At 68.2% G+C, this 55,649-nt stretch carries 54 protein-coding genes (1 of these 54 cut by a window edge); 29 read left to right on the forward strand and 25 right to left on the reverse strand.

Annotated elements, in window-relative coordinates; translation table 11 throughout:
- Positions 1–50: 50 nt before the first annotated feature.
- Genes HWX55_RS14780 through HWX55_RS14810 form a run of 7 tightly spaced genes read right to left on the reverse strand, consistent with a single transcriptional unit; the run spans position 51 to position 6,878 of the window.
- Positions 51–1,097 (reverse strand): ABC transporter substrate-binding protein, encoded by a 1,047-nt coding sequence (locus HWX55_RS14780; protein ID WP_175976231.1) that lies wholly within the window; start codon positions 1,095–1,097, stop codon positions 51–53.
- Complete coding sequence (locus HWX55_RS14785) at positions 1,094–2,245, reverse strand: FAD-dependent oxidoreductase (protein ID WP_175976232.1); 1,152 nt, start codon at positions 2,243–2,245, stop codon at positions 1,094–1,096. Before HWX55_RS14785 ends, HWX55_RS14780 begins: the two co-directional genes overlap by 4 nt.
- The gene (locus HWX55_RS14790; RefSeq protein WP_175976233.1) at positions 2,238–3,680 is read right to left on the reverse strand and encodes an NAD(P)/FAD-dependent oxidoreductase; all 1,443 of its coding nucleotides are present in this window, start codon (positions 3,678–3,680) and stop codon (positions 2,238–2,240) included. Before HWX55_RS14790 ends, HWX55_RS14785 begins: the two co-directional genes overlap by 8 nt.
- Positions 3,677–4,024 carry a (2Fe-2S)-binding protein gene (locus tag HWX55_RS14795; RefSeq protein ID WP_175976234.1) on the reverse strand — a complete coding sequence of 116 codons (348 nt, stop codon included), beginning with the start codon at positions 4,022–4,024 and terminating at the stop codon, positions 3,677–3,679. Before HWX55_RS14795 ends, HWX55_RS14790 begins: the two co-directional genes overlap by 4 nt.
- Positions 4,024–4,818 carry an ABC transporter permease gene (locus HWX55_RS14800; protein ID WP_006479666.1) on the reverse strand — a complete coding sequence of 265 codons (795 nt, stop codon included), beginning with the start codon at positions 4,816–4,818 and terminating at the stop codon, positions 4,024–4,026. The genes HWX55_RS14795 and HWX55_RS14800 overlap by 1 nt, the downstream gene beginning before the upstream one ends.
- Complete coding sequence (locus HWX55_RS14805; protein WP_175976235.1) at positions 4,815–5,795, reverse strand: ABC transporter permease; 981 nt, start codon at positions 5,793–5,795, stop codon at positions 4,815–4,817. Before HWX55_RS14805 ends, HWX55_RS14800 begins: the two co-directional genes overlap by 4 nt.
- A complete protein-coding gene (locus HWX55_RS14810; protein WP_175976236.1) occupies positions 5,796–6,878 on the reverse strand; it encodes an ABC transporter ATP-binding protein in 1,083 nt (360 codons plus the stop codon).
- 294 nt (positions 6,879–7,172) lie between these two features.
- Between HWX55_RS14810 and HWX55_RS14815 the strand changes: the two genes are divergently transcribed.
- From HWX55_RS14815 to HWX55_RS14830, 4 genes are all read left to right on the forward strand, one after another.
- Complete coding sequence (locus HWX55_RS14815) at positions 7,173–8,069, forward strand: IclR family transcriptional regulator (RefSeq protein WP_175976237.1); 897 nt, start codon at positions 7,173–7,175, stop codon at positions 8,067–8,069.
- A gap of 279 nt (positions 8,070–8,348) precedes the next feature.
- Positions 8,349–9,095 carry an SDR family oxidoreductase gene (locus tag HWX55_RS14820; RefSeq protein ID WP_175976238.1) on the forward strand — a complete coding sequence of 249 codons (747 nt, stop codon included), beginning with the start codon at positions 8,349–8,351 and terminating at the stop codon, positions 9,093–9,095.
- A gap of 152 nt (positions 9,096–9,247) precedes the next feature.
- On the forward strand, positions 9,248–10,102 hold the full coding sequence (locus HWX55_RS14825) for a DJ-1/PfpI family protein (RefSeq protein WP_175976239.1): 855 nt from the start codon (positions 9,248–9,250) through the stop codon (positions 10,100–10,102).
- Between the two features lie 67 nt (positions 10,103–10,169).
- Positions 10,170–10,643 (forward strand): DUF4440 domain-containing protein, encoded by a 474-nt coding sequence (locus HWX55_RS14830; RefSeq protein WP_175976240.1) that lies wholly within the window; start codon positions 10,170–10,172, stop codon positions 10,641–10,643.
- A 113-nt stretch (positions 10,644–10,756) separates the two neighbouring features.
- Here HWX55_RS14830 and HWX55_RS14835 read toward each other — a convergent pair whose 3' ends face one another.
- A complete protein-coding gene (locus HWX55_RS14835) occupies positions 10,757–11,644 on the reverse strand; it encodes a helix-turn-helix domain-containing protein (protein ID WP_244140575.1) in 888 nt (295 codons plus the stop codon).
- Here HWX55_RS14835 and HWX55_RS36105 point away from each other — a divergent pair.
- On the forward strand, positions 11,588–11,725 hold the full coding sequence (locus HWX55_RS36105; protein WP_235356241.1) for a hypothetical protein: 138 nt from the start codon (positions 11,588–11,590) through the stop codon (positions 11,723–11,725). The genes HWX55_RS14835 and HWX55_RS36105 overlap by 57 nt on opposite strands.
- Positions 11,726–11,865: 140 nt before the next feature.
- On the opposite strand, the gene HWX55_RS14840 is transcribed toward HWX55_RS36105, so the two are convergent.
- Positions 11,866–12,387, reverse strand: coding sequence for a GNAT family N-acetyltransferase (locus tag HWX55_RS14840; protein ID WP_175976242.1), 522 nt, complete (start codon positions 12,385–12,387; stop codon positions 11,866–11,868).
- 358 nt (positions 12,388–12,745) lie between these two features.
- Between HWX55_RS14840 and HWX55_RS14845 the strand changes: the two genes are divergently transcribed.
- Positions 12,746–13,129: a hypothetical protein gene (locus HWX55_RS14845; RefSeq protein ID WP_050014449.1), complete on the forward strand. Its 384-nt coding sequence runs from the start codon at positions 12,746–12,748 to the stop codon at positions 13,127–13,129.
- Positions 13,130–13,295: 166 nt separating this feature from the next.
- Here the strand turns inward: HWX55_RS14845 and HWX55_RS14850 are convergent, their stop codons facing one another.
- Complete coding sequence (locus HWX55_RS14850) at positions 13,296–14,153, reverse strand: helix-turn-helix transcriptional regulator (protein WP_175976243.1); 858 nt, start codon at positions 14,151–14,153, stop codon at positions 13,296–13,298.
- Between the two features lie 95 nt (positions 14,154–14,248).
- On the opposite strand from HWX55_RS14850, the gene HWX55_RS14855 reads away from it, so the two are divergent.
- Positions 14,249–15,142, forward strand: coding sequence for an SDR family oxidoreductase (locus tag HWX55_RS14855; RefSeq protein ID WP_175976244.1), 894 nt, complete (start codon positions 14,249–14,251; stop codon positions 15,140–15,142).
- Between the two features lie 81 nt (positions 15,143–15,223).
- Here the strand turns inward: HWX55_RS14855 and HWX55_RS14860 are convergent, their stop codons facing one another.
- The 3 genes from HWX55_RS14860 to HWX55_RS14870 form a co-directional block, all read right to left on the reverse strand.
- Positions 15,224–16,603 carry an FAD-containing oxidoreductase gene (locus HWX55_RS14860; RefSeq protein WP_175976245.1) on the reverse strand — a complete coding sequence of 460 codons (1,380 nt, stop codon included), beginning with the start codon at positions 16,601–16,603 and terminating at the stop codon, positions 15,224–15,226.
- Positions 16,604–16,789: 186 nt separating this feature from the next.
- The gene (locus tag HWX55_RS14865) at positions 16,790–17,368 is read right to left on the reverse strand and encodes a hypothetical protein (protein ID WP_175976246.1); all 579 of its coding nucleotides are present in this window, start codon (positions 17,366–17,368) and stop codon (positions 16,790–16,792) included.
- A 46-nt stretch (positions 17,369–17,414) separates the two neighbouring features.
- Positions 17,415–17,573, reverse strand: a complete 159-nt coding sequence (locus HWX55_RS14870) for a hypothetical protein (protein ID WP_244140576.1) — start codon at positions 17,571–17,573, stop codon at positions 17,415–17,417.
- A 150-nt stretch (positions 17,574–17,723) separates the two neighbouring features.
- Here HWX55_RS14870 and HWX55_RS14875 point away from each other — a divergent pair, with 150 nt between their 5' ends.
- The 5 genes from HWX55_RS14875 to HWX55_RS14895 all read left to right on the forward strand — a co-directional run bounded on the left by HWX55_RS14875 (position 17,724) and on the right by HWX55_RS14895 (position 23,668).
- Entirely contained in the window at positions 17,724–18,362 is a 639-nt protein-coding gene (locus HWX55_RS14875) for a LysE family translocator (RefSeq protein ID WP_027805824.1), read from the forward strand.
- 425 nt (positions 18,363–18,787) lie between these two features.
- On the forward strand, positions 18,788–19,588 hold the full coding sequence (locus HWX55_RS14880) for a DUF3348 domain-containing protein (protein WP_175976247.1): 801 nt from the start codon (positions 18,788–18,790) through the stop codon (positions 19,586–19,588).
- A gap of 10 nt (positions 19,589–19,598) precedes the next feature.
- Complete coding sequence (locus tag HWX55_RS14885; RefSeq protein WP_175976248.1) at positions 19,599–22,406, forward strand: DUF802 domain-containing protein; 2,808 nt, start codon at positions 19,599–19,601, stop codon at positions 22,404–22,406.
- Between the two features lie 3 nt (positions 22,407–22,409).
- A complete protein-coding gene (locus HWX55_RS14890) occupies positions 22,410–23,054 on the forward strand; it encodes an OmpA family protein (RefSeq protein ID WP_050014458.1) in 645 nt (214 codons plus the stop codon).
- Positions 23,051–23,668 carry a DUF2894 domain-containing protein gene (locus HWX55_RS14895; protein WP_175976249.1) on the forward strand — a complete coding sequence of 206 codons (618 nt, stop codon included), beginning with the start codon at positions 23,051–23,053 and terminating at the stop codon, positions 23,666–23,668. Before HWX55_RS14890 ends, HWX55_RS14895 begins: the two co-directional genes overlap by 4 nt.
- 33 nt (positions 23,669–23,701) lie before the next feature.
- Here the strand turns inward: HWX55_RS14895 and HWX55_RS14900 are convergent, their stop codons facing one another.
- The 4 genes from HWX55_RS14900 to HWX55_RS14915 form a co-directional block, all read right to left on the reverse strand.
- Positions 23,702–24,274, reverse strand: a complete 573-nt coding sequence (locus HWX55_RS14900; RefSeq protein WP_175976250.1) for an NADPH-dependent FMN reductase — start codon at positions 24,272–24,274, stop codon at positions 23,702–23,704.
- Between the two features lie 52 nt (positions 24,275–24,326).
- A complete protein-coding gene (locus HWX55_RS14905; RefSeq protein WP_175976251.1) occupies positions 24,327–25,031 on the reverse strand; it encodes a histone acetyltransferase in 705 nt (234 codons plus the stop codon).
- Between the two features lie 572 nt (positions 25,032–25,603).
- Positions 25,604–26,887 carry an isoprenylcysteine carboxylmethyltransferase family protein gene (locus HWX55_RS14910; protein ID WP_175976252.1) on the reverse strand — a complete coding sequence of 428 codons (1,284 nt, stop codon included), beginning with the start codon at positions 26,885–26,887 and terminating at the stop codon, positions 25,604–25,606.
- A gap of 127 nt (positions 26,888–27,014) precedes the next feature.
- The gene (locus HWX55_RS14915) at positions 27,015–29,081 is read right to left on the reverse strand and encodes a collagen-like triple helix repeat-containing protein (protein WP_175976253.1); all 2,067 of its coding nucleotides are present in this window, start codon (positions 29,079–29,081) and stop codon (positions 27,015–27,017) included.
- Between the two features lie 361 nt (positions 29,082–29,442).
- On the opposite strand from HWX55_RS14915, the gene HWX55_RS14920 reads away from it, so the two are divergent.
- On the forward strand, positions 29,443–29,841 hold the full coding sequence (locus HWX55_RS14920) for a carboxymuconolactone decarboxylase family protein (RefSeq protein ID WP_175976254.1): 399 nt from the start codon (positions 29,443–29,445) through the stop codon (positions 29,839–29,841).
- A gap of 57 nt (positions 29,842–29,898) precedes the next feature.
- Here the strand turns inward: HWX55_RS14920 and HWX55_RS14925 are convergent, their stop codons facing one another.
- The 3 genes from HWX55_RS14925 to HWX55_RS14935 are packed head-to-tail and all read right to left on the reverse strand — an operon-like array spanning position 29,899 to position 33,372.
- On the reverse strand, positions 29,899–30,882 hold the full coding sequence (locus HWX55_RS14925; RefSeq protein ID WP_175976255.1) for an alpha/beta fold hydrolase: 984 nt from the start codon (positions 30,880–30,882) through the stop codon (positions 29,899–29,901).
- Positions 30,883–30,889: 7 nt separating this feature from the next.
- Positions 30,890–32,473, reverse strand: coding sequence for an NAD(P)/FAD-dependent oxidoreductase (locus HWX55_RS14930; RefSeq protein ID WP_175976256.1), 1,584 nt, complete (start codon positions 32,471–32,473; stop codon positions 30,890–30,892).
- Positions 32,470–33,372 (reverse strand): SDR family NAD(P)-dependent oxidoreductase, encoded by a 903-nt coding sequence (locus tag HWX55_RS14935; protein WP_175976257.1) that lies wholly within the window; start codon positions 33,370–33,372, stop codon positions 32,470–32,472. Before HWX55_RS14935 ends, HWX55_RS14930 begins: the two co-directional genes overlap by 4 nt.
- Positions 33,373–33,460: 88 nt before the next feature.
- Between HWX55_RS14935 and HWX55_RS14940 the strand changes: the two genes are divergently transcribed.
- A complete protein-coding gene (locus HWX55_RS14940; RefSeq protein ID WP_175976258.1) occupies positions 33,461–34,117 on the forward strand; it encodes a TetR/AcrR family transcriptional regulator in 657 nt (218 codons plus the stop codon).
- A 94-nt stretch (positions 34,118–34,211) separates the two neighbouring features.
- The gene (locus tag HWX55_RS14945) at positions 34,212–34,352 is read left to right on the forward strand and encodes a hypothetical protein (protein WP_175976259.1); all 141 of its coding nucleotides are present in this window, start codon (positions 34,212–34,214) and stop codon (positions 34,350–34,352) included.
- 36 nt (positions 34,353–34,388) lie between these two features.
- Here HWX55_RS14945 and HWX55_RS14950 read toward each other — a convergent pair whose 3' ends face one another.
- Positions 34,389–35,330, reverse strand: coding sequence for a LysR family transcriptional regulator (locus HWX55_RS14950; RefSeq protein WP_175976260.1), 942 nt, complete (start codon positions 35,328–35,330; stop codon positions 34,389–34,391).
- Positions 35,331–35,456: 126 nt separating this feature from the next.
- Between HWX55_RS14950 and HWX55_RS14955 the strand changes: the two genes are divergently transcribed.
- The 6 genes from HWX55_RS14955 to HWX55_RS14980 all read left to right on the forward strand — a co-directional run bounded on the left by HWX55_RS14955 (position 35,457) and on the right by HWX55_RS14980 (position 43,287).
- On the forward strand, positions 35,457–36,101 hold the full coding sequence (locus tag HWX55_RS14955; protein ID WP_175976261.1) for a glutathione S-transferase: 645 nt from the start codon (positions 35,457–35,459) through the stop codon (positions 36,099–36,101).
- A 35-nt stretch (positions 36,102–36,136) separates the two neighbouring features.
- Positions 36,137–38,200, forward strand: coding sequence for a pyridoxamine 5'-phosphate oxidase family protein (locus tag HWX55_RS14960; protein ID WP_175976262.1), 2,064 nt, complete (start codon positions 36,137–36,139; stop codon positions 38,198–38,200).
- A gap of 120 nt (positions 38,201–38,320) precedes the next feature.
- Complete coding sequence (locus HWX55_RS14965; protein ID WP_050014477.1) at positions 38,321–38,524, forward strand: DUF2970 domain-containing protein; 204 nt, start codon at positions 38,321–38,323, stop codon at positions 38,522–38,524.
- Between the two features lie 616 nt (positions 38,525–39,140).
- A complete protein-coding gene (locus HWX55_RS14970; protein ID WP_175976263.1) occupies positions 39,141–41,372 on the forward strand; it encodes a TonB-dependent siderophore receptor in 2,232 nt (743 codons plus the stop codon).
- 59 nt (positions 41,373–41,431) lie between these two features.
- A complete protein-coding gene (gene pnuC / locus HWX55_RS14975) occupies positions 41,432–42,064 on the forward strand; it encodes a nicotinamide riboside transporter PnuC (protein ID WP_175976264.1) in 633 nt (210 codons plus the stop codon).
- Between the two features lie 32 nt (positions 42,065–42,096).
- The gene (locus HWX55_RS14980) at positions 42,097–43,287 is read left to right on the forward strand and encodes a phosphotransferase (protein WP_175976265.1); all 1,191 of its coding nucleotides are present in this window, start codon (positions 42,097–42,099) and stop codon (positions 43,285–43,287) included.
- Between the two features lie 168 nt (positions 43,288–43,455).
- Here the strand turns inward: HWX55_RS14980 and HWX55_RS14985 are convergent, their stop codons facing one another.
- Positions 43,456–43,905: an OmpA family protein gene (locus tag HWX55_RS14985; protein WP_175976266.1), complete on the reverse strand. Its 450-nt coding sequence runs from the start codon at positions 43,903–43,905 to the stop codon at positions 43,456–43,458.
- Between the two features lie 15 nt (positions 43,906–43,920).
- Positions 43,921–44,637: a M35 family metallo-endopeptidase gene (locus tag HWX55_RS14990; RefSeq protein ID WP_175976267.1), complete on the reverse strand. Its 717-nt coding sequence runs from the start codon at positions 44,635–44,637 to the stop codon at positions 43,921–43,923.
- A 303-nt stretch (positions 44,638–44,940) separates the two neighbouring features.
- Between HWX55_RS14990 and HWX55_RS14995 the strand changes: the two genes are divergently transcribed.
- The 5 genes from HWX55_RS14995 to HWX55_RS15015 all read left to right on the forward strand — a co-directional run bounded on the left by HWX55_RS14995 (position 44,941) and on the right by HWX55_RS15015 (position 53,159).
- Positions 44,941–46,242, forward strand: coding sequence for a TolC family protein (locus HWX55_RS14995; RefSeq protein ID WP_175976268.1), 1,302 nt, complete (start codon positions 44,941–44,943; stop codon positions 46,240–46,242).
- A 26-nt stretch (positions 46,243–46,268) separates the two neighbouring features.
- Positions 46,269–47,738 (forward strand): efflux RND transporter periplasmic adaptor subunit, encoded by a 1,470-nt coding sequence (locus tag HWX55_RS15000; protein WP_175976269.1) that lies wholly within the window; start codon positions 46,269–46,271, stop codon positions 47,736–47,738.
- A 104-nt stretch (positions 47,739–47,842) separates the two neighbouring features.
- Positions 47,843–51,055, forward strand: coding sequence for a CusA/CzcA family heavy metal efflux RND transporter (locus tag HWX55_RS15005; RefSeq protein ID WP_175976270.1), 3,213 nt, complete (start codon positions 47,843–47,845; stop codon positions 51,053–51,055).
- Positions 51,055–51,738 (forward strand): heavy metal response regulator transcription factor IrlR, encoded by a 684-nt coding sequence (gene irlR / locus HWX55_RS15010; RefSeq protein WP_175976271.1) that lies wholly within the window; start codon positions 51,055–51,057, stop codon positions 51,736–51,738. Before HWX55_RS15005 ends, irlR begins: the two co-directional genes overlap by 1 nt.
- Positions 51,735–53,159, forward strand: coding sequence for a heavy metal sensor histidine kinase (locus tag HWX55_RS15015; protein WP_175976272.1), 1,425 nt, complete (start codon positions 51,735–51,737; stop codon positions 53,157–53,159). The genes irlR and HWX55_RS15015 overlap by 4 nt, the downstream gene beginning before the upstream one ends.
- A gap of 77 nt (positions 53,160–53,236) precedes the next feature.
- Here HWX55_RS15015 and HWX55_RS15020 read toward each other — a convergent pair whose 3' ends face one another.
- Positions 53,237–53,524 (reverse strand): DUF4148 domain-containing protein, encoded by a 288-nt coding sequence (locus HWX55_RS15020; protein WP_050014492.1) that lies wholly within the window; start codon positions 53,522–53,524, stop codon positions 53,237–53,239.
- A gap of 92 nt (positions 53,525–53,616) precedes the next feature.
- Here HWX55_RS15020 and HWX55_RS15025 point away from each other — a divergent pair, with 92 nt between their 5' ends.
- The 3 genes from HWX55_RS15025 to HWX55_RS15035 all read left to right on the forward strand — a co-directional run bounded on the left by HWX55_RS15025 (position 53,617) and on the right by HWX55_RS15035 (position 55,300).
- Positions 53,617–54,060 (forward strand): hypothetical protein, encoded by a 444-nt coding sequence (locus HWX55_RS15025; RefSeq protein ID WP_244140577.1) that lies wholly within the window; start codon positions 53,617–53,619, stop codon positions 54,058–54,060.
- 398 nt (positions 54,061–54,458) lie between these two features.
- Positions 54,459–54,734 carry a DUF4148 domain-containing protein gene (locus HWX55_RS15030; RefSeq protein ID WP_175976273.1) on the forward strand — a complete coding sequence of 92 codons (276 nt, stop codon included), beginning with the start codon at positions 54,459–54,461 and terminating at the stop codon, positions 54,732–54,734.
- A gap of 62 nt (positions 54,735–54,796) precedes the next feature.
- Entirely contained in the window at positions 54,797–55,300 is a 504-nt protein-coding gene (locus tag HWX55_RS15035) for a hypothetical protein (RefSeq protein ID WP_175976274.1), read from the forward strand.
- 22 nt (positions 55,301–55,322) lie between these two features.
- Here the strand turns inward: HWX55_RS15035 and HWX55_RS15040 are convergent, their stop codons facing one another.
- On the reverse strand, positions 55,323–55,649 hold the final stretch of the coding sequence (locus HWX55_RS15040) for a hypothetical protein (RefSeq protein ID WP_175976275.1). The gene runs 399 nt beyond the window's last position; 327 of the gene's 726 nt are visible here — the last part of the coding sequence; its start codon lies beyond the right edge, outside the window — the gene reads right to left on this strand; its stop codon occupies positions 55,323–55,325.

Below are 55,649 nucleotides of genomic sequence, written 5' to 3' on the forward strand. Positions count from 1 at the left end.
GCAAATGATGGTCGTGGTGCGCGCGGCTCCGTGCCGGCGCGCGCTTCCCCTTACCGCTCGATCTGCCGGTTCCACCGCGTATCCCACTGCGCACGGCGCGCATTGATCGCCGTCCAGTCGACCACCGTCACCTTGCGCACCAGGTCGTCGACGTTGCCGAGGCTCTGCTGCATCGGGGCCGGCATCTTCGCGAGACGGTTGGTCGGAATCTGCTTGCCGGCCTCGGCCGCCTTCGTCTGCGCGGGTGCGGACAGCAGGAACTGCGCGAGCTTCTGCGCGAGTTGCGGGTCGGGATTGTTCGCGACCACGCACAGGTCGACGAGCAGCAGCACCGGGCCTTCCTTAGGGTTCGCGTACGCGACCGGGATGCCCTTGTCCTGCAGGTCGCCGACGGCGGTCGGCGTCAGCGGAAACAGGCCGGCCTCGCCGGTCTGCACCATCTCGGAGATCTTGGCCGAGTTCGGGATGTACTCGACGACGTTCGGCCCGACCGTGCTCGCCCACTTGCCGAAGCCGGGCTCGACGTTCTGTTCGTTGCCGCCGAGTAGCCGGTTGATCGCGAGGAAGCCGTGCAGCCCGAACGTGCTGCTCGACGCCGACTGGAACACGACCTTGCCCTTGTATTTCGGATCGGCGAAATCCATCCACGACGTCGGCGGCGCCCAGCCTTTCTCGGCGAACAGCTTCTTGTTGTATGCGATGCCGGTCATCCCGAGCTGCACACCCGCGCCGACGTCGTCCTTCATCCGCGCGAACGGGTACAGCTCCTTCAGCACCGGCGAATCGTCGAGCTTCTGACACACGCCGAGGCTCACCGCGCGCGCCATCACGCCGTCGTCGAGGAACGCGACGTGGATCTGCGGCTTGTTGCGGTTCGCGAGCAGCTTCGCGAGCACGTCCGACGACGTGCCGGGCACGATCACCACCTTCACGTTGTTCGCCTTCTCGAAGTCGGGCAGCACCTGGCTCGTATAGGCCTTCTCCATCGGCCCACCGTTCATGCCGACGTAGATCGTCTTCGTTTGCGCGAACGCGGGCGCGCCGGCGCCTGCGATGCAGAGGGCGGCGGCCGCCGCGATCGTTCCGAGCAGTTTCATCTTTGGATTTCCTCTTGACGGAAAGTGGCGGTCGGCACGGCTTGCGGGAAGAAGCGGCCGATCGAGAATGCATCGAGTGGCGTGGCGGTTTCGCCGGTCGTGACGAGATCGGCGAGCACGTCGCCGACGCCCGGTGCGAGCAGGAAGCCGCCGCCGGAAAAGCCGAACGCATGCAGCAGGTTCGGCGTGGTACGGCTCGCGCCGATGATCGGGTTGTGGTCGGGCGTACAGCCTTCGACGCCGCTCCACGTGCGGATCAGCAGCGCGTCGCGCAATGCGGGCAGCAATGCGCAGGCGTCGCGCATCACCGCGCGCGTCGTGTCGACCGACGGCTGGCCGAACTCGCCGTCGCCGCAGCCGCGGCCGCCGCCGATCACGCAGTTGCCGCGCGCGACCTGGCGCGCGTACACGCCGCCGCCATACACGCCGAGGTTGTGCGCGATGAACGGCGGTAGCGGCTCGGTCACCCACATGTTCGGATAAATCGGCTCCATCGGGACAGCTTCGCCGAAGCGTTCGGCGATCGTGTTCGCCCATGCGCCGGCCGAATTGATCAGCCACGTCGCGGTGTGCGCGCGGCCGCCCGCCTGCAAGTGAAAACGCGTGCCATCGTGATGAACCGCGTTGACAGGCGTGTGCTCGAACACGTCCGCGCCCGCCGCGCGGGCCGCGCGCGCGAACGCGGGCGACACGACGCGCGGGTTCGCATGGCCGTCGGTCTCGCACAGCGAGCCGCCGAGCGCCGCGCGGCCGAGCCACGGGTAGCGGCGGCGGAACGCGTCGCCGCGCATCACGCGCAGCGGCAAGCCGTGGTCGCCGGCGAGCACGGCGTACGCGTCGAGCGCATCGAGATCGGCGTCGCTGCGCGCGAGTCGCAAGTGGCCGGACACGACGAATTCGCCGTCGATGCCGATCAGCTCGGGCAGGCGATCCCAGATACGCCGCGCCCGCAGCGCGAGCGGCAATTGCTCGACCGGCCGGCCCTGGCAGCGCACGCCGCCGTAGTTCACGCCGCTCGCCTGCGCGCCGCAGTCGCGCCGTTCGAACAGCCCGACGCGCAGTCCGCGCCGCGTCAGCGCAAGCGCGGCCGACGCGCCGACGAGGCCGCCGCCGACGATCGCGACGTCGTAACGCTGGGTGTCACTCATCGCGCGCCTCGTCGGGAATCGCCGCGACGTCGTCGCCCGCGAGCGCCGCCGAGATCGGGAACGGCTTCACGGGTGGTTGCGCACGCAACCGCCCGACGTCGGCGAGCGGCCGGCCGGTTTCGGCGGCCAGCACGAGCGCGGCCGCGTCGCCGCACATGCGGCCCTGGCAGCGGCCCATGCCGACGCGGGTCAGCGCCTTCAGCCGGTTCAATTCGGTCGCCGCGCCTTCGCGCACGCAGCGGCGCAGCGTGCCCGCATCGATCTCCTCGCAGCGGCACACGATCGTGTCGTCGGGGCAGCGGGCAGCCTGTTCGGCCGGCGGCGCGAACGCCGCCTCGAGGCCCGCGCGGAATGCGCCGATGCGGGCGAGCGTGCGCTCGAGCGCCGCCGCGTCGGGTTGGCTGGACGGCGAGCGCGAGGCGATACCGGCATCGTCGAGCAGCGCGAGCGCCGCACGCCGGCCCGACGCTTCGGCCGCGTCGGCGCCCGCGATGCCCGCGCCGTCGCCGGCGACGTAGAAGCCGCGTACCGACGTGCGCCCGGCCGCGTCGCGTTCGGGCAGCCACGCGCGATTGAGCGGGTCGAAGTCGAACCGGCAGCCGGCGAGATCGGCAAGCTGCGTTTCCGAGCGCAGGCCGAAGCCGAGGCCGAGCGCATCGCAGTCGAGCACGCGCGGTGGCGTGGGCTGCGCGTCGTCGCCGGCGGCGCGCCATGCGAGCCCCGTCACGTGCGGGTCGCCGAGCACGCGTTCGAGCGTGACGCCCGTTTCGATCGCGACGCCATGCGCGCGCAGCCAGCCGTTGTAATAGAGCCCTTTCGCGAAGATCGACGGCATGCGCAGCAGCGCGGGCGCGGCAGCGGCCTGGCGGCGCAGCGGGCTCGTGTCGAGCACGGCCGCGACGCGTGCGCCGGCCTTCGCATACTGGTAAGCGACAAGGTAAAGCAGCGGCCCGGTGCCCGCGAACACGATGCGTCGGCCGATCGCGCAGCCCTGCGCCTTCAGCGCGACCTGCGCGCCGCCGAGCGTATAGACGCCCGCGAGCGTCCAGCCCGGCACGGGCAGCATGCGGTCGGTGGCGCCGCTCGCGACGATCAGGTGCGAGTACGGTACCGTCACTTCGCGGCCGTCCTGCAGCGTGTCGACGCGGCCCGCGCCGCACGACCACGCCAGCGTGTTCGGCCGGTAGTCGACGTGCGGCAGCAGCGCGGCCATCGTCCGGTGCACCGCGTCGGCCTTCGCGGCCTCGAAGCCGTACAGCATGCGTTTGCCGCGCACGAACGCGGCTTCGGCCGGCGGTTGACGATAGATTTGTCCGCCCCAGCGCGCGTTCTCGTCGATCACGACCGGGCGCAGCCCGGCGTCGACCAGCGCCTCGGCCGCGCGCACGCCGGCCGGCCCCGCGCCGACGATCACCGGTTGCAGTGCGGCGCTCACGATGCGTCTCCGGTCGCGGCCGGCCGGGCGGTCGTGAGAATCCGCATGCCTTCGGCGATCGGCGTCGAGCATGCGCGCATGCGTGCGCCGGCTTCGGTGCGCACCCAGCAGTCCTGGCAGGCGCCGATCAGACAGAACCCGGCGCGCGGCTGATCGCTGAATTCGCTGACGCGCACGCGACGCTGCGCGACGAGGATCGCGGTGAGCACGGTGTCGCCGGCAAGCGCGTGCGCGGGGCGGCCGTCGAGCGTGAACGCGACGGCGGCGCGCTCGCGTTCGGCGACGCGCACGAACTGCGCGTCGTCGTCCGCGACGTCGGTGGAACGGGAAACGGGAGTCGTCATCAATGTTGGCCGATCAGGATGCGGTTCAGGCCGTACACGCGATCGAGCAGCAGCATCGCGCCGGCGGTGATGAAGATGACGAGCGCCGACACCGACGCCATCATCGGATCGATCGATTCGGTCGCATACATGTACATGCGCACGGGCAGCGTGACCGTTTGCGGCGACGTGACGAAGATCGACATCGTCAGCTCGTCGAAGCTGTTGATGAACGCGAGCAGCCAGCCGCCGGTGATGCCCGGCACGATCATCGGCAGCGTGATGCGGCGGAAGGTCGTCCACGGGTCCGCGCCGAGCGAGCACGCGGCCTGCTCGATGCTGCGGTCGAGGCCCGCGACGGACGCAAGCACGAGCCGCATCACGAACGGCGTGATGACGATCATGTGCGCGAGCACGAGCCACGCGAACGAGCCGGTCGCGCCGATCAGCGCGAAGAAGCGCAGCAGCGCGATGCCAAGCACGAGGCCGGGAATCACGAGCGGCGACAGCAGCAGCCCGTTCAGGAACGCGCGGCCGGGAAACGTCGCGCGGCCGATCGCGAGGCCGGCCGGCAACGCGATCGCGAGCGACAGCGTCGCCGATGCGAACGCGAGCTTCACGCTGTTGACGAATGCGGTGACGAAGTCCGGATAGTCGAGGATCGCGCGGAACCAGCGCAGCGATACGCCATGGGTCGGCAGCGTCAGCGTTTCGTCGGGCGTGAATGCGACCAGCACGACGATCGCGAGCGGCGCGAGCACGAACAGGATCACGAGCGTGTGGAACGCGAGGGCGAAGGGGCCGTTCTTTCTCATCGGGAAGCGCCTCCGAGGCTGCGCGCGTAGCGGCGTTCGAGCACGCGGTAGTAGGTGAGCATCACGACGAGGTTCGCGGCGAGCAGCAGCACCGCGATCGTCGCACCGAGCGGCCAGTTCAGCGAGCCGAGGAATTCGTCGTAGACGGCCGTGGCCGCGACCTTCAGCCGGCGTCCGCCGAGCAGGCCCGGAATCGCGAACGCGCTCGCCGACAGCCCGAACACCATCAGGCTGCCCGACAGCACGCCCGGCATCAGTTGCGGCACGACGATGCGGCGCAGCGTCGTGAACGGCGACGCGCCGAGCGACAGCGCCGCGTGTTCCGTCTGCGGATCGAGCCGCTGCAGCGCGGTCCACACCGGAATCACCATGAACGGCAGCATCACGTGCACCAGCGCGATCACGATCGCGAACGTCGTGTATTCGAGCTTGTACGGCCCGAGGCCGACGAGCGCGAGCGTCTGGTTCACGAGGCCGCTCGTGTTCAGCAGCATGCTCCAGCCGAACGCGCGCACGACCACCGACACGAGGAGCGGCGCGAGGATCGCGAGCAGGAACAGCGAACGCCACGGGTCGCGCATTTTCGACAGCACGTACGCCTCCGGCGTGCCGATCGCGACGCAGATCGCGGTCGTCAGCGCCGCGATGCCGAACGTGCGCGCGAAGATCGTGTGGAAGTACGACGAACCGAGCACTTCCGCGTAGTTGCCGAACTGGAACGCGGCGATCGGGCCGGTGGCCGGGTCGAAGCGGTAGAACGTCAGCACGAACGTCATCGCGAGCGGCACGAGCACGAGCGCGGCGAACAGCGCGAACGCGGGCGCGCACATCAGCCACAGCGGCGCGTGGGCGCGCCAACGCGCGCGCGTCGCGTTGCCGCCGACGGCGCGCGGCGACATTGCATCGACGGCGGCCGTGGCGGCCGCGAGCCCGGCCGGTGCGCCGTCGGTCGAGAGCGGGCGGGAAGGCTGGCCCATTCAGGCCTCCCGGCGCATCACGCGCACGGCATCGCTGTGCCAGTCGATGCCGACCGGCGCGCCTTCCGCGAGCGGCTCCGCGCCTTCGTTCTGGCAGCACACGAGCACTTCGCCGAGCGCGCTGTCGACGCGGTACAGCCACTGGCTGCCGAGGAAGAATCGGCTCGTGACGGTCGCGGCGAAGCGGCCGGCGTCGGGCGCACACAGTCGCAGCTTCTCGGGGCGGATGCAGACCGACACCGCATCGCCGACGCGCACGTCGCGTTCGCGCGGCGGCAGGTGCGCGGTGCGGCCGGTTTCGGCGAGATCGTGCCCGAGGTCGATGCGGATCGCGTCGCCGTCGTGCGCGACGATCGTGCCGGGCAGCAGGTTCGCCTTGCCGATGAACTGCGACACGAAATGATTCTCCGGGCGTTCGTACGCGCGGTACGGCGTATCGGTCTGCGTGATGCGGCCGGCTTCCATCACGACCACGCGGTCGCTGATCGACAGCGCTTCCGACTGATCGTGCGTGACCATGATCGTCGTCGTGCCGATCTTGCGCTGGATCGCGCGCAGCTCGAACTGCATCTCCTCGCGCAGTTTCGCGTCGAGGTTCGACATCGGCTCGTCGAGCAGCAGCACCGGCGGCTCGATCACGACCGCACGCGCGATCGCCACGCGCTGCCGCTGGCCGCCCGACAGCTCGCGCGGAAAGCGGTGCGCGAGTGCATCGAGCCGCACGAGCGCCAGCGCCGCGCGGATGCGCTCCGCGCGCTCGGCCTTGTCGACGCCGCGCATGTCGAGGCCGAAGCCGACGTTCTCCGCGACGCTCATGTGCGGAAACAGCGCATAGCTCTGGAACACGATGCCGAGCCCACGGCGGTTCGGCTTCAGGTGCGTGATGTCCTGCCCGTCGAGCGCGATGCGGCCGCGCGTGACGTCGACGAAGCCGGCGATCATCTGCAGCGTGGTGGTCTTGCCGCAGCCGGACGGCCCGAGCAGCGACACGAATTCGCCTTGTTCGACCGACAGGTTGACGTCCGCGACGGCGGTGAGCTCGCCGAAGGTTTTCGTCAGATCCGTAAGCGTGAGAAACGACATGGGGAGCTCCGGGTTCGCGCACCGCATGGCCGGTGCGCCGATGACGCGGACTCTAGCCAGCCATATTTCGGCGCGTCAATTTGGAATTCTGCTGAACGGGATGAATTTCGGAAAAATTCCATTCAATGGAACGACCGGGAAAATCGCCGGCGAATCGTTCCGGTGGATGAAGGGCGGGCGACCCGCGAAACGCGCGCGTCAATCCCGTGCACACCCGGATGCCCGTGGATTTTCGACCGGACGACAATGGCGGTTACCGTATTCCGTTCAATGAAATCGTCGAGGAGCGCCGGCATGCAGGAACCCCATTCGACCGGAACGTCGCCGGCTGCGCGTACGCCGGGCCCGGACGAGGACGCCGTCGACCCGGCCGATGCGGCCGGCGCGCCGGGCACCGGCATGCTGCAGCGCGCGTTCGCGATCCTGCGCGCGCTGGCCGGCATGCAGCAGGACGGCGTGCGCGTCACGCATCTCGCGAAGGCCGTCGGCCTCACGCAGGGCACCGCGCACCGGATCCTGCAATCGCTGATCGCCGAAGGGATGGTCGAGCAGGACGAGCAGTCGAAGCTGTACCGGCTGAGCGTCGACTTCTTCGCGCTCGCCGCGCTGGCCGGCAACCCGAGCAGCATGCGCACGCTGTGCCGGCCCGCGCTGCTGCGGCTGTGCGCGAGCCTCGGCGAAACCATCTTCCTGCTCGTGAAGAGCGGCTTCGACGCCGTGTGTCTCGACCTGTGCGAAGGGCCGTTTCCGATCCGCTCGTTTACCGGCGACATCGGCGGGCGCATCGCGCTCGGCGTCGGGCAGGGCAGCCTCGCGATCCTTGCGTTCCTGCCGGAGGCCGAACGCGAGGAGGTGATCCGCTTCAACGTGCCGCGCATCCGCGGCTACGGCGTGCTCGACGAGGTGTATCTGCGCACCGAGATCGAACGCGTGCGGCAACTCGGCTACGCGGGCCGCAACAGCGGCGTGCTCGACGGAATGGCCGGCGTCGCGGTGCCGATCCTCGATCGCACCGGCTATCCGGTCGGCGCGCTGAGCGTCGGCACGCTCGCGTCGCGGCTCGGCGACGACCGGATGCCGATGGTCGTCGAACTGCTGCGGCGGCAGGCCGACGCGATCGGCCCGCGCACGAATCCGTTCGACGCCGCGTTGCGGCGGCCGATGCACGGGTTATCGGGGAAAACCATCTAGCGCGCGTCGCGCGTCACGCGTTGCCGTTTCATCGGCTTGCTTGAGCAAACCGTTCACGTCCGGTCGACGCGCGCAGGGTCCAGCGGACCTGCGCGCTTTTGTTTTTTTAGCGGCGTCGCGGCGCACCCTGAATGACGTTTTTCGAGGGTTATACGACCTTTGAGCCATCTATCTCCCGCTCCATACTTCACGTGAACGATCGAGCCGGAACAAGCACGCAACCCCCACCGCGTGTCGCGTATCCGGCCTGGTCACTCACCACATGAAAAGGAACGGAAGATGCGACTCAGGAACAAATCGGCGCTGATCACGGGCGGCACCAGTGGCATCGGTCTTGCCACCGCGAAGCGGTTCATTGCAGAAGGCGCGCGCGTCGCGGTGACAGGGCGCGACGAGGCCGTATTCGAGCGTGTGAAGGCGGAGCTCGGCGAGCATGCACTCGTGCTCAAGGGCGACGTACGGTCGCTCGACGACATGCGCGCGATTGCCGCCGAGGTCGACGAGACGTTCGGCGGCCTGGACGTCGTGTTCGCCAACGCGGGCTGGGCTTTCCCGTCCGCCGTCAACGACATCGACGACACGCTCTACAACGACATCATGGACGTCAACGTCAAGGGCGTGGTGTTCACGCTTCAAGCGGCGCTTCCGTACTTGCGCGAGGGTTCGTCGGTGATCCTCAATACCTCGTTCGTCGATCAGACCGGCAAGCACGGCATCTCGTTGACCGCGGCGGCGAAGGCGGCCGTGCGATCGCTGGCCCGCAGCTGGTCGTACGAATTTCTCGACCGAAAAATCCGTTTCAACGCAATCGCGCCCGGCCCGATCGATACGCCGCTGCTCTCCAGGTGGGGCAAGCCCGACGCATGGGTGCGCGAGCGCAAGGCCGAATTCGCGGAAGCGAATCCGGCGGGCCGCATGGGCACGGCCGACGATATCGCGTACGCGGCGCTTTATCTCGCCAGCGACGAATCGTCGTACGTCGTCGGCACCGAGCTGGTCGTCGATGGCGGTGCGTCGCAGCTTTGAGCCGGCGCTTCACGATTCCCGAGCCCGGTACGTCATCCCGGCTTATCCCCATCCCGATTTCACGTCCGCCACGCCGTTCGCGGTGGCGCTTATTCGATCCGGCCCGGCGGGCTTGCGCTCGCTGATGGGCCGAAGTGCAAGGAGCAATCATCTTGACCGACAGTAGCGATAACCATGTGTCCGACGGACAACTCACGCGCGCAGGCCGTTCGCGCCGCGATGTCCTGAAGTTCGGCAGCGCCGCCACGCTCGGCGCCGTGCTGGGCGGCGGCGCGTTGCTCGGGCACGCGACGCCTGCGCCGGCGCAAACGAGCCGCGCAGGGCTACTCGCGCCGAACGCGCCGCTCGACATCCTGATCGTCAATTACGACGGCGGCACGCTGCTCGACTTCGCGGGCCCCAGCGAGATTTTCCACCGGCTGCCGAATACGAACGTTCGCTACGCGAGCCTCGATGGCGGCAACGTGACGCTCGAATTCGGCGTCGTGTACGGCAAGACCGAACGGCTGGCCGATATCGACAAGACCGACGTGATCCTCGTGCCGGGCGGCTCCGATTTGTCGGCGCCGATGCGGCCGGCGTATCAGGCGCAGATCCGGCGTCTCGCGGAAAGCGCGAAACACGTGACGTCGGTGTGCAACGGCTCGCTCGTGCTCGCCGCGACGGGCGTGCTCAACGGCAAGCGCAGCGCGTGCCATTGGGCGTTCGTCAACAAGCTGGCCGAATACGGCGCGATTCCCGTTCCCGATCGCTTCGTCGAGGACGACAATGGCCGCTTCATGAGCGGCGGCGGCGTGACGGCGGGCATCGACTTCGCGCTGCGCGTGGCGTCGAAGCTGCGCGGCCGGCAGGCGGCCGAGTACACGCAGCTCGTCGTCGAATACGATCCCGACCCGCCGTTCCACGCCGGTCATCCGAGAGATGCACGACCCGAACTCGTCGCGTTGGTCGACAAGAAGCTGCCCGGCGCATCAAAGGGACTCGCACGCGTTCCCGGCGTCCGCTGACACGCTTGCCGGCGACGCGTGCAGCGTCGCCGCCTCTTCAATTCAAACCCGATTCGGAAATCATTCGATGCGACAGATTCATCTTTGTACGGCCGCGCTTGCAGCGTGCGTGTCCTTTTTTGCATTCACGGCGCCGGCTGTCGCCGGTGGTGCGCAACGCCTGCCCGAAGCGGCCGTCAAGGCCGAAAACGCGCGATGGGCGGATGCCTTTGCGCGCGGCGACTACGACGCGATCGGCCGCCTCTATACCGACGACGGCACGCTCTTGCCGCCGGGGGGCGACAAAGTCACCGGGCACCGCGCGATCACCGACTACTTCATCAACGGATATGCGGGATCGAAGCCCGGCACCGTATCGTTCAGCAACTATGAGTTCTACGGTAACGACCGGGTCGTGACGGAGGTATCGGATGCGGAGGTTCGCGATCACGACGGAAAGCTCAAGGTCCGCGCGAAGCAGACGCTCATCTTCCTGAAGCAGGGCGGCACGTGGAAGCTGCATCGCGACATGTGGAACGCTTATCCGCCCGTCAAGGATTGACGACGGTTATCGACGTCCGGAGAAACGGCGCGTTGCGTACTCACGCGACTCACACGCCAATCATCCGTTGGCGAGACGTCGACCCCGCGGCGCGCTGATCGGCAGGCGATCGATCAGCGCGTTGCGTTCGACCTGCTCTCGCGTCGAACCGCTTGCGGCGGGTGTCCGAGCAGCTTGATGAAGGCTCGGCGCATCCGCTCCGGATCGGTGAAGCCGACCGCCAGCGCAATCTGCTCGATCGGTTCGCTGCCGCCCTGCAGGCGCAGCCTCGCGGCTTCGACGCGCAAGCGCTCGACCGCCCTCGCCGGCGTTTCACCGGTTTCCCGGCGAAAGGCGCGCCCGAACTGCCGCACACTCAAGCTCGCCGCGTCGGCGAGTCGCTCGACCGGCAACGTCTCGGCCAGATGTTCGCGCGCGAAATTCAGCGCGATGCGGATGCGATCCGATTCCGGCTCCATCTGCGACATCGCGGAGAACTGCGACTGCCCACCGGGCCGACGATACGGTACAACCAGCAGCCGCGAGACCTCGCGCGCGATCTCCGTGCTCATGTCGCGTTCGATCATGCCGAGCGCGAGATCGATGCCGGATGCGATGCCCGCCGACGTCCAGACGCGGCCGTCCACGACATAGATACTGTCGCCGTCGACCCGCGTGCGAGGGAAGCGCGACTGCAATTGCGCGGCGTAGCGCCAGTGCGTCGCCGCTTTCAAGCCGTCGAGCGAGCCGGTTTCCGCAAGCAGAAATGCGCCGGTACACACGCTGGCGACGCGCGACGCCTTGGCGGCCAGTTTGCTGGCCGCGGCGATATTGTCCGATGTCTGCATCGGCGCGATATCGCCGCCGACGAACACGACGGTGTCGAACGCACGCCTTCCGACCGGCTTCGTGTCGATCGAAAGGCCGGTATTGCCGGGAATCGGGCCGCCGGACGGCGAGATGACGTGAAGATCGTAGGGCGTGTGGCCGGCGGCCGTGGCGACTTGATTGAAGGCCGACAATGGGCCGCCAAGATCGAGCGCATCATAGCCGCGGCAAACGAAGAATCCAATTCGATGCATGACGAAGCAATTGATCGATAACCCCGGAATGGCGGATTTTACCGGGGGCCCCTCGAATTGTGTCGTTTGACGCGAAACGAGGGAAAAAGGTCGTTTACGCCGTCATCGATCAACTGTATTGGCTTGCGTCGCATCGATGCGATGCCGACAGAAAGCGACGCTCAGCGACGGTAGATGAACTCCAGATCGGTCGATTCGCCGACCTTGAAATCGTATGTACCGACACGCTTGAAGCCTGCCTTCTCGTAGAACGCGATGGCTTTCGCGTTGCCCGACCACACGCCCAGCCATACCGGGCCGGGACGCGTCGCGGCGAGATACGCGAGCGCGGCGTCGAACAACGCGCGTCCGGTGCCGGTGCCCTGCGTGCCGCGGCGCAGGTAGATCTGATGGATCTCGCCCGAACCGTCCGCCACTTCCGGATGCGGCAGCTTGCACGGCCCCGCATGCGCATACCCGACCAGCGTGCCGTCGTCGCCTTCCGCGACCCACGTGCGGCACTGCGGGTCGCCGAGCTGCGCGGTGATCGCGGCCACCGAGTAGGTACGGGCTTCGTACTCGGCCAGATCGTCCGGCGGGTAGTCGATGCCGAATCCGTCCTGCAGAAAGGTTTCGCGAAACGTATCGCGCTTCAATTCGGCAAGCGGGACGGCATCGGCCGGGGTCGCAACGCGGATCAACATTGAGCTTCTCTCGGTTCGGTGTCGGGCCGTCAGTTTATCGCGGGCGATGTCGAGCAGACGCGTCGTCACGTGCTAACCGGCGGCCTTGCAGTCGGACGCACGACGATCTCGTTCATGGGGACATTCGCAGGTTGCGCGATCGCTTCCGGTTCGAGCGCGATGCTGCGCATGGTCGCGCAGCCGGCTTTACGATTCGGCGGGAAAGCGCCAATTTTGCAGCGCAGCGAAACGCGGCGACGCTTACCCTGCCGCGCACGCGTAACCAACCGAAACCGCCGATGCGGCAATCATGCGGATGCCGATGGTTGACCGCCGTTGGACATGCTAGGATTTCCGTCAAACAACTCCGGAGACTGCGATGCCGTTCATCTGCGAAAACGTCGAATGTCGTGCCGTGCTGGCTCGCGGGCAGGTCAGGCACCATCAGGAGGGGGCGGGCTGGTGCTTCTACTGCCCGGACTGCAACACCCGAAACGAGTTGATGAATGTCGGCACGGTCAGCGGCCCTGTCGAGCTGGTTCAGCCGGAGCGGGCCAGCCCACCGCACAGGGTCGTCGCGACGGCCCGACCGCTGGATGACGGCCGATACGCGGCGCAGTTGAGCGTCCAGCGGGCGCTCGCCGTGAAAGGCACCTACGCGGCCGAAGAGCACTGGGATCAGCTCGGCGTATTCGGCGACGCGCAGGAAGCCGTCGCGCATGCGAAGTCTTTCGCGACGGATTTGCTGCAGCGCGTGGCATAGTCGGCAGTTTCCGTGAACGAACAAGGGGCGTCGCGCATTCGTGCGCGACGCCCCTTTGCGTTTTCCGCGCGCGTTCGTCAGTGGTCGATATCGAACGAGAAGGATGGCTTCCCGATCCGCCGAGACTTGCCGCTCTGAATCCGGCGTGCGAGAAAGCCGCGTAAGGTCATGCAGCCGGCGCCTGCACCGCGCGTGCCTGTTCGCGGGCCGCGACGAGTTCCCGGATCCGCGCACGGTCGGCCGGCGTGACCGGCGTGAAGATCACGAGGCTCAGGTCCGGGCTGCCGGTGACCGAGAACGCCGAGTATTCAAGCGCGATCCGGCCGGCTTGCGGATGGCGAATCTCCTTCGTGCCTTCGTCGTGCGTACGGATATCGTGGTCGCGCCACATCGCGTCGAATTCGGCGCTCGTCGCGCGCATCTCGTCGACGAACGCCTGCACGCTCTGCGTCGCGCCGCTGCGCGCGACGTCCGCACGAAACGCGCCGACCGCGAACCGCGCGACGCGCTCCCAGTTCGGTTGCGCGTAACGCACGCCCGCGTCGACGAAGATCAGCCGCAGGATGTTGCGCGCGGCCGGCGGCAGCGTCGCATAGTCGGTGAGCGTCGCGGCCGCCGCGTCGTTCCACGCGGCGACGTCCCACGTCGCCGTGCGGATGATCGCGGGGCTCGCGTCGAGCGAATCGAGCACGTGCTGCAGGCGCGGCGTCACGCTGGCCGGCGCGTGATAGCGCACTTCGGGCGGATGGCCGACGCCGAGCAGGAACAGGTGCTCGCGTTCGGCGTCGTTGAGCATCAGCGCGCGGGCGAGCCGGTCGAGCACGTCGGCCGACGGTGCGCCGCCGCGGCCCTGTTCGAGCCACGTGTACCACGCGGCGCTCACGTGCGCGCGCTGCGCGACTTCCTCGCGCCGCAGGCCCGGCGTGCGGCGGCGCGTGGCCGGCAGCCCGAGCGCGGCCGGGTCGAGTTTCGCGCGGCGGTCCCGCAGGTACGCGCCGAGCAGGTTGTCGGGGGCGTCAGCCATATCCTGTTAGTTCGTTTACCAGTAAACCGTCACGGCTTCACCGCGAGCGGCCATCGACCGATAGTAAGCCTCCATTTCATCCGGAGGTGCTGAACATGCGTGTCTTTGTTACGGGAGCGTCGGGATTCGTCGGCTCGGCCGTCGTCGCCGAACTCGTGGCCGCCGGGCACTCGGTGCTCGGGCTCGCGCGGTCCGATGCGGCCGCGGCAGCGGTTGCCGCAGCCGGCGCGGACGTCCATCGCGGGTCGCTGGAAGATCTCGACAGCCTGACGCGCGGCGCCGAAGCCGTCGACGCGGTGATCCACACGGGATTCAATCACGATTTCTCGCGCTTCGCGCAGAACTGCGAACTCGACCGCCGCGCGATCGAGACGATCGGCGCGGTGCTCGCCGGCTCGGCGCGGCCGCTGGTCGTCACGTCGGGCCTCGCGCTCGTCGCGCCCGGTCGCGCGGCGACCGAGGACGATCCGCACGTGCCGGTGTCGGCCCACTATCCGCGCGCGTCCGAAGCGACCGCGGTCGCGCTCGAAGCGCGCGGCGTGCATGCGTCGGTCGTGCGCTTGCCGCCGTCCGTGCACGGCGATGGCGACCACGGCTTCGTGCCGCGCCTGATTGCGTTCGCGAGGGAGAAGGGCGCATCGGCGTTCGTCGGCGACGGCGCGAACCGCTGGCCGGCCGTGCACCGGCTCGACGCGGCGCGCGTGTACCGGCTCGCGATCGAACGCGGCACGGCCGGCGCGCGCTATCACGCGGTCGACGATACGGGCGTGCCGTTCCGCGAGATCGCCGACGTGATCGGCCGGCGGCTGAACGTGCCGGTCGTCGCGAAGTCGGTGGCGGAAGCCGGCGAGCACTTCGGCTGGTTCGCGATGTTTGCGGGGATGGATGCGCCCGCAACCAGCGAGCGCACGCGAGCATCGCTCGACTGGGCGCCGACGCAGCCGCGGCTGCTGGCCGATATCGACCGGCCGCGGTATTTCGAAAGCTGACGGACGGCGCGCGGCGCGCAGCATGCGCGGCTCGGGCCGCGACGAACCCCATTCACGTCGCGGCCGCCCGCCTGCCGTGCGTCACTCGACCGGATGCAGGTCCTGCAGCAGCGTCGGCAGCAGCTCCGACACGGTCGGATGGATATGCATCGCGCGGCTGATCGTCGTGTACGGCGCGCCGGCGGCCATCACGTCGAGGATTCCGTGCACGACCTCGTCGCCGGTCACGCCCAGGATCGACGCGCCGAGAATCGCGTGGTTGTCCGCGTCGACGATTACCTTCATGAAGCCCTGGCTCTCGCCTTTCTCGACCGCCCGGCCGACGCGCGTCATCGGGCGCGTGCCGACCAGCAGCCGGCGGCCCGTCTGCTTCGCTTCCGCGAGCGTCATGCCGACGCGGCCGAGCGGCGGATCGATGTACATCGCATAGGCCATGATGCGGTCGGACACCTTGCGCGGATCGTCGTCGAGCAGGTTCGCCGCGACGATCTCGTAGTCGTTGTACGCGGTGTGCGTGAACGCGCCGCGCCCGTTGCAGTCGCCGAGCGCCCAGATGCCGGGCACGTTCGTGCGCAACTGCTCGTCGACGGTGATGTAGCCGCGCGCGTCGGTGTCGATGCCCGCGCGGTCGAGCCCCAGATCGTCGGTGTTCGGCACGCGCCCGACCGCGAGCAGCAGGTGCGAGCCCGCGACCTCGCGGCCGCCGCCCGCGCAGTCGAGGCCGACGACGATGCCGTCGCCGTCGCGGCGCGCGCTCAGGCAGTTCGCGTCGAGCTGCACGTCGATCCCTTCCTTTTCGAGGATCTCGCGCACGGCCTGCGACACGTCTTCGTCCTCGCGGCGAATCAGGCGCGAACCCTTCTCGACGATCGTGACCTTCGAGCCGAAGCGGCGGTACATCTGGCCGAATTCGAGCCCGACGTAGCTGCCGCCGACGATCACGAGATGGTCGGGCAGGAAGTCGACGTCCATCATCGTCGAGTTGGTCAGGTACGGCACCGAGTCGAGGCCCGGCATCGCGGGCACCTGCGCGCGTCCGCCGACGTTGATGAAGATCCGTTCGGCTTCGAGCACGTCATCGCCCACGCGCACCGCGTTCGCGCGTTCGAAGCGGGCATGACCCTGAAAGACGGTCGTGTGGTCGAGGCCGCGCACCCATTGCTCGACGCCGTGGTTCGAGCGGCCGGAGATCTGGTCCTTGCGCGCCTTCACAGCTTTCATGTCGACGGTGACGGGGCCGCCGACCGACACGCCGTATTCGCTGGCGCGCCGTGCGAGCTGCGCGGCGTACGCGCTCGCGATCAGCGTCTTGGTCGGGATGCAGCCGGTGTTCACGCAGGTGCCGCCGAAGCGGCCGCGCTCGACGATCGCGACTTTCATGCCGGCGCCGGCGAGCCGTGCGGCGAGCGGCGGCCCGGCCTGGCCGGTGCCGATGACGATCGCATCGAAGTGTTGCGTCATGACGTCCTCCTGTGCGGGGGCAACGAGGAAAGGGGCAGGCGCAAGCCGCATGCCGTGCCAGCGGTCGCGCGGGCGACGAGCGCCTATGGTAGACCTGTTGGCCGGGGGCCGCGAGCGGCGGGCGGGCGACGCGGCGCGTCGCATTGAAAAACGGCACCGCCGCGGGCGTGGATGCGTACCGGGAGGCTAGTCCTTGCGTTTCCACTGCCCGAACGACACCGGCCGGTGCGCGTCGGCGCGCGTGACGGTGACGTGGTCGGGCTTGTCGTCGAGCGGAAATGATTCGGTGACGATCTGGTTCGAAAAGAGCCAGCCGTGCGTGCGCGGGTCGTAGCGGAACGTGATGTAGTCGGTCCAGTGCTGGCCACACGCGACGATGTTCTGCACGGTGAAATAGCGGCCCTTCACCGACAGGCCATTGTCGGCCGCATCTTCAGGATCGAAAGGGTCGCACTGGCCGCCTTCGTTCGCGCGCAGCACGACCTGGTCGTTGCGCGTGGCGAGCCGGTAGGTGTGGTCGGCCTGTTCCTCGTAGATCAGCAGCGGGCGCGGCGACGGCTGCTCGCGCGTATCGACCGCGCGATGCACGACGACGAGAAAGCTGTGCCGCCCGTTGTCGAGATCGGGGCCGGCGTGCGCGATCAGCGGTTGGTAGCCGGCCGGCAGTTGCGCGGCGATCGACTTCGGCAGGGTGTCGGCGCGGACGCCGAACGAGAGGGCGGCGAGTAGCGGCAGCAGCAGGGCGGAAAGGCGAAGAGCGCGCATGGCGGGCGGTTTGATCGAAAGGATGAAGGGGATGAGCCGCGCGGCGTTACAGATTGCGCGCGGGAAACTCGGCGCCAGACGCCGGATTTCGGAGCGCATCGTCCTGGAATTCGACGCTGGCGGTCGGGCCCACGACGTACTCGCGAAAGATCGCTTCGACGGCGGCGGCACTGTCGGGATAGCGGGCGACGCGGATCTCGAGCATGGGGCGGCGCGGGATGACGGGAAAGGGGGCCAGCATAGCAGCGCACGGCCGCTTTCGGCCATGCGCGAAGCGTGCCAGAATCGACGGCTCGACCGTCGGAAACGACACGCAGGCGCCGGCGCAGCGGCGTCGCTCACCAAGGGGACTTCGATGACCGCATCGGCTGCCGTACTCGCCATTCTGGCTGCGCTGTTTCTCGGCGCAATGATTCCGGGCCCGAGCTTCGTGCTGGTGGCGCGCAATTCGATCGGGCTGTCGCGTCGCGACGGGCTGGCCACCGCGCTCGGCATGGGGATCGGCGGCATCGTGTTCGGCGGCGTCGCGCTGGCCGGGCTCTACACGCTGCTGCAGGCCGTCGAATGGCTGTATGTGGGCCTCAAGGTCGCGGGCGGCGTGTACCTGATCTACATGGCGTCGAAGATCTGGCGCGGCGCCGACCGGCCGATCGCGATGGACGATCCGCAGGCGATGGCGGGCGGCAGCGCGCGCAAGTCGTTCTGGACCGGCCTCACGACCCAGCTCAGCAACCCGAAGACGGCGATCTGGTACGGCAGCATCTTCGCGGCGCTGCTCCCGCAGCATCCGCCGCTGTGGTGCTACCTCGTGCTGCCGCCGCTCGTGTTCGCGGTCGAATTCGGCTGGTACACGCTCGTCGCGCTCTGCTTCTCGACGCGCCGGCCGCGCGAACTCTACCTGCGCGCGAAGAAATGGGTCGATCGCATCGCGGCCGGCGCGATCACGCTGCTCGGGCTGCGGCTGATCCTGAATGCGCCGAAAGCGGGGATCTGAGCGCTTCTTTATCGGCACGTGGCGGCGGCCGGCCATGACCGTCGCCGGTTAGCGGCGGGAATCGGCGGGGCCGCCCGGCAGCTCGCCCGAGCGCGCGTCGGCATCCCGAATTCCAAGATTACCGATTCATCGTTAGGCCATGGTCACGCGCGGCTTGCGGAACGCCCGCACCCGTCGCGGCGGCTCGGCCCGTTCATCATTCATGCCGGGCCGGCACTCCACACACAACGCATGACTTCCCGATGGCGCGGCCGCTCGCCGGCCGCCGCCGACCGTGTTTCTCGCCCGTTACCACCGCCCGCCGAGCCTTGCCCCACGGGCGTTCCCGTGTGTCGCCCGGCGCGCCGAACCGCGCCGCTTCCCCGATTCTGGCGGTCTACCGCCCGACGACGTGTAAACTGCTGCCTTTTTTGACGGTTTGCAGCATGGTGCAAGCATCTCCGCGCCCGGCGTTGAGCGGTCCGACGCTCGTTCGGCTGCTCGCGCGCCTGGCCGATGCCGACGTCGCGGAATCCCGGCAGACGCTGTCCGACCGGCTGAGCCAGTGGCTTGGCTGGACCGACGCGATCACGCTGTCGTCCGCGCTGACTGCGAGCCCGCCGGGCGTCGCGGCCGGCGTGCGCGGCTACGACGCCGAGCGCGACTGCGCGCGCGTGCGCCACGACCTCGCGCAGGCGATCACGGCCACCAACCGGCCGCGGGCGCGGCGCCGGCCCGGCGACTTGCCGCCGCCGGCCGCCGACACGGCCGATTTCGCGGACTTTCGCCAACGGTATCTGACCCTGCAGCAGGACATGGAAACGGCGATCGGCCAGTTGCGCGGCCGCCTGCGGGTCGCGCTCGCCGCGCGCTCGTCCGGAATGGCGCGGCTCGCGACGCTCGACACGATCATGGAGCGCGTGCTCGGCGCGCGCGAGCGCAGCCTGCTGTCGGCCGTGCCCGCGCTGCTCGGCACGCGCTTCGCGCGGCTGCGCGACGCGGAGCGGCAGGCGCTGGCCGAGGCTGAAGCCGTGGCCGAAGCCGCGGCCGCCGCTGCGCCCGACGCCGCCGACGCATCCGCTCCGGCCGATGAAGGCCCGGTGGCCGACACCCCGACCGTCGCGGCGATCGTGCCCGGCGCATGGCTCGATACGTTTCGCGACGAGATGCAAAGCATCCTGCTTGCCGAACTCGAAGTCCGGTTTCAAACGGTAGACGGGCTGCTCGCGGCCCTTCGCACCTGCTAATCAACACGCTATGTCCAGAATTCGCCTTGATCTCGTTGTCTTCGTCGCCGGTCTGCTCGCAGTGGGCTGGATCGGTGCCGGCTATGTCGCGTCGAACCCGCTGGCAGCGGCCGTCACGCTGCTGATCGGCGCGTGCTACGTCGCCGGCGCATGGGAGCTGCTGCGTTACCGGCAGGCGACCGCCACGCTGTCGCGCGCGGTGGCCGGCCTGACCGAGCCGCCCGCGAAGCTCGACACGTGGCTCGACACGCTGCATCCGGGCCTGCGCGGCGCGGTGCGCGCACGGGTCGAAGGCGCGCGCGTCGCGCTGCCGGGCCCGGCGCTCACGCCTTACCTCGTCGGCCTGCTGGTGCTGCTCGGCATGCTCGGCACGCTGCTCGGGATGGTCGTCACGCTGAAGGGCACGGGCGCCGCGCTCGAAAGCGCGACCGATCTCGATGCGATCCGCGCGTCGCTGATCGCGCCGGTGAAGGGGCTCGGGTTCGCGTTCGGCACGTCGATCGCCGGCGTCGCGACGTCCGCGATGCTCGGGCTGTTGTCCGCGCTCGTGCGCCGCGAGCGGATCGACGCGGCCCAGCAGCTCGACGCGAAGATCGCGACGACGCTGCGCGTGCATTCGTCCGCGCACCAGCGCGACGAATCGTTCCGGCTGCTGCAGCGCCAGGCCGACGTGATGCCGGCGCTGGTCGACCGGTTGCAGACGATGATGACCACGCTCGAGGCGCGCAGCGTCGCGTTGCACGATCGTCAGCTCGAAAACCAGCAGGCGTTTTTCGATCGGACCGAGCGAGCTTATGCGGGCCTGGCGTCGAACGTTGGCGACGCGCTGAAGGAAAGCGCCGCCGAAAGCGCGCGCGTGGCCGGCGCCGCGTTGCAGCCGGTCGTCGCCGCGACGATGACGGGGCTCGCGCAGGAGATGGCCGCGTTGCGCGATACCGTGACGGGCGCGGTGCAGCGTCAGCTCGACGGGCTGACCGAAGGCTTCGAGAAGACCACCGGCAACGTGACGGCTGTCTGGAACCGCGCGATCGACGAACACCGTCAGGCGGGCAACGCGGTCGCGCAGCAATTGCAGACGACGCTCGGCCAGTTCACCGACACGTTCGCGCAGCGTTCGTCGGATCTGCTCGACAGCGTCGCGACGCGCCTCGAATCGACCGAAGGCCGCCTGTCGGACGCATGGCGCGACGCGCTGGCGCGCCAGGAGCAGGTCGGCGCGACGCTGGCCGGCCAGCATGCGCGCGCGCTGGGTGAGGCCGCGGCAACGTTCGAACGCCATTCGGCCGCGACGCTCGCCGCGATGCAGGAGTCGCATGCCGGCTTGCAATCGCAACTCGCCGCACGCGACGAAGCGCGTCTGTCCGCGTGGAACGATTCGCTGGCTGCGATGGCCGCGAAGCTCGGCGAAGAATGGCAGCGTGCGGGCGCGCATAGCGCGGGCCGTCAGCAGGAAATCTGCGACGCGCTTGCGCAAACGACGCGTGACCTTGCTGCACAGGCTTCGACGTTCGAACAACGCTCGACCGATCTTCTGTCGACGATTCGCGATTCGCATACGGGCCTGCAATCGCAACTGGCTGCACGCGACGAAGAACGTCTGTCGGCATGGAACGATTCGCTCACCGCGATGGCCGCAAAGCTCGGCGAAGAATGGCAGCGCGCAGGCGCGCATAGCGCGGGCCGTCAGCAGGAAATCTGCGACACCCTCGCGCAAACGACGCGTGACCTTGCTGCACAGGCGTCGACGTTCGAACAACGCTCGACCGATCTGCTGTCGACGATCCGCGAGTCGCACACCGGTCTGCAATCGCAACTCGCCGCACGCGACGAAGAACGTCTGTCCGCCTGGAACGATTCGCTCACCGCGATGGCCGCGAAGCTCGGCGAAGAATGGCAGCGCGCAGGCGTGCACAGTGCCGGCCGTCAGCAGGAAATCTGCGACGCCCTCGCACAAACGACGCGCGATCTCGCCGCACAAGCGTCGACGTTCGAACAACGCTCGAACGATTTGCTGTCGACGATTCGCGAGTCGCATACGGGCCTGCAATCGCAACTGGCTGCACGCGACGAAGAACGCCTCGCCGCCTGGAACGATTCGCTCGCGGCGATGGCCGCCGCGCTGCGCGACGAATGGGCGCAGACGAGCGCGCAAGCCGCCGCGCGCCAGCAGGACATCTGCGACACGCTGACCCGCACCGCTAACGACATCACCGCGCAGGCGCAGGTGCACGCGAGCGACACGATCAACGAAATCTCGCGCCTCGTGCAGGCCGCGTCGGAAGCGCCGAAGGCCGCGGCCGACGTCGTCGCCGAGTTGCGCCAGCGCCTGTCCGACAGCATGGTTCGCGACACCGCGATGCTCGACGAACGCAGCCGCCTGCTCGCGACGCTCGAAACGCTGCTCGGCGCGGTGAACCACGCATCGACCGAACAGCGCACCGCGATCGACGCGCTCGTCAGCACGTCGGCCGATCTGCTCGACCGCGTCGGCGCGCGCTTCAACGACGCCGTCGACGCCGAAACCCGCAAGCTCGATTCGGTGGCCGCGCAGGTCACGGCGGGCGCCGTCGAAGTGGCGAGCCTCGGCGATGCGTTCGGGATGGCGGTGCAGGTGTTCGGCGAATCGAACGACAAGCTGCTGACGCATCTGCAGCGCATCGAGGCCGCGCTGGAGAAATCGCTCGCGCGCAGCGACGAACAGCTCGAGTACTACGTCGCGCAGGCGCGTGAGGTGATCGACCTGAGCGTGATGTCGCAGAAGCAGATCGTCGAAGACCTGCAGCAGCTCGCCGGCCGGCGAGCGCCCGTCGGAGCGTAACGCATGCACGACGAAATCGACGGCGGCGCGCAATCGGCGCCGGTATGGCCCGCGTTCGCCGACCTGATGTCGGTGTTGCTCGGCGCGTTCGTGCTGATCCTCGTCGGCGTGATCGGCATGCAGCTCCAGCTCACGTCGAAGCTCGAGGAAGCGGTGCGCGCACGCCAGCTCGAAGCGCAGCAGCGCAAGTCGCTCGAACAGGCACTCGCCGGGCCGCTCGCGGCCGGTCGCGTGACGCTCGTGAACGGGCGCATCGGCATCAGCGGCAACGTGCTGTTCGCGCTGAACTCCGACCAGTTGCAGCCCGCGGGCCGCGACCTGCTGAAGACGCTGGCGGTACCGCTCGCCACCTACCTGAAGACGCGCGACGAGATCCTGATGATCAGCGGCTTCGCGGACGACCAGCAGGTGCACGCGGGCAACCGCCTGTTCGCGGACAACTGGGAACTGTCGGCCAAGCGCGCGTTGACGGTCACGCGCGCGATGATCGATGCCGGCGTGCCGGCGTCGTCGGTGTTCGCGGCCGCCTTCGGTTCCGAGCAGCCGGTCAGCTCGAATGCGGACGATGAAGGCCGCGCGAAGAACCGCCGCGTGGAGATCGCGCCGGTGCCGCGCAAGTCGGCGTCGAACGGAGGAAAGGCAAAGTGACGGGCGACGCGACGCAGGTGCGCGCGACGCTCGACGCATGGCGCGAGCAGGGCGCAGACCGGCTCGATCCGGTGCGCTTTCACCGGATCGACGCGCTCGAGAAGCGCGCGGCCGTGCTCGATGGCGACGCGCGTGCGTTGCTCGATGCGCGACTTGCAACGCTGATCGAAGGGTTTGCGGAGATCGTCGCGCGCGCCGGTGAAGCCGAAGCCACGTGCGAGACGTCGGCAGGTGCGCCCGCGCGCGGCGCGCTTGCCGCGCTCGTCGCAGGGCTCGGCCGCGATGCGCAGGCCGACCGGCGCGGGCTCGATCCCGAACTGGTCGACTACTTTCGCGCGCTGTGGTCGAAGGTCCGCACCGAACAGCAGTATCGCCAGTCGCTCGACCAGGTGCCGCGCAACGCGGGGCCGCTCAATTCGAACAGCCTCGTGCACCGGTCGCTCGCGACGATGCGCGAGCTGTCGCCGGAATACCTGCAGCAGTTCCTGTCGTACGTCGATGCGCTTGCCTGGCTCGAGGATCTCGCGGGCGGCGGCGCGCAGCCCGAGAAGGAAGCGCCGCGCGCGAAGGCGGCCAAACCGGCGAGAAAGACGACGCGCGCGAAGGCGCGATAACGCCACGGCGCACGCGTTCAGCGTGTGGATCGCTTATTGGTCGGCAGTCGGGTTGTCGATCGCCGTGCGCAGCGCGTGCAATGCTTCGACGAGTGCCGACGCGAACGGCGGATGTGCGGCGATGCCCGCCGCGTCGAGCTGGCTGCCGAGGATCGGCAGCGCGATCGATGCGGGCTCGACGATGCGCGCCGACATCACCGACAGCGTTTCGCGCAGCGCCGCGTCCGCATGCGTCGCGCGCGGCGACGCATTCAGCACCGCTACCGGCTTGTACACGACGGCCTCGCATCCCACGATCCAGTCCAATGCGTTCTTCATCACGCCCGTCACGCCGTGCGCGTATTCGGGGCTGGCGATCAGCACGCCGTCGGCCGCGTTCAGGCGGTCGATCAGATCGCGCACCGCGGCGGGCGTCGGGTATGCGGCATCGGGATTGAACAGCGGGAATTCGCCGAGACGATCGAAGCGCGTGATGCGCATGCCGTGCGATGCGACGCGCGCGGCTGCGTCGAGCAGTGCGGCGTTGTACGACTGCGCGCGCAGGCTGCCGCATAGCGCGACGATGTCGATGCGGCGCTCGGAAGCGGTTCGGGTTTCGTTGGCCATCGCGGAACGTGGGTAGGTGGCTCGCGCGGCGGCGGCGCGCGACTCCGGCGAATTATCGCATCGGTGCGTGAGCCACATGAGTCACGTGAGCCGCGCGAGCGACGAGCCGCGCGTGGCCGACGCTTCGCACGGGATGTCGTTCGTGTTCGCTGCGCCGCACATTCGCGTTCGCATATTCGGCGGCATCGACGCCGGTCATCCCGACCGCACGCGCGAATTCTCTGATTCCCCACCCATTCCCGAGCAACAGCCGCCGCGTATGCAGCGCCCCGTGCACGTCGTCGGCGACGGTTTCGCCGAGATAACGCAGCGCGCGACCTTCGACATCGACGAAGCCATGCGCGTAATTCTGCGCGAGGGCCGTCCACAACTGCGCGGCGCCGACCGACTGGCGCGCGCCGCTGATCAGACACAGGCCCGCGTCGAGCCCCCATCGATACAGCGTCGTCGCAAGGCCCTTGCGTTGGGCAGACCCGCGCAGCCGCGTATGCGGCGCGCGCAGGTAGCGGTCCGCGCGGCGCGGGATTTCGGGAAGCCGGTTGAACACCGTATAGCCGGCGAGCTGACGCGCGGCCGGATCCTCGACGTAAAGGAAGTATTCGCCATCTGCCTCGCGGTGCCGGACGATGAGGCCCGAGCGCCCGAGCGCGACGGCCGGCAGCCCGTACAGGCGATGGCCGGGCTGGTGCAGGCGTTCATAAAGGGTGTCGAGTTCGTCGTCGATGTCGTGTTGGGAATGCTGTACGTCGATACGCATGGCAAAAGGCGCCCGTCCCGGGCGCATCGAGAAAGGGGTTCATTGCAACGGGGAACGGAAATGGAAGCGGCCCCCGGGCTCGGCGAAGCGAGCCGGGGCCGCGAATCAGCTGGGGATGTGCTGGAAACCGGCGGCGATCGCGGCGAGGCCCGCGATGCAGAGTGCGAACAAGATCAGGACTTTATGGATCACGCCTCTTTCCCCATGAATGCGCGGCGCCGGCGGGCAGCGTCGCGGAGACGGTGAGCGGCGGGCACGGCCCGCACGGCCGTCGTGCGGGACGACGGTCGGGGCGTCCGGGCGGCAGGCGCGGACGGTCAGCACCATACGCGACGGGCAACGAGCGGGCAATCGGACTGACGGAGAAAAGCGATGAAACGCGACGAATCGCGGTGTTTCGCGACAATTGGCCGCACGGTGCGCGTTGAAACGTCCGGAGATCCACGCGAAAGCGCATCGTCAACCGGCAGCGCGCGTACGTGCAAACGTGTCGTTGCGGGGGGCGAACGCCGCGACAGGTCGACATTCGCGCGAGGACAGGAGCGGCGTGGACGACCGCCCCGGTTGCCGCGTCAGACCGCCTGCCGCCCGCCGAACGCGTGCCGGATCCGCGCGAACAACCCGTGTTGCGCGATCCATTCCGCATACGCGCGATAGTCGGGATCGCGCATCAGGTGACGCTCTTCCGTCTTCGCGCGCGTGTAGTAGATCAGGTTGACCGCGACGAGCCCCGCGCAGTGCATCAGCCCGATCTGCCAGCCGAGCGGTTCGACGAACGGCACCGACACCATCCAGTACGACAGGTTCTTCGTGATGTACGCCGGATGCTTCGTGAAGCGGTACGGGCCCGACGTGATGATCCCGCGGTTGGTGAGGTTCGAGAACCGCAGCCCGAACGAGATCGTGCACAGCGCGTAGGTCAGCAGCAGCAGGATGATCGTCGTGCCCCAGATCACGCGCAGCGTCGGCGCCGACAGCAGCCAGTTGTCCCAGAACAGCGAGCCTTCGTAGCGGATGTAGTTGTTCGAGATCAGCGACCAGAACGGCTGGTAGCAGATCAGCGCGGCGACCCAGCCGAGCGTCGTCGGCTCGACGGTGCGCACGTGGCTGTCGAGGATGCGGAACGTGCACAGGTAGCCGACGGTGCCGAACATCAGGTCCATCGTGAACGACAGGTCGTACATGAACACGAAGGTCGCGATCGTCATCGGCGCATGCATCGCGTTCGCGAGCGACGCGCTCAGGTGATCGGCATCCTTCGACAGGTAGACGGTCATCAGCGGCAGGAAGAACGCCTTCACGCCCCAGCCGGCCAGCATCTCGCGCACCGGTTTCCAGCTCGCGGGCCGCGCGCGGCGGAACAGGAAGCGGCCCCACAGCAGATACGCGTCGTCGGTCTCGCGCTGGTGACGGTCCATCCACGCGAAGTAGAACGGCGCAGCGACGATCACGTACGGCGCGAGCGAGCGCAGCAGCGACCAGAACGGCAGGTAGAACGCGCCGTGGTATTCGGGCAGCAGCCAGTAGATCGCGCCGATACCCGCGTAGATCGACGTCAGCGCGCCGAGCCGCGTCGCCACGCGCGCGATGCCGAGCGGCCGGACGGCCTGCCGCGACAGCCCCGCGCTCGGGCGCAGGTAGACGCGCGAGATGAAGAGTTCGTGCAGCGCGATCGTGCCGATGATCGCGAGGCTCGCGATGACCGCGCGCGTGGCCGCGTCGAGGGCCGGGTGGTCGCGCGTGACCCACAGCGCGAAGAGTCCGGCCGCGATGCCGAGCAGGCCGGCGCGCAACGGCGTGGCGGAACGGGGTGGGCGGTCCGGGGCAGCGACGATGCCGTCGAGCGTGGAGTTCATGATCGGATCCTCGTAGGGATGAGGGCCGGCGCCCCCGCTTGGCGGGTGACGCCGGCCGTCGGCCGGGCTGTTTATGGATGCGCGCCCGGCCATTGGCCTGTCGTTCTGATATGTGATGCGTTGACGCTTACTTCTTGGTGACGCCGCCCAGCAGACCGCCGAGCAGGTTCGTCACCGGCGACAGCAGATTGCCGGTGCCGCTGGCGGTGCCGCCGCTCGTGCCGCCGGTCAGGCCGGTCACCACGGAGCCGCTGCCGCCCGGCGTCGTCACGGTGCCGGTTGCACCGCCAGGGCTGACCGTGCCGATGGCGCCGGCCGAGCCGGCCGGCGTGCCGAGCGCACCCGTGAGCGTGCCGACCGGGCCGCTCGTCAGCACGCCGTCGAGCGTGCCGGACAGGTTGCCGCCCGGCGTCGTGACGGTGCCGGTGAGGCTCGCGCCGAGCGGTGTCAGCGAGTTGACGAGGTTGGTGACCGGCGCGAGCAGGCCGCCGACGCCTGCGCCGCTCGTCCCACTCGTCCCGCCGGTGCCGCTCGAGCCGATGCTGCCGAGCGCACCCGTCACCGTGCCGAGCAGCCCGGTGATCGGCGCGAGCGGGCCGCCGCTGGTACCGCTCGTGCCGCCTGAGCCGCTCGAACTGCTGCCGCCGCCGAGTGCGCCCGTCAGCGAACCGAGCACGCCCGTGATCGGCGCGAGCGGATTGGTGCCGCTGCTGGAGCTGCCGCTGGACAGCAGGCCGCCGGCCGATGTCACCGTGTTGCCGAGTTGGGACACGCTGCTGCCGGCGCTCGTGCCGACCGGGTTGCCGGTTGCGCCGCCGACCTGCGAACCGGCGAGGCCGAGGCCGCTGCCGAGCGTGCTCAGCAAGCTGTTGAGCGGGGCGCCGAGCAGGGTCGCGTTGCCGAGCGTCTGCGTGACGCCCGGCGTCGTGACGCCGCCGGTCAGCGTGTTCGTGATCGGGTTGATCACGCTGCCGAGCTGCGTCTCGAGTTGCTGCACCGGCGCGCTGTTCAGCGCCGTGTTCAGCGCCGATGCGGTCGAGTTGACCGCGGTGCCGACCGTGTTGACGAGACTGCCGACGAGGGTCGTCGCCGGCGCGAGCGGCGACAGCGGACCGGTGCCGAGGCTCGTCACGGCATTGCCGAGGTTGTTGACCGCGCCGCCGGCGCCGGTCAGCAGGCCGGTGGTCGACGTGAGCGTCGGCCCGAGCGGGTTCGGCGACACGCCGATCGAACCGAGGCCGGCCGCGACGCCGTTGCCGAGCGATTGCACGCCGCTACCAAGACTGCTGACCGCGTTGCCGACGCTGTTGACCGTCGTCGCGTTCGTGCCGGGAATCTGCACGCCGCCGATCTGACTGCCGCCGTTCACGACCGTCGTGCCGAGCGCCGTCACGAGGTTGCCGGATTGCTGAAGGACATTGCCGAGGGGGGTGACGCTGGTGCCCGACGTGCCCGACGTGCCCGACGTGCCCGAAGTACCCGAAGTACCCGAAGTACCCGAAGTACCCGAAGTACCCGAAGTACCCGAAGTACCCGAAGTACCCGAAGTACCCGAAGTACCCGAAGTACCCGAAGTACCCGAGGTGCCGGAAGTGCCTGAGGTACCGGAAGTGCCCGACGTGCCGGAAGTGCCCGAGGTACCGGAAGTGCCCGACGTACCGGAAGTGCCCGACGTACCGGAAGTGCCGGAAGTACCGGAAGTGCCCGAAGTACCGGAAGTGCCCGAGGTGCCGGAAGTGCCCGAGGTGCCGGAAGTGCCGGAAGTGCCGGAAGTGCCCGACGTACCGGAAGTACCCGACGTACCGGAAGTACCCGACGTACCGGAAGTGCCCGACGTGCCAGAGGTACCTGACGTACCGGAAGTACCCGAGGTGCCGGATGTGCCCGAAGTCCCCGAGGTACCCGAGGTGCCCGAGGTACCCGAGGTACCCGAGGTACCCGAGGTACCCGAGGTACCCGAGGTACCCGAAGTCCCCGACGTACCAGAGGTCCCCGACGACCCCGAACTACCGCCGCCCGACGTCCCCGACGAACCGCCGCCCGACGTCCCGGATGTCCCCGACGTGCCGCTCGTCCCGGACGTGCTCGGCTTGATGGTCGGCGTCGTCGGTCCATCGACCGAGCCGCAGCCGTACAGCGCGAGCAGTGACGAGACGGCCATCGTTACCGTCGTCTTCTTGATGAGAATGTGCATGTTGGCCTCGACATTGGAAGTGTGTCCCAGCCTTCACTGCAAATTCCGCGCCACGGCGTGTTTCGCGAAACGGTGTCGCGATTTGTTGCTGAAATCGGGGCTATCGATGCGATTTAAACGGAGGAATGGCGGTTTCGCGCGACAGGCGCGCGTGATCCCCGAGCGTCGCGGCTGCGATGTTCCCGTAAGGCGCCGTAACGCGCGACGGGATGTTACGTAGCGTTCGACCGCACGTGACGCGCACGGCCGCGAACCGAGGCCCGCATCTTTGACGAAACGAGTCGTCCCGCCGAACATGACGCGAAACCCCCCGGCCGCCGGCGGCGCAGCGGCCACGACTCCAAACCACGAGGACACCGACATGAGCGAACAGGACAGAGAATACGGCAAGGCGCGGCGCATCGACGTGATGGGCGAGGCGTTCGTCGAGCGCGCGATGAGCGATCTCGACGGATTCTCGCGCCCGCTGCAGGACTGGCTGAACGAACATGCGTGGGGCAGCACGTGGCAGCGGGGCGGGATCGACCTGAAGACGCGCAGCCTGTGCACGTGCGCGATGCTGGCGGCGCTCGGCCGCGGCACGGAACTGAAGGGGCACATCCGCGGCGCGCTCAACAACGGCGCGAGTCTCGTCGAGATCCGCGAGGTATTGCTGCACAGCGCGCTGTACGCCGGAGCGCCGGCCGCGGTCGAGGCGTTTCGCAGCGCGCGCGAGGTGCTGTCGGAGCGCGGGCTGTCGCTACCCGACGACGAAGCCTGATTCCGTCGCGGCGTCGGCTGCCCGTCACGGAACCAGGCTGCGCTTCGCCGCTGCGATCTACGCGATGCGCACGGACTGCGCCGCCACGTCGACTGGCGCGGCGGCGACTTCGAGCAGCCAGTCGGCCGTCGCCTCGGGCATCGTGACCGGCAGCATGTGCCCGCCCTCGACCACCTTCAACCGCACGCGCGCCGATTTCTGCGCGAGCGCGTCGCCGTGCTCGCGCCAGTTCAGGATCGGATCGGCGTGGCCGTACAGCACGTCGACCGGCAGCGCGAGCTCCGCGTAGCGGCGCGTCATCGCGGGCAGGTCGACGGGCGCCGACAGCAGGTCCGTCGCCGTCGCGTAGAACACGTGCGGGCGCATCCCGAGCAGCCCGCCGCCCTTGGTGGGGAAGTCGCGCGGCACGTCCTCCGGCGCGAACACCTGGCGTACGGCGTTGCGGCCCGTGAGGATCGTCAGCGGGATCGCGAAGGTCCACGACACGAAACGGCGCACGAGCGGCGATGGCAGCATCAGCGGCTTGAACGGCGCGGGCGGCTCGGTCTGCTCGTGCGACAGCGGCGCGATCAGCGCGAGCCGGCTCACGCGGTCCGCATGGTTGAGGCCGACCGCGAGCGCGATCGCGCCGCCGAGCGAGTGGCCGACCAGCACGGGCTTGTCGAGCTGCAGCGCGTCGATGAACGAGGCGACCGTGCGGGCCTGCGCGAACACGTTCGCCTGCGATCCCGCGCCGCGCAGCGAGCGGCCGGCGCCCGGGCGGTCGATCAGGATCACGCGATGCTGCTGCGCGAGCCGCGTGAGCGGCAGGTACGCGAAATTGCGCCATTGCCCCGCGAGTCCGTGGACGAACACGATCGGCGGGCCGCTGCCGTATTCGACGTAGTGGATACGATCGCCGTCGATGTCGACGAAGCGGCCTTCGGGCGGAAACGCGCGCGTGACGCGCCGCGCCACGTAGCCGGAAAACAGCGCGAGCGCGGCGAGCACCGCGACGACGCCGAGCAGCACGTTCTGGATCAGATGGAGCGTAGGAGTCATGTCGGCCTCAGCGGGTGTCGAGTGCGGGTTCGGCGGCCGGCGCGGCGGCTGCCGGGCCGGTTTTTGCGCGGCGTTCGAAATGCATCGCGGAATCGGCGAGCGCGCTGAACTTCAGCGACGCGAGATCGAGCACGTAGTTCTGGTGAAATTTCCACGGCTTGCGGTGCCCCTGCTTCGGCAGGATGCCCGCCGCGCGCTGGATGTAGCCCGAGCTCAGGTTGACGGCCGGCACGTCGCCGAGATCGCCCGCGCCGAGCCGCGGCACGCACGTGTCGTACCCGTTCGCGCGCATGTGGTTGAGCAGCCGGCATACGTAGCGCGCGATCAGCTCGGCCTTCAGCGTCCACGACGCATTCGTGTAGCCGAACGACGACGCGAGGTTCGGCACGTCGCTGTACATCATCCCCTTGTACGACACCGTCTCCGGCAAATCGACCGCGCGGCCGTCGACCGTCACGCGCGCGCCGCCGAGCAGCTTCACCTTCAGCCCGGTCGCGGTGACGATCACGTCCGCGTCGAGCTGCTGGCCGCTCTTCAGCTGGAGGCCGGTCGGCGTGAAGCGCTCGATCTCGTCGGTGACGATCGACGCGCGGCCCGCGCGAATCGCCTTGAACAGGTCGCCGTTCGGTACGAGGCACAGGCGCTGGTCCCACGGCATGTAGCGCGGCGTCAGGTGCTTCGCGACGTCGAAGTCGGGGCCGAGCTGCTTGCTCGCCGCGCGGATGATGAATTGCTTCGTCCGGTCGGGCTTGCGGCGCGACACGTTGTACAGGTACATCGTCAGCAGCACGTTCTTCACGCGCACGAGCCGGTGCGCGAGCCGCGACGGCAGCACGCGACGCAGCGCGTTCGCGATCTTGTCGCGCGCGGGCAGCGACACGATGTAGGTCGGCGAACGCTGCAGCATCGTCACGTGCTGCGCGTCGGCCGCCATCGACGGCACCAGCGTGACGGCCGTCGCGCCGCTGCCGATCACGACGACGCGCCGGTTCGCGTACGACAGATCCTTCGGCCAGTGCTGCGGATGCACGAGCTGGCCCTCGAACGTGTCCATGCCTGGCCAGTCGGGCAGGTAGCCGGCGTCGTAGTCGTAGTAGCCGCTGCACATGAACAGGAAGCGGCACGTGTAGACGAGCGTGTCGGTCGCGCCGTCCCGCGTGCGCTCGACGCGGACCGTCCAGCGCGCGCGGTTCGAATCCCAGTCGGCCGCGACGACCTTCCGGCCGTAGCGGATCGTCTTGTCGATGCCGTAGGTGCGCGCGGTGTCGCGGATGTAGTCGAGGATCGTCTGCCCGTCGGAGATTGCCTTGTCGCTGTGCCATGGACGGAAGCTGTAGCCGAGCGTGAACATGTCGGAATCCGAACGAACGCCCGGATAGCGGAACAGGTCCCAGGTGCCGCCGATCGCGTCGCGTGCCTCGACGATCGCCACGCTCGCATGCGGGCAGCGCTGCTTCAGGTGATACGCGGCGCCGATGCCGGACAGGCCGGCGCCGACGATCAGCACGTCGAGGTCGCGGTGATCGTCACTGTCGTGGCGGGCGTCGGCGGCGGGCGGCGCGTCGCGCCGGTCGGTCGTCGTCGAGGTCATGCGGGGTCCTGGGTCGGCGTGGTCGGGCGCGCGGCCGGCGCGGGCGCGCGTTCGAGGTTGCGTGCGCGGGCGCGGCGCACGTGGCGCAGCATCAGCCACTGGTAACCGGCGCCGAGCAGCCGCGCGATCCGGTCGAGCCGGCGCGCGTCGGCGCCGACCAGCACGCGGCGCGCATTGCGCTCGACGCCCGCGAGGATCTGCCGCGCGGCCTCGTCGGCCGTCGTCGCGTTGATCAGGCGGTTGGCCTGACGGCGATGGGTCGCTTCGTCCTGGCCCGTGAGCGCGTGGATGCTGGTATCGACGCGGCCCGCGTCGACGATGTTGGTCGCGACGCCGCCCGGATGCACGCAGGTCGCGCTGACCGGCGCGCCGTCGAGTTCGAGTTCCATCCGCAGCGCCTCGGTGAAGCCGCGCACCGCGAACTTGGTCGCGTTGTACGCACTTTGCGTCGGCATCGCGACGAGCCCGAACAGGCTCGACGTGTTGACGACGTGGCCGTCGCCTGACGCGCGCAGATGCGGCAGGAACGCCTGCGTGCCATGCACGACACCCCAGAAATTGATGCCGACGATCCATTCGAGATCGGCGAGACGCGCGGTTTCGGCGCTGGCGGCCAGCGACACACCCGCGTTGTTGAAGATCAGGTTGACCTTGCCGTGCTCGGCGCGAACGAAATCGGCCCACGCGAACACTGCATCGCGGTCGGCGATGTCGAGCCGGCGCGTGCTCACACGCACGCCGTGCTGTGCACAGGCGGCCGCCGTGCCGGCGAGCCCGCTTTCGCTGACGTCGGCGAGCGCGACCTCGCAGCCGCGCCGCGCCAGCTCGACCGCGAGGCTGCGGCCCATGCCCGAACCGGCGCCCGTGACCGCAGCGACCTTGCCGGAAAATCCCTTCATCCGTCGTTCCTCCCGTTCCGCTTGCGCTGTACCGGCGGCGCATCTATTGTGGTGTTGTTCGTCACCACTTTAGTTTTCGGGTGTCCTGATGTCAAATAGCGGAATGGAGAAAGCACTCGAAACGGAAAAAAAAGGCCGGTCGTATGGCGGCGTGGCGCCCGAGGTGCGGGCCGCCGAGCGGCGCGACGCATTGATCCGCGCGGCGACGCGCGTGTTCGGCACGGTGGGTTTTCGCAAGGCGACCGTGCGGTCGATCTGCCAGGAAGCGAAGCTGAACGACCGCTATTTCTATGCGGCGTTCGACAGCACCGAGGATTTGTTGCGCTGCACCTACCTGCATCACGCGCAGCAATTGCATGACGCGGTCGCGCAGGCGGTCGCCGCGCGCGGCGGCGATCTGCGCGAGCGCGTCGACGCGGGGCTCGCCGCGTTCTTCGCGTTTTTGCGCGACCCGTGCGCGGCGCGCGTGCTGCTGCTCGAAGTGATGGGCGTGAGCGCGGATACCGACATGACGTATCAGCGCATGCTGATCGACTTCGGCAAGCTGATCATGGCGATCGGCGCGCCGCGCGAGGGCGCGACGCCTGCCGAGCGCACCGAGCAGCGGCTGATCGGGCTCGCGCTGGTGGGCGCGATGACGAACGTCGGCGCGGCGTGGCTGCTGACCGACTATCGCGATCCGGAGGCGCAGATGATCGCGAGTTGCAGGAAGGTGTTGTTGGGGACGTTGCAGGCGGCGGGGTAGCATCAATGCATGACGTGACGGTTCGCCATCAATTATGCGTTGATACGGGCGGCCATTCGGATCTTGGCCGATTGCAGGCAATGGGAGGTATGTCGTGGATATCGAATCGTCAGGAGCGTCTCAGGCGACGCTGGTGTTGCTGGCGCTGTTGTCTCTAGGTGAGCGCGAAATCGAGCAGGGCCATTTTCGTCCTGTCGAGTCCGTGTTCGCCGATATCGAGGGCTGCGACGAATGAGTCCCGAATGCAACCTCGTCCGGTGCGACTGACACGCTAACGCGTGCGCGGTCGCTTCGCGGGTACGACCACGGGCGTCTCCCTGATCCTCCCCTTCATCGCCTCGATGAACGCCCGCACCTTCGGCGACGGCAGCCGCGTCGACGGATACACCGCATGGATCCCGGCCGGCGCCGTATGCCAGCCCGGCAGCAGCCGCACGAGCCGGCCGGCCGCGACGTCGTCCGCGGTCGAGAAATCCGTCAGCAATCCGAAGCCGCCGCCCGCGAGCACGATCGCGCGGCACGCGGTCGCGGTGTTCGACACGACCGGCGCGACGCAGCGCACCGATGCGCTACCGCCCCGCACGTTGACGAGTCCGAGCGTATGCGGGCGCGGCAGCGACGACAGCATCACGAACGGCAGCGCGGCGAGCGCATCGGGATCGCGCGGCAGCCCGTGTCGCGCGACGAACGCCGGGCTCGCGACCAGCCATTTCTCGTACGTGCCGAGCTGCACCGCGCGATAGTTGGAATCGGCGAGACGGCCGATGCGGATCGCGACGTCGAGGTTGTCCGCGACGAGATCGACGACGCGGTCGTTCGCGACGAGTTCGACCGCGAGCGCCGGATGCCGGTCGCGCAGCGCGACGACGGCCGGCGCGACGACCAGCGCGCCGTAGTCGATCGGCACGCTCACGCGCAGCGTGCCGCGCAGCGGCCCGGCGTCGGACGACACCGCGTCGAGCGCGGCTTCGGTCGCGCGCACGATGTCGCGGCACGCGTCGTAGAACGCGCGGCCGGCATCGGTCACGCTCAGCCGGCGTGTCGTGCGCAGCAGCAGGTTCGCGCCGACCTCGGATTCGAGACGCTGCATGTGCGTGCTGACGACCGTCTTCGCGAGGCCGAGCCGCTCGGCGGCGGCCGTCAGCGAGCCGGCGTCGACCACCGCGACGAAGATCGCCAGCCGGTTCAGGTTCACGTCGCGCAGATCGGCCATCGTCGATTGTCCTATGAAAGCGGAGAATGTTTTCACGATTATCCGTCTTCTGCCGAAGAGCGGCGAGCGCTACGCTGGAGCCGTTCGTCGCCGATCCCCGGCGGCGCGAGATTCCGGAGTGTTTCCATGTCAGCTGCCAGCAAGCCTGCCTCGCCGATCCGCGTCTATTCGTTCCTGCTGTCCGGGCATGCGCACCGGGTCCGGTTGTTCCTGTCGCTGCTCGGGTTGCCGTCGAAGACCATCGACGTCGATCTCGCGGCCGGCGCGCAGCGCGAACCGGCGTTCCTTGCGTTGAATCCGCTCGGGCAGGTGCCGGTGATCGACGACGGCGGCACCGTGATCGCCGATTCGAACGCGATCCTCGTGTACCTCGCGAAGCGCTACGGCGACGCGCACTGGCTGCCCGACGATCCGGTCGGCGCGGCCGTCGTGCAGCGCTGGCTGTCGTACGCGGCCGGCCCGATCGCATCGGGCCCCGCGGCCGCGCGGCTCGTGACCGTGTTCGGCGCGCAGCTCGACCCGGAAGCGGCCAAGCGCACGGCCGCGAAGGTGCTCGACGTGATCGATCGCGAACTGGCCGGCAAGCCGTTCGCGGCCGGCGCGCAGCCGACGATTGCGGACATCGCCGCGTACACGTACATCGCGCATGCACCGGAAGGCGGCGTGTCGCTCGAACCGTATCGGCACGTGCGTGCGTGGCTCGCCCGTATCGAGGCGTTGCCGGGCTTCGTCGCGATGCCGACGACGCGCGCGGGCCTGCTCGCCGCTTGACGCTCACTGCCGCCGCGCTTGTTCAGGAGAACATGATGAATGCGCCGACCGCCGTCGTACCGGGCTGGGAACTCGATGCCGCGCCGTTTCACGCGGGCGAGCGTGCCGTGCAGCAGCGCGCCGGCGTGACGGACGCGGCGAGCGCGGCCGGCCGGCGCGGGATCCGGCGCTTCATGCCGGATCAGCACCGCGCGTTTTTCGCGCAACTGCCGTTCTTCGTGCTCGGCGGCGTCGATGCAAGCGGCCAGCCATGGGCGACGCTGCGGGTCGGTGCGCCGGGTTTCGTCACGTCGCCGGATGCACGCACGCTGCGCATCGCGGCGCACGCGCTGCCGGGCGATCCGCTGGCGGGCGCGTGGCAGCCGGGCGCGCCGCTCGGCGGGCTCGGCATCGAATTCGATACGCGGCGGCGCAATCGCGTGAACGGCGTCGTGCGCGCGGTCGACGGCGATGCGCTGACGATCGCGGTCGAGCAGAGCTTCGGCAATTGCGCGAAGTACATCCAGGGCCGCAAGCCGACCATCGTCGCGCGGGACGTCGACGCGTCCGTCGCGCCGGACGTGTCGGACGCATTGAGCGATGCGGATCGCGCGCTGCTCGCGCAGGCCGATACGTTCTTCGTCGCGAGTGCGAACACGTCGGCGGAGGCGGGCGCGGCGCGCGGCGCGGACGTGTCGCATCGCGGCGGGATGCCGGGCTTCGTGCGCGTCGACGATGCGCGCACGCTGACGACGCCCGATTTCAGCGGCAACCGTTTCTTCAATACGCTGGGCAACCTGCAGCACGATCCGCGCGCAGGGCTGCTGTTCGTCGATTTCGACAGCGGGGATCTGCTGTATGTCGCCGCGCGCGCGGAGATCGTATGGGACGGGCCGGTCGTCGCATCGTTCGACGGCGCGCAGCGCGTCGTGCGTTTCCACGTGCGGGAAGTGCGGCGCATGCGGGCGGTGCTGCCGTTCCGGTGGTCGGCGGTCGAGCGCGCGCCGCAGTTCGCGGCGATGGCGGCGGCGGTGAGTGGCGCGGGGGCAGCGGCCGGATCTGCGCCGTCTGCGGCCGCATCCGCATCGGCACCCGCATGGCGGCTGCTGCGCATCGCGAAGATCGTCGACGAAGCGCGCGCGATCCGGTCGTTCCATTTCGAACCGGCGGATGGCAGCACATTGCCTGCGTACGAAGCCGGTCAGCATCTGACGCTGCGCATCGCGCTGCCGGGCGGCGACGCGCCGACGATTCGCAGCTACACGCTGTCCGACGTGCCGGGCGGCGCGCACTACCGGATCACCGTGAAGCGCGAAGGACGTGTATCGGCGTGGCTGCACGATCACGCGCGGGCCGGCATGACGCTCGACGCGCAGATGCCGCGCGGCCGCTTCACGTTCGATCTCGCGAGCCCGAGGCCGGCCGTGCTCGTATCGGCCGGCATCGGCATCACGCCGATGGTCGCGATGCTGCACCGCGCGCTGGCCGACGACGCGCCGTCGCGCCACGTCGTGTTCGTGCATGGCGCACGCGAAGCGGCCGACCGGCCGTTCGCCGCGGAACTGGTGCGCATCGCGGCCACCGATGCACGCGTGTCGCTTCACTGGTTCGACAGTCATCCTCACGAAGGCTCGGCCGCGCGGGCCGGGCGCATCGACATCGGGCAACTGAAGCGGGTCCTTTCATTCGACGATTACGATTTCTACCTGTGCGGGCCGTCGGCGTTCATGCGCGACCTGTACGACGGGCTACGCGCGCTGAACGTGCCGGACGAACGCATCCGGTTCGAGGCGTTCGGGCCGTCGAGCGTCTCGCGCAGCGCAACCCGGGCAACTGCCACGCCCGCGACGGAAGGCGTGCCGGTCGTGTTCCGGCGCACGGCGCGCGAAGCCGCGTGGACGCCCGCCGACGGCACGCTGCTCGAATTCGCGGAAGGGCAGCGCGTGGCCGTGCCGTCCGAATGCCGCGCCGGTTCGTGCGGCACGTGCGCGACGCGCGTGCTGTCCGGCGCGGTCGACTACGAGCAAACGCCCGATGCGCCGGTCGAACCCGGCTGCGCGCTGCTGTGTGTCGCGCGGCCCGCGCAAGGGGCCACGGCGCCGCTCGTGCTCGACCGCTGACGCACCTGCGGCATGCGGCCGCAGATGGCCTGCTGCGCGAAAAGCGCGCGCAACTGCTGCTTTTTTCGGATGCCGTCCGGATCGACGATAGCGTCAACCGATTCGATAAAGGAGCCCATCATGAAACTGCTCGGCATGGTTCGCCTGGTCCTGTGGAGTTTTTTCGGCGTACGCAACAGCAAGGCGCACGCGAACGATCTCGCGAACGCCAACTTCACGCTGCTGCCGTTCGTGGCGCTCCTGCTTGCGCTGCTGGTCGGCGCGGTGATTTACGGCGTCGTGCATCTGGTCGTCGATCCGACCGTGACGATGCAGGGGTTTTGAGCGAACGGCCGGTGAACCGGTAGCGGGCCGCCATTCCCGCGCCGGTTTGCGGTTGCCTGACCGGCGCACGATGACGCCGGTTTCAGCGTCGGCACGCACCGCAGGAATCGCGACCGCATCGCCGCCGTTGTCGCGCCGCCCGAACCGTCTGTCCCCGTTCCCGCCTTCCCCATCTCCCGTTCCGCCCGATTCCGCGCTCCTGCGCCCCGCCCGGGGTAAAATGCGCGCCACGCCGCGATGTCGCGCGACGGACAGGCCGCCGTTCCGATGAACGGCCGGCCCGCCTGCCCGCCGCTCGAACCGGGGCGTTCGAAGCGTCCCCCGCATGACACGACCGCGCGACGCAGCCGGCCGCCCGACAGGCACCCGACGAACCCGTCGGCCGCTGCATCGGTCCCCAGCGCGTCATCCGAATCCGATGTCCCATCCTGCGTTGTTCCGACCGGCCGGCCCGCTTGCACGCCGCAGGGTCGGGTTCGTCCGATGAATATCGTGTCGACGGAACGCGTCCGGCGACGGGCGCGGCGGCGTTCGCGGACGCACGCTTCGCAGCTTCCTAACGGGTTTCGGGTTTCGGGTTTCGACAGGTCGAATGGCGAGTTTTCCATCCAGAACAATGACGGTGAATAGAACAACAGCGGCACGCGCACGTCGGCGGCGCGCGAAGGTCGGGTTCGGTGTCGGTCTCGGCGTCACGCTTTTCGCGGCGCAGGCCGCAGCGGCTCAGGGCGACACACCTGCGTCAGGCGCCGATGCAACCGGCAGCGCGACGCTGCCCGCGATCACGGTGAGCGGCGAGCGCGGCCACGCGTTGCGCGCGCGCGAAGCGTCGGTCGCGGGGCTCGACGACGCGCCGCTGCGCGACACGCCGGCGTCGGTGAACGTCATCACGCGTGCGCTGATCGACGATCAGCAGGCGAAGCGGCTGAGCGACGTCGTGCGCAACGATGCGTCGGTCGTCAACGACTATGCGCCGGTCGGCTATTTCGAGGGCTTCGCGATCCGCGGCTTTCCGGTCGATCTCGCGAGCGCGATCCGGATCGACGGGCTGACCGTGTCCGGCGAGCAGAACGTGCCGCTGGAGAACAAGGAGCGCGTCGAGATCCTGAAAGGGCTCGCGGGCATCGACAGCGGCGTCGTCGCGCCGGGCGGCGTGATCAACTTCGTGACCAAGCGCTCCGCGAACGTCGCGAGCGTGACGGGCGGCGTCGACAGCCGCGGCTCGACGTCGGCGGCCGTCGATCTCGGCCGCCGCTTCGGCCCGGACAATCAGTTCGGGTTCCGGATCAATGCGGCGAAGGAGAACATGCACTCGTATATCGACGGCACGAACGGACGACGCACGTTCGGCTCGATCGCCGCCGACTGGGACATCAGCCCTCGCGCGAGCCTGCAGCTCAATGCCGAATTCCAGCAGTGGATCCAGCGTTCCGCGCCCGGCTACCAGTTGCTCGGCGGCACCGTCGTGCCGTCGGTGAAGACGACGTCGAAGGCGCTCGGCACGCAGCCGTGGGCGAAACCGGTGACGACCGATGCGCTGAACCTGAACGCGCGTTTCGACTACCAGTTCAACGACGACTGGAAGGCATACATCGCCGCTGGCCGCAGCCGCACGATGATCGACGACAACAGCGCGTTCGCGTACGGCTGCTCGTACGCGGCGAGCTGCGCGGCCGGCGCGACGTCGCCGTTCTTCTTCGGCGCGAACGGCGACTACGACGTGTACGACTTCCGCAGCCCCGGCGAATACCGGCGCAACGACGATCTGCGCGCGGTCACGACCGGCAAGTTCGCGACGGGGCCGCTGCGGCACGAGCTGACGCTCGGCGTGAGCGTGCAGCGCCGCGTCGTGCACATGGCCGACGCCGTGTACGACTACGTGGGCAGCGAGAATATCTACGGGCCGGACCTGACTTTCCCGCCGTCGCCGAATGCGCCGGGGCCGTCGTATCCGCGCCTCGACGCGTGGCAGTACGGCGTGTTCGGGCTCGACCGCATCAGCCTCGGCGAACACTGGCAGGTGCTCGCGGGCGGCAAGGAAGTGCTGCTGCGACAGCGCAGCTGGAGCAGCCTCGACGGCGAGACGACCCATACCGACCGCTCGGTGTTCCTGCCGCAAGTCGCGCTCGTCTACAAGCCGGTGAACGTGCTGTCGCTGTATGCGTCGTACAGCAAGGCGCTGTCGCTTGGCGATCAGGCGCCGGTGCGCGCGACCAACGCGTATGCGTTCCTGCCGCCCGTCGAATCGCACCAGTTCGAGGTCGGCGCGAAATACGACTGGCTCGACCGGCTGAGCCTCACGGCCGCGGTGTTCTCGATCAGCAAGCCGTTCCAGTTCGCCGATCCTGACGCGTCGGGCACGTCCTACACGTTCGTGCAGCGCGGCACGCAGCGGCACCAGGGGATCGAACTCGGCGCGGCCGGGCGCGTGACGGAGCGGCTGGGCCTCACGGCCAGCGTCGCGGCGATTCGCGCCCGGGCCTACGATTCGGGGTCGCCCGCCTACGAAGGGCACCAGATCATCAACGTGCCCGCGCTGCGCGCGTCGCTGTATGCGGACTACGCGGTGCCGGGCGTCGCGGGCCTGAACGTGCTCGGCGGCGTGGAATACAGCGCGGCGCGCAACGCGAACGAGGAAGGCGCCGCGCGCGTGCCGTCGTGGTTCGTGTTCAATCTCGGCGCGCGTTATACGACGAAGATCGGCGGCCATCGCACGGTGTTGCGCGTGTCGGTGGACAATCTGTTCAACAAGTTCTACTGGCGCGACGCAGGGGAGCAGCAGGGCGATGCGTACCTGTTCCCGGGTGCGCCGCGCACCGCGCGCGTATCGTTGACCTATGATTTCTGATCGACCGGAAGCGGCCGCGTGATGCGCGGCCCCGGCAGCCCACCAGGAGAGCACAGACGATGTCCCCACTCGAAATCGCCGGCGTGATCGTCAGCGCGCTCGCGATCTGGCTGACCGCGAAGCGGCGCATGCTGTGCTGGCCGGTCGGCCTCGCGTCGGTCGCGCTGTACGGCTGGATCTTCTTCGATGCGAAGCTGTACTCGGACATGCTGCTGCAGGGCGCGTTCGCGGTGCTGCAGGTGTACGGCTGGCAGCGCTGGCTCGCGCAGCGCGCGAGCGAGGCAGGCGGCAAGGCGGCGCCTGCCGGCGACGTCGCGCCTGTCACCGGCGTGCGGCCACTCACGATGCTGCCCGACCTGATCGCGGCGGTCATCGGCAGCGCGCTGCTCGGCGGGATGATGGCGCGCTGGACCGATGCGGCGCTGCCGTTCGTCGATGCGTCGCTGACCGCGTTCAGCCTCGTCGCGCAATACTGGACCGCACGGCGCTACATCGCGTCGTGGGGGCTGTGGATCGTCGTGAACGTCGTGTACGTCGGGATGTTCGTATTCAAGGAACTGTATCTGACGGCCGGACTCTATGCGCTGTTCATCGGGCTGGCCGTCGTCGGCTGGCGCGACTGGAGCCGGACGGCCGCCGCGTTGCGCGCGGCATCGGGCGGCCCGCTCGCGTCGGGTGGCGGCACACGCTGATTCACGGATTCAACCACGGAGCAACGCCGTTCATGTCATTCCCCCTCGAGCCGGACGGCCCCCTGTCGCGCGACGTCGCGCCGCCGCAATTCGGCGTGGACGGCGAGCAGGCCGAACGCGACTGGCCGCTGATCACGCACGACGAAGTGGCGGCCGTGCTCGCGCGGATAGACGGCGTGGGCGAGCCGGTGCGGCTGACGTGGCACAGCCCGCGGCAGTTCGCGGCAGCGGTGCTCGTGCGGATGGCGGACGGCCGCGGGTTGTTCGTCAAGCGACATCACGCAAGTCTGCGTGATGTCGCGGGGCTCGAGGAAGAGCATCGTTTCATCGCGCATCTGCGCGAACGCGGGATGCCGGTGGTGGACGTGCTGGCCGATCGTCACGGTGCGACCGCGTTTGCTTCCGGCGAGTGGACGTACGAGGTGCACGTGCTCGCGCCGGGCGTCGATCCGTATCGCGGCGTGATGTCGTGGCAGCCGTTCACGCATGCTTCTCATGCGTATGCGGCCGGCCGCGCGCTGGCCGAACTGCATCGCGCGTCGGCCGGCTACGCTGCGCCCGCGCGGCCGGTGCGGACGCTGCTGTCGAGTTTTCGCGTGCTGTCGTCCGCCGATCTGGCGGGTGCGCTCGAACGCTGGGTCGATGCGCAGCCGTTGCTCGTGCGCGCGCTCGGCTCGCGTGACTGGCGCGGCGATGTGGCCGACGCGATCGGGCCGTATCACGCGCGCCTCGTGCCGTTGCTGCCCACGTTGACGCCGCTGTGGACGCACGGCGACTGGCATGCGTCGAACCTGCTGTGGACCGATGCGGGGCCTGGTGCGCAGGTGCGGACGGTGCTCGATTTCGGCTTGTCGGACCGCACTTGCGCGGTGATGGACGTCGCGCTGGCGATCGAGCGCAATACGGTCGACTGGATGGCGCCGGCCGATGCGCGGCGCGTGGAATACGACCAGATCGACGCGCTGCTCGACGGCTACGAATCGCTCGAACCGCTGAGCGATGATGCGTATGCGGCGCTGGTCGCGCTGTTACCGATCGTGCATACGGAATTCGCGCTGTCGGAAGTCGCGTATTTCGGCTGCATCATCGATGCGCCGGGGATTGTGGACATTGCGTACGACGGTTACCTGATCGGGCATGCGCGCTGGTTCGGCGAACGTGACGGGCGGCAGTTGCTGGACTGGCTCGTGCAGCGGCGGCGGGCGAAGCAAGGGCGCGTTTGATTTTCGAGAATACGCGGATAGATTCCCTGGCTCGGCGATTGACGTATTGCTCGAATCGAACGGAACATCGAAATCTCGTCCGGATAGATTCGATGTGCCGTCGCACGCGAGCGTTGGAGGTACACGGGTCAACGCAAGCGCGGCGGCGGCAAATGAGCCGACTTCATGTCAGTGGCTGGTACAGCAGTTGTCCAGGCAGCCGGGGCTTACTTGAATGGTGACTTCACGGGTTTCCGACGTCGATCCGGTTGTGCTGCTGGCCGGATAAATTTGCGTTTTTATCTGAAGCGGTGCATTTATCAGACCGTCGTCGATGACGACTTTCGCCGTCGCGGAAGCGCGCTTCGTTGCAAGTCGTTCCGGATCGGCCTCAATCTTGGAAGCGCTGCCAATTATAGTGATCCAGTTTTGTATTGGATAATCGGAATTCATTGCTGAAACCCATCTTCCAATTAGTATTTGCTCGGATTCGGATATCTCGTGACTGTTATGGACGAAGGTCACGAAAAATTGCTGTGATGGCAGATTTTGTGAACCCTGACATTCTGCAGCAGAGCTTGCCGGGAAAAGGAGCAACGCTGCGATAGTTACGGTTGGTGAAGTAATAAAAATTCTCATGATGAATTCGGCTCCTTAGTCCGAAAATAATTCTTCTCCGTAAATCACGAACCCTGTGAGGGTATCCGCGTTCCTCAATGCCTGGTCGGGATTGGCCCTTGCCCATGCGGCCGCTGTGGGATCGAGCCCGTAACGCGGGTCGCCGCTACCGAAGGTGTCGACGAAGTGAGTGACCTCGTGAATGAGCGTGGATACGCGGGAATCTCCGAACATATTCTGATCGCGTAAGCCGACACAAAACTTCATCGCAATACTGATAAGCCTGCGCTCCGTGTTGGGCCCGCAAACGTGAGCGGCTTCATTCTCGATGTCGATCATGTTCGGCACGCAACCTAACATTCTATCGAGATTCGGATCGCCTCGAACGAAATGGTGCGGCGTTAGCGTTTTGAGAACGGAGAGATGTCGCGAGAAGCCGTCGAGAAGGTATTGTCGTGTATTTTTATCGCACCGATTGAACCAATAGATCATTCTGTCTTTGGTTGTTTGATCGTATCGCTTCAGGTCGGTGATCCTGCGCTCAACCAGAATTATGGACCATTTAAGCAGTCGCGATGCCATAATTCTAAATTCTCGATTGGTCATGTTGGGGCAGATGGGCGTTGTGTTGATGTAAACGTCAACCATCGATCCCGGGTTTGTGTTGGTGACGGCCCCGGAGTGAACGAGAAACCATTCTTTATCTTCGTCAGCGTCAAAGTCATACTTGTTGTGCTCGAAGAGGTTTTTCATTGATTCAAAGTCTCGATTCGTAGGTTTTCAAGGAGGCAGCACGACCTTGAGGTCATAAAACAGCATGATTTCGTTCGTGTTGCCGGGACCTTGAACAGTCATCTTTTCGAGCGAATACGTCTATAGAACTAGTTCTAAATTTCGAAAGATATTTTTTCATGCTGACGTGACCATATGAGCTGATATGCACGTCGATTCGGCGAGTACACCGCGCCCAACATGACGGAAATATCATCTTCGCCTCATGTTCGCACTGCGGCCGGTCCGTAGCATCGGTCGCGAACCGTTACCGCAGAACCGAACATGCTCAAGCTCAACCTCGCCGCGGCCATCGTCTTCACGATGGCCGCGACGGCTCATGCGCAGCCCGCGCTGTTGCCGGCTCCGGCTGCCGCCGCCGCGCCGATCGGCGCACCGCCATCCGACGCACTTCCAGCATCGTCATTGACGCTGTCCGATGCGCTCGCGGTCGCGGCGCGAAACAATCCGGCGCTGCGCGGCGCGCGCGCGGACGTCGATGCATCGGCCGGCGCACTGATGCAGGCCGGCGCGCGCCCCAATCCCGAAATCTCGTTCCTGCAGGAAGGTTTCAGCCGCGCGGAACGCACGTCGACCACGCTGATCAACCAGACCATCGAACTCGGCGGCAAGCGCCGCGCGCGGCTCGACGTCGCGTCCTACGGCCGCGAGGCGGCCAACGCATCGCTCGACGATCAGGGCGCGGCCGTGCGCGCCGATGTGATCGCCGCGTTCTACGGGCTGCTCGCCGCGCAGCGCCAGCTTCAGGTGACCGAGGAGTCGGCCGCGATCGCCGCGCGCTCCGCGGAGCTTGCAGGACGTCGCGCGCAGGCCGGCAAGGTGTCGCCGGTCGAGGCGACCAAGGCGCAGGTGGCGGCGGCCGGTGTGCAGATCGAAGTCGTGACCGTGCGCGGCCGTGTCGACGTTGCGCGCGAAAAGCTGAACGCGGTGATGGGCGAAGCGCGCAACGACCGACTCGCGGCGCGCGGCGACCTGGAAACCGTGCCGCCGGTCGAGCCGCTGTCCGCGCTGACCGCGCAGCTCGACGATGCCCCCCTCGCGCGGGTCGCGCGCGCCGAAATGCTGCGCTCGAACGCGGCCGTGTCGCTGGAGCGCGCGCGGCGCATGCCGGACGTGACGGTCAGCGCGGGCGTGAAGCGCGTGACCACGGGCGGCGTGCCGGACAACCAGGCGGTGGTCGGCGTGTCGATCCCGATCCCGCTGTTCGACACGAACAAGGGCGCGTTGCTCGAGGCGACGCACAAGGCCACGCGCGCGAACGCCGATCTCGATCGCGAACGCACGCGTTTGCGGCTGGAGCTGACGCAGGCGTACGCGAATTTCGAGGCCGCCGAACAGGAAGCGCAGCGGCTGAAGTCCGACATCCTGCCGGCCGCGCGCCTCGCGCTCGATGCGATGTCGCGCGGCTACGAACTCGGGAAGTTCGGCTTCCTCGACGTGCTCGACGCGCAGCGCACGCTGTTCCAGGGGCAGTCGCAATACGTGCGTGCGCTCGCCGGCGCCCATGCGGCCCGCGCCGACATCGGCCGGCTCGTCGGCACGCCGCTCGCGGTCGTCGCGCCATAAGCGCCCCTCTTACCGGAAGGATCATCATGTCACGCAGCAGAATCTTCGTTATTGCGGCGGCCGCGCTCGGCGGCGCAGGGATCGTGATCGGCGCGCTCGCCGTCACGCGGGGCGGCGGCAGCGCTTCGGCGCCGACGGCAGCCGAAGCCGCGCAGCCGGCCGATGGCGCCGGCGCGCGCGGCGGTGTCGTGCTCAAGCGCGGCAAGCTGTCCGTCGAGATCGTGATGACGGAAAAGCCCGGCGACGCGCGGCTCGTCGTCTATCCGTCCGTCGAAGGCAAGCCGGTGGACAAGGGCGTGACCGTGTCCGGCACGCTGGTGCGGTACGACCGCACGCAGGAACCGTTGCGATTCGACGCGACCGGCCAGAAGTTCGTGTCCGCGCAGTCGATCGCGAAGCCGCACGTGTTCGATGCGACGATCGACGTGAAGGCGGGCAACGACGCCGCGTCGTTCCCGTTCGCGCGCGCCGACGGCGCGATCGCGCTGACCGACGCGCAACTGGCGACGTCGAAGATCGCGCTCGCGAAAGCCGGCCCCGCGCAGATCGCGACGCCGTTCCAGCTTCCCGGCGAAATCAAGTTCAACGAGGATCGCACCGCGCACGTCGTGCCGCGCGTGGCCGGCATCGTCGAGCAGGTGGCGGTGTCGCTCGGGCAGAACGTCGCGAAGGGGCAGGTGCTCGCCGTGATCGCGAGCACCGATCTGGCCGACCGCCGCAGTGAGCTGCTGACGGCCGAGCGCCGGCTGTCAGGTGCGCGCGCAACCTACGAGCGCGAACGCACGCTGTGGAAGGAGCGTATTTCGGCCGAGCAGGATTATCAGCAGGCGCAGATGCAGTTACGCGAGGCCGAGATCGCCGTGCAGAACGCGCGGCAGAAGCTTGCCGCGCTGAACGCGCCGGCCGGCGGGGGGGCGCTGAACCGTTACGAACTGCGCGCGCCGTTTGCCGGCACGATCGTCGAGAAACATGCGACGTCTGGCGAGGCGATTGCCGCCGACGCGAGCATGTTCGTGATTTCCGACCTGTCGACCGTCTGGGCCGAGATGGCGGTGCCCGCGCAGCGGCTCGACGACGTGCGCGTCGGCCGCGATGCCACGGTGATCGCGACCGCGTTCGAATCACGCTCGAGCGGCCCGATCGCGTACGTCGGTTCGCTGCTCGGCGAGCAGACGCGCACCGCGCCGGCGCGTGTCGTGTTGCCGAACCCCGACCGCGTGTGGCGTCCGGGGATGTTCGTGAACGTGTCGGTCGACGCGGGCAAGCAACGCGTGCCGCTCGCGGTCGCGAGCGACGCGCTGCAGGACGTCGACGGCGCGCCCGCCGTGTTCGTGCGCTCGCCGAAGGGCTTCGTCGCGCAGGCCGTCGAAACGGGGCGGCGCGACGAACGCGCGACCGAAGTGCTGAAGGGGCTCAAGCCCGGCCAGGAATACGCGGCGTCGAACAGCTTCGTGCTGAAGGCAGAGCTCGGCAAGGGGAGCGCGGAACATGAATGAACAGCAATACGCATGCGTCGTGGCGCGACTGGCGGCCCGCTTTTCAATCGGCCGCGCGGCTCACCCGGTGCGGACAACCGTTTCCCGCTTCAAGGAATCCCGACATGTTTGAGCGCCTGATCCGCTTTGCGATTGCGCACCGCTGGCTCGTGATGCTGGCGATCGCGGCGGTGGCCGCGCTGGGCGTGTTCAGCTACCAGCGGCTGCCGATCGACGCGGTGCCCGACATCACCAACGTGCAGGTGCAGATCAATACGTCCGCGCCCGGCTACTCGCCGCTCGAGGCCGAGCAGCGCATCACCTATCCGGTCGAGACCGTGATGGCCGGGCTGCCGGGGCTCGAACAGACGCGCTCGATCTCGCGCTACGGGCTGTCGCAGGTCACCGTGATCTTCAAGGACGGCACCGACATCTACTTCGCGCGGCAACTCGTCAACGAGCGCATCCAGGAGGCGAAGGACAAGCTGCCGGCCGGCATCGCGCCCGCGATGGGGCCGACGTCGACCGGCCTCGGCGAGATCTACCTGTGGACCGTCGAAGCCGACGCCAACGCGCGCAAGCCCGACGGCACGCGCTATACGGCCGCCGACCTGCGCGAGCTGCAGGACTGGGTCGTGCGGCCGCAGTTGCGCAACGTGCGCGGCGTGACCGAGGTCAACTCGATCGGCGGCTACGTGAAGGAATACCGCGTCGCGCCGAATCCGGCGAAGCTGATGTCGTACGGGCTGACGCTCGCCGACGTCGTGCGGGCGCTCGAGCGCAACAACGACAACGTCGGCGCCGGCTACATCGAAAAGCGCGGCGAGCAGTATCTGGTGCGCGTGCCGGGCCAGGCGCGCACCGTCGACGACATCGCGAACATCGTGCTGACCAACGTCGGCGGCGTGCCGGTGCGGATGAAGGACGTCGGCGTGGTCGACATCGGCCGCGAGCTGCGCACCGGCGCCGCGACGTCGAACGGCGAGGAAGTCGTGCTCGGCACGGTGTTCATGCTGATGGGCGAGAACAGCCGGACGGTGTCGAAGGCCGTCGCCGCGAAGATGGAGGACGTGAACCGCACGCTGCCGGCCGGCGTGAAGGCGATTCCGGTGTACGACCGCACGGTGCTCGTCGAGAAGGCGGTCGCGACGGTGAAGAAGAACCTGCTCGAAGGCGCGGTGCTCGTGATCGCCGTGCTGTTCCTGTTCCTCGGCAACATCCGCGCGGCGCTGATCACCGCGCTCGCGATTCCGCTGTCGATGCTGATGACCTTCACCGGGATGGTCACCGCGAAGGTGAGCGCGAACCTGATGAGCCTCGGCGCGCTCGACTTCGGGATCATCGTCGACGGCGCGGTGGTGATCGTCGAGAACTGCGTGCGGCGGCTCGCGCATGCGCAGTCGGCGGCGGGGCGCCCGCTCACGCGCGACGAGCGTTTCGCCGAAGTGTTCGGCGCATCGCAGGAGGCGCGCCGCGCGCTGATCTTCGGGCAACTGATCATCATGGTCGTGTACCTGCCGATCTTTGCGCTGACCGGCGTCGAGGGCAAGATGTTCCATCCGATGGCGATTACCGTCGTGATGGCGCTCGCCGCCGCGATGGTGCTGACCGTCACGTTCATTCCGGCAGCCGTCGCGTTGTTCATCGGCGAGCGGGTCGAGGAGAAGGAGAACCGGTTGATGGGCTGGGCGCGGCGCGCGTACGAACCGGTGCTCGCCGCGTTCATGACGCGCCCGATGCGCGTGATGATCGGGGCGGCCGCGATCGTGCTGGTCACGCTCGGGCTCGCGACGCGGCTTGGCAGCGAGTTCATCCCGAGCCTGAACGAAGGCGACCTGGCGGTGGCCGCGCTGCGGATTCCCGGCACGAGCCTGTCGCAGTCGGTCGAGATGCAGAAGTCGATCGAGAAGACGCTGAAGGCGCGCTTCCCCGAAATCGAGCGCGTGTTCGCACGCACCGGCACGGCCGAGATCGCGGCCGACCCGATGCCGCCGAATCTGTCGGACGGCTACATCATGCTGAAGCCCTCCGACACGTGGCCCGATCGGAACAAGCCGCGCGAGCAGCTCGTGCGCGAGATCGAGGGGGCGCTCGCCGAGTTGCCGGGCAACGCATACGAGTTCTCGCAGCCGATCCAGTTGCGCTTCAACGAACTGATCTCCGGCGTGCGCAGCGACGTCGCCGTGAAGATCTTCGGCGACGACATGGCCGTGCTGAACCAGACCGGCGAGCAGATCGCGGCCGCGTTGCAGAAGGTGCCGGCCGCGTCGGAGGTGAAGGTCGAGCAGACCACGGGGCTGCCGGTGCTGACCGTCAACCTCGACCGCGACAAGCTCGCGCGCTACGGCGTAAGCGTCGCCGACGTGCAGGACTCGGTGGCCGCGGCCGTCGGCGGGCAGAAGGCCGGCACGCTGTTCCGGGGCGATCGCCGCTTCGACATCGTCGTGCGGCTGCCCGACGAATTGCGCACCGATATCGAGGCGATCAAGCGGCTGCCGATCGCGCTGCCGGCGCCCGCGGCCGCCGCCAGCGCGCCGCTCGCGGCGGCGCCATACGTGCCGCTGGCCGAACTCGCGACGATCGACGTGGCGCCGGGTCCGAACCAGATCAGCCGCGAGGACGGCAAGCGGCGGGTGGTGGTCAGCGCGAACGTGCGCGGCCGCGACGTCGGCTCGTTCGTGGCGGACGCGCGCGAGCAGTTGCAGCAGGACGTGCGCGTGCCGGCCGGTTACTGGGTGTCGTGGGGTGGCCAGTTCGAGCAGCTGCAAAGCGCGAGCGAGCGCCTGAAGCTCGTCGTGCCGCTCGCGCTGTTCATGGTGTTCGTGCTGCTGTTCGTGATGTTCAACAACGTGAAGGACGGGCTGCTCGTGTTCACCGGCATTCCGTTCGCACTGAGCGGCGGCGTCGTGTCGCTGTGGCTGCGCGGGATTCCGCTGTCGATCACGGCGGCGGTCGGCTTCATCGCGCTGTCCGGCGTGGCCGTGCTCAACGGCCTCGTGATGATCTCGTTCATCCGCAACCTGCGCGACGAAGGGATGCCGCTCGACGCGGCCGTGCACGACGGCGCGCTCACGCGGCTGCGGCCCGTGCTGATGACCGCGCTGGTCGCGTCGCTCGGCTTCTTGCCGATGGCGTTCGCGACCGGCACCGGCGCCGAGGTGCAGCGCCCGCTCGCGACGGTCGTGATCGGCGGTATCCTGTCGTCCACCGCGCTGACGCTGCTGGTGCTGCCGGTGCTGTACCGCGTGAGCCATGCTGTGTCGTGGCGGGCGGCGTTGCGCGACGGTTTCGCCGCGGGCATGATGCGCCGGCTGGGTTTCTTCAAGGGTAATGCGTGATGCGAATTCTGATTGTCGAGGATGAACCGAAGACGGGCGCGTATCTGCGCAAGGGGTTGACCGAGGCCGGCTACGTCGTCGACTGGGTCGAGGACGGCATCACGGGCCAGCACCAGGCCGAAACGGAGGAGTACGACCTGCTCGTGCTCGACGTGATGCTGCCCGGGCAGGACGGCTGGACGCTGCTGCAGAACCTGCGGCGCAGCAAGTCGACACCCGTGCTGTTCCTCACCGCGCGCGACGACGTCGGCGATCGCGTGAAGGGGCTCGAACTGGGTGCGGACGACTATCTCGCGAAGCCGTTCGACTTCGTCGAGTTGACCGCGCGCATCAAGTCGATCCTGCGGCGCGGCCAGCCGCGCGATTCGAACACGCTGCGCGTGGCCGATCTCGAACTCGACCTGACGCGCCGCAAGGCCACGCGGCAGGGCGACACGATCCTGCTGACCGCGAAGGAATTCGCGCTGCTGTGGCTGCTGATGCGCCGCGAAGGGGAGATCCTGCCGCGCGCGACGATTGCGTCGCAGGTGTGGGACATGAACTTCAACAGCGACACGAACGTCGTCGATTCGGCGATCCGGCGTCTGCGCTCGAAGATCGACGACGCGTACGAACCGAAGCTGATCCACACGGTGCGCGGGATGGGCTACGTGCTCGAAGCGCGCGGCGGCGCGGGCGCATGATCGCGCGCCTGCTGCCGCGGACGCTGCGCGGCCGGCTGACCGCGCTGATCATCCTGTCGACGTCGGTGATCCTCGCGTCGAGCGGCGTCGCGCTGTACGAAGCGCTGAGCAACCGTGTCGAAACGACGGCAGCCGAGCAGATGGCCGGCATTTCCGCCGCATTGGGCACGCACCTGGCCGAGGCGCGCACGACGGCCGACGTCGCGCGCAATACCGATATCTGGATCGACCAGTTGCACGGGCATCCGAACATGGATCTCGCGATCTTCGATGCCGGTGGCGCGCGCCTCGTCGGCACGCCCGGATTCCGTCCGTACGCGCCGCTGCTGTCGATGAACGTCGGACGCGCGCCGTTCGGCGTCGCGCCGCCCGGCGCGCGGCACCAGTATCTGTTGACGACCGTGCCGCTCGCCGGTGCGGGTGCGCCCGTGGTGCGCGTCGCCGTGCAGTACGACCGCAGCGCCGACATGCTGCTGTTGCGCACGCATGCTTATACGATCGTCGTGATCCAGGTGTTCGGCGTGGTGATCGCGGCCGCGATCGCGTACGGCATCGCCGCGCTCGGGCTGAGCCCGCTGCGGCGGTTCGCGGCGCGGGCCGAGCAGATGTCGACGAGCCGGCTCGCGCATCCGCTGCCGGAACTCGATACGTCAGGCGAGCTGAAGGAGCTCGAGCACGCGTTCAACGGGATGCTCGCGCGGCTGAACGAATCGTTCACGCGACTGAGCCAGTTCTCGTCGAATCTCGCGCACGACATGCGCACGCCGCTGACGAACCTGCAGGCGGCGGCGCAGGTCGTGCTGTCGCAACCGCGCAATGCGGACGAATACCGGAGCGTGATCGAGTCGAGCATCGACGAATACCAGCGATTGTCGCGGATGATCGAGGACATGCTGTTTCTCGCGCGCTCGGAACAGGCCGGCACGTCGATCGGCGTGCGGCGGCTGAATGCGGCGCAGGAGGCGGAGCGGGTGGCCGGCTACTACGAGGCGCTGGCGGAAGATGAAGGCGTGACGGTGAAGGTCGACGGCCACGCGTGGGTCGATGCGGATCTGACGCTGTACCAGCGTGCGTTGAGCAACCTGCTGTCGAATGCGCTGACCTATGCGCCGCGCGGCAGCGTCGTGACGATCGACTGTGTCGAGCAGGGCGGCGCGACGACGATCGCCGTGTCGGATACGGGGCCGGGCATTACCGCGGAACATGTCGGGCGGATTTTCGAGCGCTTTTATCGCATCGATCCGTCGCGACACAATTCGGCGTCGGGCACGGGGCTCGGGCTCGCGATCGTCCGGTCGATCATGGACAATCACGGCGGCGAATGCGGCGTCGACAGCGAGCCTGGGCGCCGCACGACCTTCTGGCTGCGCTTTCCGCGACGGCCGGCCGAGCCGGAACGTCCGGCCGCCATCAGCACCTGACAGCGCGGGCGGACACACCCGCGCGTTCGCCGCCACGCAGCCGCGCGGTGCGCTGCCGGCAGCCGTCTGGCCGCGCATCATTGCTTCGCGGCGAGGTCGTCGTGGTTGTCGGTCTGCTGCTTTTTCTCGCCGCCATGCACCGAAATCCCGTGAAGTTCCTTGTTGCGCGCGACGACGTCGGCGGTCGGCGGGTACTGCGTCTTGCTGATCGGCACGATGCCGTCGTGCTGCGCCTGCTTCAGTTCGTTGACGACCTGCGCGCGGGACTTGCCCTGCGTTTGCGTTTGGGCGAACGCGGCCTGCGTGGCCATGCCGAGCGACAGCGTAGCGGTGACGAACAGTGCTGCGAGTTTTGCCGTTTTCATCGAGTGCTCTCCTTGATCAGGGCCGCCGGATGGCGAACCGTGGACCCAGTATGCGAAAGCAGCCGTGCGTGATCGTGATCGCGAGATGAAAAATGCGTCAGATTGCGGGCGTGGAGGTGCGCCGCGCGGACTCGATCGACATGACGCAACCGTCATGTTCGCGTCATGGGTGGGATGAGCGGGAAGCGGAACATGCAGTCTGCCGTTGGCTGAGCATGCCTACGGAATACGTGCCGACCGCGACAGCAGCATCGATAGCGGGCGGCGCCGTTCAGACCTTCATTCCGGATCGAAAATTGCATCCTCCCGCCATTCGCCTTGCCTTGATCGCAGTCCTGATCGTCCCGTTGTTCGCGGGCTGCGCATCGACACGTTCCGGCGCCACGGCCACCGCTTCTGCCGCCGCGCGCAAGCCCGTGCCGACCGACCTGACGCCTGGCGAGCAGGTCGACTATGCCGGGCACCGGTGCGGCAATCCGAACCTGTATGTGAAAACGCATCCGTGCGTGTACCCGCAGCGCAATTCCGCGCGGTGATCGTCGGACACGCGTAAAAAAAAAGCCCGGCGCTCGACGAGTCCGGGCCTAATGCGTGATCGTGCCATGCGGCAGCGACCCGCTGCGTGGGTGGGAACGGGCAGGGCCCGCTACCGTTCCGATCGTAGCGATGCGACGCATCGTGAACTTGATCGGAACATGAAATTTTCGTCATGCAGTGCGCGTGGGCAGCCGCCGAGGGATTGACGATGCCCGTCGTACGCGCGCCGCCACGCGCCGACCGCATGAAGATGGGTGTGCGTCGATAGCGCATGGTCGGCGGACATCAAAAATCATCGGAACGGTGACGAAACCGTCATCAGGCGATCACGATTCCGCACCGACGCGGGATCAAAGTGAAGGCTCCTGTCACGGAATTCCAGTAAGGAACCAACCACATGAACATACCGCACCCGCTGATCGCCATGGCCGCTGCCGCGCTGTCCATTGCAGCCTTCTCGCAAGCCGTGGTCGCGCAACCAAAAAGCCGTCAGGAAGTGATTCAGGAACTGGTGCGCGCGCGCCACGACGGCGTGATCCCGAGCCCGAATCACGACTATCCGGCGAGTCCGGCCGCCGTCGCGCGCAATCGGGAAATTCATCGCTCGACCGTTCATCGCGGCGAGAAGACGCCGATGGTCGATGCGCACGACAACCGCTTCGCGGTGCTCTGATCGTTGATTCGCGGCCGACCGGGACGACGCCCGTCGGCCGCATGTACGGAAAGGAGCGTGCGATGCGCAATATCGCGAAAGGAATCGTGCTGGCGGCGTGCCTGATGTCGACGGCCGCGATGGCGGCAGGCTGGCCGGAACGTGCGCTGTCGCACGCGCCGGCGCACGACGTCGGCATCCGCGCGAACGAGCGGATGCGCTGCGAGTTCGCGGCCGTGCCGGCAGGTGCATGGACCGCGACGTTCGCGCGCGGGCAATGCGAGATCGACAACGGCCGGCTGACGTTCGTGCCGGCCGATGCCGGCGACGAGCCGACCATCACGGAGAAACGGATCATGCTCGGTGACGTCCGCACTGCGTCGCATCAGTCGCGCAAGCTGAAGGAACAACTGCAGCTGACGACGCGCGCCCAAGTGATCGCGCTGAACGTGTTGACCGACGATGGCAGCCGCAAATCGCGCGAACATGCGATCGACCTGTGGACCACACTGCGCAACGCGGGTGTCACGCCGGTCAACGGCACGCGTATCGTCGACACTTATCCGACCGGCGCGACGACATGGTAGCCACCACGCCGCTGCGCGCGGCCTACCCGGCCTTCACCGATCCTTCGATCAGGAAGAATACGATGAAGCCGATGAAGAACGCTGCCGTCGCGAACGGCGTTTCGGGCACCTCGTGCGCTTCGACCAGCAATTCTTCGGTGACAAGGTACAACAGCGCGACAGTACCCAGCCCCAGGAGCACCGCATAGACATTCGCGGGCAACCCCGCGAACGCCGCATTGCCGGCCACGGCCGCGACGCTCAGCAGCGCCGCGAGCGCGACCGGCACGACGATCGACAGCATGCGGCCGATGCCGGCCGCGGCCAGCGCCGCGCTGACCGACAGCGCGAGGAACAGGACCTCGAGCGT

The sequence above is a fragment of the Burkholderia sp. BCC1047 genome (assembly GCF_902833155.1).
Taxonomy (GTDB): Bacteria; Pseudomonadota; Gammaproteobacteria; order Burkholderiales; family Burkholderiaceae; genus Burkholderia; species Burkholderia sola.

Coding starts and splice junctions, on each gene's coding strand:
- HWX55_RS14780 (WP_175976231.1), bottom strand. CDS start 1,097: ATGAAACTGCTCGGAACGATCGCGGCGGCCGCCGCCCTCTGCATCGCA.
- HWX55_RS14785 (WP_175976232.1), bottom strand. CDS start 2,245: ATGAGTGACACCCAGCGTTACGACGTCGCGATCGTCGGCGGCGGCCTC.
- HWX55_RS14795 (WP_175976234.1), bottom strand. CDS start 4,024: ATGACGACTCCCGTTTCCCGTTCCACCGACGTCGCGGACGACGACGCG.
- HWX55_RS14800 (WP_006479666.1), bottom strand. CDS start 4,818: ATGAGAAAGAACGGCCCCTTCGCCCTCGCGTTCCACACGCTCGTGATC.
- HWX55_RS14805 (WP_175976235.1), bottom strand. CDS start 5,795: ATGGGCCAGCCTTCCCGCCCGCTCTCGACCGACGGCGCACCGGCCGGG.
- HWX55_RS14810 (WP_175976236.1), bottom strand. CDS start 6,878: ATGTCGTTTCTCACGCTTACGGATCTGACGAAAACCTTCGGCGAGCTC.
- HWX55_RS14815 (WP_175976237.1), top strand. CDS start 7,173: ATGCAGGAACCCCATTCGACCGGAACGTCGCCGGCTGCGCGTACGCCG.
- HWX55_RS14820 (WP_175976238.1), top strand. CDS start 8,349: ATGCGACTCAGGAACAAATCGGCGCTGATCACGGGCGGCACCAGTGGC.
- HWX55_RS14830 (WP_175976240.1), top strand. CDS start 10,170: ATGCGACAGATTCATCTTTGTACGGCCGCGCTTGCAGCGTGCGTGTCC.
- HWX55_RS14840 (WP_175976242.1), bottom strand. CDS start 12,387: ATGTTGATCCGCGTTGCGACCCCGGCCGATGCCGTCCCGCTTGCCGAA.
- HWX55_RS14845 (WP_050014449.1), top strand. CDS start 12,746: ATGCCGTTCATCTGCGAAAACGTCGAATGTCGTGCCGTGCTGGCTCGC.
- HWX55_RS14850 (WP_175976243.1), bottom strand. CDS start 14,153: ATGGCTGACGCCCCCGACAACCTGCTCGGCGCGTACCTGCGGGACCGC.
- HWX55_RS14855 (WP_175976244.1), top strand. CDS start 14,249: ATGCGTGTCTTTGTTACGGGAGCGTCGGGATTCGTCGGCTCGGCCGTC.
- HWX55_RS14860 (WP_175976245.1), bottom strand. CDS start 16,603: ATGACGCAACACTTCGATGCGATCGTCATCGGCACCGGCCAGGCCGGG.
- HWX55_RS14865 (WP_175976246.1), bottom strand. CDS start 17,368: ATGCGCGCTCTTCGCCTTTCCGCCCTGCTGCTGCCGCTACTCGCCGCC.
- HWX55_RS14870 (WP_244140576.1), bottom strand. CDS start 17,573: ATGCTCGAGATCCGCGTCGCCCGCTATCCCGACAGTGCCGCCGCCGTC.
- HWX55_RS14875 (WP_027805824.1), top strand. CDS start 17,724: ATGACCGCATCGGCTGCCGTACTCGCCATTCTGGCTGCGCTGTTTCTC.
- HWX55_RS14880 (WP_175976247.1), top strand. CDS start 18,788: ATGGTGCAAGCATCTCCGCGCCCGGCGTTGAGCGGTCCGACGCTCGTT.
- HWX55_RS14885 (WP_175976248.1), top strand. CDS start 19,599: ATGTCCAGAATTCGCCTTGATCTCGTTGTCTTCGTCGCCGGTCTGCTC.
- HWX55_RS14890 (WP_050014458.1), top strand. CDS start 22,410: ATGCACGACGAAATCGACGGCGGCGCGCAATCGGCGCCGGTATGGCCC.
- HWX55_RS14900 (WP_175976250.1), bottom strand. CDS start 24,274: ATGGCCAACGAAACCCGAACCGCTTCCGAGCGCCGCATCGACATCGTC.
- HWX55_RS14905 (WP_175976251.1), bottom strand. CDS start 25,031: ATGCGTATCGACGTACAGCATTCCCAACACGACATCGACGACGAACTC.
- HWX55_RS14910 (WP_175976252.1), bottom strand. CDS start 26,887: ATGAACTCCACGCTCGACGGCATCGTCGCTGCCCCGGACCGCCCACCC.
- HWX55_RS14915 (WP_175976253.1), bottom strand. CDS start 29,081: ATGCACATTCTCATCAAGAAGACGACGGTAACGATGGCCGTCTCGTCA.
- HWX55_RS14920 (WP_175976254.1), top strand. CDS start 29,443: ATGAGCGAACAGGACAGAGAATACGGCAAGGCGCGGCGCATCGACGTG.
- HWX55_RS14925 (WP_175976255.1), bottom strand. CDS start 30,882: ATGACTCCTACGCTCCATCTGATCCAGAACGTGCTGCTCGGCGTCGTC.
- HWX55_RS14930 (WP_175976256.1), bottom strand. CDS start 32,473: ATGACCTCGACGACGACCGACCGGCGCGACGCGCCGCCCGCCGCCGAC.
- HWX55_RS14935 (WP_175976257.1), bottom strand. CDS start 33,372: ATGAAGGGATTTTCCGGCAAGGTCGCTGCGGTCACGGGCGCCGGTTCG.
- HWX55_RS14940 (WP_175976258.1), top strand. CDS start 33,461: ATGTCAAATAGCGGAATGGAGAAAGCACTCGAAACGGAAAAAAAAGGC.
- HWX55_RS14950 (WP_175976260.1), bottom strand. CDS start 35,330: ATGGCCGATCTGCGCGACGTGAACCTGAACCGGCTGGCGATCTTCGTC.
- HWX55_RS14955 (WP_175976261.1), top strand. CDS start 35,457: ATGTCAGCTGCCAGCAAGCCTGCCTCGCCGATCCGCGTCTATTCGTTC.
- HWX55_RS14960 (WP_175976262.1), top strand. CDS start 36,137: ATGAATGCGCCGACCGCCGTCGTACCGGGCTGGGAACTCGATGCCGCG.
- HWX55_RS14965 (WP_050014477.1), top strand. CDS start 38,321: ATGAAACTGCTCGGCATGGTTCGCCTGGTCCTGTGGAGTTTTTTCGGC.
- HWX55_RS14970 (WP_175976263.1), top strand. CDS start 39,141: ATGACGGTGAATAGAACAACAGCGGCACGCGCACGTCGGCGGCGCGCG.
- pnuC (WP_175976264.1), top strand. CDS start 41,432: ATGTCCCCACTCGAAATCGCCGGCGTGATCGTCAGCGCGCTCGCGATC.
- HWX55_RS14980 (WP_175976265.1), top strand. CDS start 42,097: ATGTCATTCCCCCTCGAGCCGGACGGCCCCCTGTCGCGCGACGTCGCG.
- HWX55_RS14985 (WP_175976266.1), bottom strand. CDS start 43,905: ATGAGAATTTTTATTACTTCACCAACCGTAACTATCGCAGCGTTGCTC.
- HWX55_RS14990 (WP_175976267.1), bottom strand. CDS start 44,637: ATGAAAAACCTCTTCGAGCACAACAAGTATGACTTTGACGCTGACGAA.
- HWX55_RS14995 (WP_175976268.1), top strand. CDS start 44,941: ATGCTCAAGCTCAACCTCGCCGCGGCCATCGTCTTCACGATGGCCGCG.
- HWX55_RS15000 (WP_175976269.1), top strand. CDS start 46,269: ATGTCACGCAGCAGAATCTTCGTTATTGCGGCGGCCGCGCTCGGCGGC.
- HWX55_RS15005 (WP_175976270.1), top strand. CDS start 47,843: ATGTTTGAGCGCCTGATCCGCTTTGCGATTGCGCACCGCTGGCTCGTG.
- irlR (WP_175976271.1), top strand. CDS start 51,055: ATGCGAATTCTGATTGTCGAGGATGAACCGAAGACGGGCGCGTATCTG.
- HWX55_RS15015 (WP_175976272.1), top strand. CDS start 51,735: ATGATCGCGCGCCTGCTGCCGCGGACGCTGCGCGGCCGGCTGACCGCG.
- HWX55_RS15020 (WP_050014492.1), bottom strand. CDS start 53,524: ATGAAAACGGCAAAACTCGCAGCACTGTTCGTCACCGCTACGCTGTCG.
- HWX55_RS15025 (WP_244140577.1), top strand. CDS start 53,617: ATGCGTCAGATTGCGGGCGTGGAGGTGCGCCGCGCGGACTCGATCGAC.
- HWX55_RS15030 (WP_175976273.1), top strand. CDS start 54,459: ATGAACATACCGCACCCGCTGATCGCCATGGCCGCTGCCGCGCTGTCC.
- HWX55_RS15035 (WP_175976274.1), top strand. CDS start 54,797: ATGCGCAATATCGCGAAAGGAATCGTGCTGGCGGCGTGCCTGATGTCG.